The organism is Candidatus Afararchaeum irisae, assembly GCA_034190545.1.
Classification (GTDB): domain Archaea; phylum Halobacteriota; class Halobacteria; order Halobacteriales; family Afararchaeaceae; genus Afararchaeum; species Afararchaeum irisae.
The window spans coordinates 1-40,386 of sequence record JAXIOF010000023.1; the positions used below are offsets into that span (position 1 = coordinate 1).

General features: G+C 56.7%; 39 protein-coding genes and 1 pseudogene. 22 read left to right on the forward strand and 18 right to left on the reverse strand.

Annotation, left to right across the window (positions count from 1 at the left end; all coding sequences use genetic code 11):
- Together SV253_03015 and SV253_03020 are read right to left on the reverse strand one after the other, a co-directional pair.
- On the reverse strand, window positions 1-1,045 hold a 1,045-nt coding region (locus SV253_03015), incomplete at its 3' end, for a transposase (protein MDY6775037.1).
- Window positions 1,029-1,172, reverse strand: coding sequence for a hypothetical protein (locus SV253_03020; protein ID MDY6775038.1), 144 nt, complete (start codon window positions 1,170-1,172; stop codon window positions 1,029-1,031). The genes SV253_03015 and SV253_03020, both read right to left, overlap by 17 nt.
- 332 nt (window positions 1,173-1,504) lie before the next feature.
- Between SV253_03020 and SV253_03025 the strand changes: the two genes are divergently transcribed.
- Both SV253_03025 and SV253_03030 read left to right on the forward strand, forming a co-directional pair.
- Window positions 1,505-2,920 (forward strand): class II fumarate hydratase, encoded by a 1,416-nt coding sequence (locus SV253_03025; GenBank protein MDY6775039.1) that lies wholly within the window; start codon window positions 1,505-1,507, stop codon window positions 2,918-2,920.
- A 32-nt stretch (window positions 2,921-2,952) separates the two neighbouring features.
- Window positions 2,953-3,345 (forward strand): DUF5820 family protein, encoded by a 393-nt coding sequence (locus SV253_03030; protein ID MDY6775040.1) that lies wholly within the window; start codon window positions 2,953-2,955, stop codon window positions 3,343-3,345.
- Window positions 3,346-3,350: 5 nt separating this feature from the next.
- Here the strand turns inward: SV253_03030 and SV253_03035 are convergent, their stop codons facing one another.
- From SV253_03035 to SV253_03045, 3 genes are read right to left on the reverse strand one after another with little or no spacing between them, the layout of a single operon-like run.
- Window positions 3,351-4,169: a PspA/IM30 family protein gene (locus tag SV253_03035; GenBank protein ID MDY6775041.1), complete on the reverse strand. Its 819-nt coding sequence runs from the start codon at window positions 4,167-4,169 to the stop codon at window positions 3,351-3,353.
- A 50-nt stretch (window positions 4,170-4,219) separates the two neighbouring features.
- A complete protein-coding gene (locus SV253_03040) occupies window positions 4,220-5,242 on the reverse strand; it encodes an AAA family ATPase (protein MDY6775042.1) in 1,023 nt (340 codons plus the stop codon).
- A gap of 35 nt (window positions 5,243-5,277) precedes the next feature.
- The gene (locus tag SV253_03045) at window positions 5,278-5,958 is read right to left on the reverse strand and encodes a CDP-alcohol phosphatidyltransferase family protein (GenBank protein ID MDY6775043.1); all 681 of its coding nucleotides are present in this window, start codon (window positions 5,956-5,958) and stop codon (window positions 5,278-5,280) included.
- A 106-nt stretch (window positions 5,959-6,064) separates the two neighbouring features.
- Here SV253_03045 and SV253_03050 point away from each other — a divergent pair, with 106 nt between their 5' ends.
- The gene (locus SV253_03050) at window positions 6,065-6,193 is read left to right on the forward strand and encodes a hypothetical protein (GenBank protein MDY6775044.1); all 129 of its coding nucleotides are present in this window, start codon (window positions 6,065-6,067) and stop codon (window positions 6,191-6,193) included.
- Window positions 6,194-6,199: 6 nt separating this feature from the next.
- Entirely contained in the window at window positions 6,200-7,507 is a 1,308-nt protein-coding gene (hemA, locus tag SV253_03055) for a glutamyl-tRNA reductase (protein ID MDY6775045.1), read from the forward strand.
- Here the strand turns inward: hemA and SV253_03060 are convergent.
- On the reverse strand, window positions 7,480-8,613 hold the full coding sequence (locus tag SV253_03060; GenBank protein ID MDY6775046.1) for a rhodanese-like domain-containing protein: 1,134 nt from the start codon (window positions 8,611-8,613) through the stop codon (window positions 7,480-7,482). The genes hemA and SV253_03060 overlap by 28 nt on opposite strands.
- A gap of 182 nt (window positions 8,614-8,795) precedes the next feature.
- Here SV253_03060 and aglJ point away from each other — a divergent pair, with 182 nt between their 5' ends.
- Window positions 8,796-9,758 carry an S-layer glycoprotein N-glycosyltransferase AglJ gene (gene aglJ / locus SV253_03065; protein ID MDY6775047.1) on the forward strand — a complete coding sequence of 321 codons (963 nt, stop codon included), beginning with the start codon at window positions 8,796-8,798 and terminating at the stop codon, window positions 9,756-9,758.
- Between the two features lie 34 nt (window positions 9,759-9,792).
- Here aglJ and SV253_03070 read toward each other — a convergent pair whose 3' ends face one another.
- The 3 genes from SV253_03070 to SV253_03080 form a co-directional block, all read right to left on the reverse strand.
- Complete coding sequence (locus SV253_03070; GenBank protein ID MDY6775048.1) at window positions 9,793-10,362, reverse strand: 50S ribosomal protein L15e; 570 nt, start codon at window positions 10,360-10,362, stop codon at window positions 9,793-9,795.
- A 69-nt stretch (window positions 10,363-10,431) separates the two neighbouring features.
- On the reverse strand, window positions 10,432-10,890 hold the full coding sequence (locus SV253_03075; GenBank protein MDY6775049.1) for a histone: 459 nt from the start codon (window positions 10,888-10,890) through the stop codon (window positions 10,432-10,434).
- Window positions 10,887-11,306, reverse strand: coding sequence for a universal stress protein (locus tag SV253_03080; protein MDY6775050.1), 420 nt, complete (start codon window positions 11,304-11,306; stop codon window positions 10,887-10,889). Before SV253_03080 ends, SV253_03075 begins: the two co-directional genes overlap by 4 nt.
- 126 nt (window positions 11,307-11,432) lie before the next feature.
- Here SV253_03080 and SV253_03085 point away from each other — a divergent pair, with 126 nt between their 5' ends.
- Window positions 11,433-12,413: a transcription initiation factor IIB gene (locus SV253_03085; GenBank protein ID MDY6775051.1), complete on the forward strand. Its 981-nt coding sequence runs from the start codon at window positions 11,433-11,435 to the stop codon at window positions 12,411-12,413.
- 363 nt (window positions 12,414-12,776) lie between these two features.
- On the opposite strand, the gene SV253_03090 is transcribed toward SV253_03085, so the two are convergent.
- Genes SV253_03090 through SV253_03100 form a run of 3 tightly spaced genes read right to left on the reverse strand, consistent with a single transcriptional unit; the run spans window position 12,777 to window position 14,384 of the window.
- On the reverse strand, window positions 12,777-13,082 hold the full coding sequence (locus SV253_03090) for a hypothetical protein (protein MDY6775052.1): 306 nt from the start codon (window positions 13,080-13,082) through the stop codon (window positions 12,777-12,779).
- Entirely contained in the window at window positions 13,082-13,678 is a 597-nt protein-coding gene (locus tag SV253_03095) for a hypothetical protein (GenBank protein MDY6775053.1), read from the reverse strand. Before SV253_03095 ends, SV253_03090 begins: the two co-directional genes overlap by 1 nt.
- Before the next feature lie 58 nt (window positions 13,679-13,736).
- Window positions 13,737-14,384, reverse strand: coding sequence for an IS6 family transposase (locus tag SV253_03100; protein MDY6775054.1), 648 nt, complete (start codon window positions 14,382-14,384; stop codon window positions 13,737-13,739).
- A 182-nt stretch (window positions 14,385-14,566) separates the two neighbouring features.
- On the opposite strand from SV253_03100, the gene SV253_03105 reads away from it, so the two are divergent.
- The 13 genes and pseudogenes from SV253_03105 to SV253_03165 all read left to right on the forward strand — a co-directional run bounded on the left by SV253_03105 (window position 14,567) and on the right by SV253_03165 (window position 27,210).
- Window positions 14,567-15,745 (forward strand): OB-fold nucleic acid binding domain-containing protein, encoded by a 1,179-nt coding sequence (locus SV253_03105; protein MDY6775055.1) that lies wholly within the window; start codon window positions 14,567-14,569, stop codon window positions 15,743-15,745.
- Window positions 15,746-15,802: 57 nt separating this feature from the next.
- The gene (locus SV253_03110) at window positions 15,803-16,495 is read left to right on the forward strand and encodes an SCO family protein (GenBank protein ID MDY6775056.1); all 693 of its coding nucleotides are present in this window, start codon (window positions 15,803-15,805) and stop codon (window positions 16,493-16,495) included.
- A gap of 3 nt (window positions 16,496-16,498) precedes the next feature.
- Window positions 16,499-17,038 (forward strand): TlpA disulfide reductase family protein, encoded by a 540-nt coding sequence (locus tag SV253_03115; protein ID MDY6775057.1) that lies wholly within the window; start codon window positions 16,499-16,501, stop codon window positions 17,036-17,038.
- A gap of 13 nt (window positions 17,039-17,051) precedes the next feature.
- Window positions 17,052-17,555, forward strand: a pseudogene (locus SV253_03120) (winged helix-turn-helix transcriptional regulator).
- A 64-nt stretch (window positions 17,556-17,619) separates the two neighbouring features.
- Window positions 17,620-18,903, forward strand: a complete 1,284-nt coding sequence (locus SV253_03125) for a Tat pathway signal protein (GenBank protein ID MDY6775058.1) — start codon at window positions 17,620-17,622, stop codon at window positions 18,901-18,903.
- A gap of 61 nt (window positions 18,904-18,964) precedes the next feature.
- A complete protein-coding gene (locus SV253_03130) occupies window positions 18,965-20,140 on the forward strand; it encodes an iron transporter (GenBank protein MDY6775059.1) in 1,176 nt (391 codons plus the stop codon).
- 100 nt (window positions 20,141-20,240) lie between these two features.
- Complete coding sequence (locus SV253_03135; GenBank protein MDY6775060.1) at window positions 20,241-21,197, forward strand: MoxR family ATPase; 957 nt, start codon at window positions 20,241-20,243, stop codon at window positions 21,195-21,197.
- A gap of 2 nt (window positions 21,198-21,199) precedes the next feature.
- Complete coding sequence (locus tag SV253_03140) at window positions 21,200-22,315, forward strand: DUF58 domain-containing protein (GenBank protein ID MDY6775061.1); 1,116 nt, start codon at window positions 21,200-21,202, stop codon at window positions 22,313-22,315.
- A gap of 95 nt (window positions 22,316-22,410) precedes the next feature.
- A complete protein-coding gene (locus SV253_03145) occupies window positions 22,411-24,591 on the forward strand; it encodes a transglutaminase-like domain-containing protein (GenBank protein ID MDY6775062.1) in 2,181 nt (726 codons plus the stop codon).
- A 183-nt stretch (window positions 24,592-24,774) separates the two neighbouring features.
- Window positions 24,775-25,269 carry an NUDIX hydrolase gene (locus tag SV253_03150; GenBank protein ID MDY6775063.1) on the forward strand — a complete coding sequence of 165 codons (495 nt, stop codon included), beginning with the start codon at window positions 24,775-24,777 and terminating at the stop codon, window positions 25,267-25,269.
- A 21-nt stretch (window positions 25,270-25,290) separates the two neighbouring features.
- A complete protein-coding gene (icd, locus tag SV253_03155) occupies window positions 25,291-26,535 on the forward strand; it encodes an isocitrate dehydrogenase (NADP(+)) (protein MDY6775064.1) in 1,245 nt (414 codons plus the stop codon).
- A 26-nt stretch (window positions 26,536-26,561) separates the two neighbouring features.
- Window positions 26,562-26,792 (forward strand): flagella cluster protein, encoded by a 231-nt coding sequence (locus tag SV253_03160; protein MDY6775065.1) that lies wholly within the window; start codon window positions 26,562-26,564, stop codon window positions 26,790-26,792.
- Window position 26,793: 1 nt separating this feature from the next.
- Window positions 26,794-27,210, forward strand: coding sequence for a DUF309 domain-containing protein (locus SV253_03165; protein MDY6775066.1), 417 nt, complete (start codon window positions 26,794-26,796; stop codon window positions 27,208-27,210).
- On the opposite strand, the gene ppsA is transcribed toward SV253_03165, so the two are convergent.
- Together ppsA and SV253_03175 are read right to left on the reverse strand one after the other, a co-directional pair.
- Window positions 27,204-29,696, reverse strand: a complete 2,493-nt coding sequence (ppsA, locus tag SV253_03170; GenBank protein MDY6775067.1) for a phosphoenolpyruvate synthase — start codon at window positions 29,694-29,696, stop codon at window positions 27,204-27,206. The genes SV253_03165 and ppsA overlap by 7 nt on opposite strands.
- A 49-nt stretch (window positions 29,697-29,745) precedes the next feature.
- Window positions 29,746-31,323 carry an Hvo_1808 family surface protein gene (locus SV253_03175; GenBank protein ID MDY6775068.1) on the reverse strand — a complete coding sequence of 526 codons (1,578 nt, stop codon included), beginning with the start codon at window positions 31,321-31,323 and terminating at the stop codon, window positions 29,746-29,748.
- A 1,133-nt stretch (window positions 31,324-32,456) separates the two neighbouring features.
- On the opposite strand from SV253_03175, the gene gpmI reads away from it, so the two are divergent.
- Window positions 32,457-33,938: a 2,3-bisphosphoglycerate-independent phosphoglycerate mutase gene (gene gpmI, locus SV253_03180; protein MDY6775069.1), complete on the forward strand. Its 1,482-nt coding sequence runs from the start codon at window positions 32,457-32,459 to the stop codon at window positions 33,936-33,938.
- 64 nt (window positions 33,939-34,002) lie between these two features.
- Entirely contained in the window at window positions 34,003-34,665 is a 663-nt protein-coding gene (locus tag SV253_03185; protein ID MDY6775070.1) for an RNA ligase partner protein, read from the forward strand.
- A gap of 41 nt (window positions 34,666-34,706) precedes the next feature.
- Here the strand turns inward: SV253_03185 and SV253_03190 are convergent, their stop codons facing one another.
- The 4 genes from SV253_03190 to SV253_03205 form a co-directional block, all read right to left on the reverse strand.
- Complete coding sequence (locus SV253_03190; GenBank protein MDY6775071.1) at window positions 34,707-35,192, reverse strand: high-potential iron-sulfur protein; 486 nt, start codon at window positions 35,190-35,192, stop codon at window positions 34,707-34,709.
- A 68-nt stretch (window positions 35,193-35,260) separates the two neighbouring features.
- Window positions 35,261-35,926: a HEAT repeat domain-containing protein gene (locus tag SV253_03195; protein ID MDY6775072.1), complete on the reverse strand. Its 666-nt coding sequence runs from the start codon at window positions 35,924-35,926 to the stop codon at window positions 35,261-35,263.
- A 33-nt stretch (window positions 35,927-35,959) separates the two neighbouring features.
- Entirely contained in the window at window positions 35,960-37,321 is a 1,362-nt protein-coding gene (locus SV253_03200) for a methyltransferase domain-containing protein (GenBank protein MDY6775073.1), read from the reverse strand.
- Window positions 37,318-38,604 carry a prephenate dehydrogenase gene (locus SV253_03205; GenBank protein ID MDY6775074.1) on the reverse strand — a complete coding sequence of 429 codons (1,287 nt, stop codon included), beginning with the start codon at window positions 38,602-38,604 and terminating at the stop codon, window positions 37,318-37,320. Before SV253_03205 ends, SV253_03200 begins: the two co-directional genes overlap by 4 nt.
- Window positions 38,605-38,658: 54 nt before the next feature.
- Between SV253_03205 and thiD the strand changes: the two genes are divergently transcribed.
- Entirely contained in the window at window positions 38,659-40,011 is a 1,353-nt protein-coding gene (gene thiD / locus SV253_03210; protein ID MDY6775075.1) for a bifunctional hydroxymethylpyrimidine kinase/phosphomethylpyrimidine kinase, read from the forward strand.
- Window positions 40,012-40,386: the final 375 nt, after the last annotated feature.

Sequence of the window (40,386 nt, forward strand, 5' to 3'; positions counted from 1 at the left end):
GGCACTCGTCGTTGGTACACCGGAACGTGGCTTGTGCGGCTCTGTTTCCGATGTGACCGCACTCGTAGCACATCTGGCTGGTGTACTCCGGTCGGACGTACTCGACTGGAATACCGGCCTCTCGCGCTTTGTCCTCGACGCGGTTCTGTAACCGAGCGAACGCCCACGCATGGAGTCGTCGGTTCATATACGCGCCGTAGTCCAATTCTTCGCGGATATACGTCAGATTCTCCATCACCAGCACCGGCTTCTCGAATTGCCGGGCGTACTCGACGGCCTGCCGAGACGCCTTCTCGACAATATCGGTGAGCGCGTTCTGGTAGTGGTTGAATCGCTCGTTCATCCGCCACTCGGCGGCGTCACGCTCTTGAAGGCGCTTCAGGGTGGTGTGCATCTCTTTTCGGAGATGTTTGGCACGGCTCCCGTCACACACGAACGGGCCAGTTGGTGAACCGTCCTTGAGGGCACAGCCCGTTATCAGGGCAGTTTCACCAATGTCCAGACCGATGTGCGTCACGTCGTCGCCGTCTGTCGCGTAGTCGGGTTCTTCGAACGGAAACTCGACAGTGACGTGTAGCGTCCACGATGTACGATTCCGTTGCAGTCGGAGTTGGCCTGCCGACGCTTCACCGTCCACGAGGTCGTGCCACAGACCCTCCTGTTCGGGGTTGATGCGAAGAGGTATCCAGAAATTCGTTCCGCGACCGGGCTGGGGCACCCACCACGTAAACTCGTAGTCCCGTTCCGGTGAGTGGTCGAACTCGGCGGCTTGGTTGGTGAGTCGAACCGGGTGGTCGTCGTCCAACTCCTGTGCATCGTAGATTCCGTGCAGTTGCGGGACGTAGTTGCACAGAGCCGCTTTCGCCTGATACGGGAGGTCGTAAGGTGTCACCACGTCACTGGTTGCGCTCATCGTGTCACACCCGGCGTCGAATGCCTCGTGTAGACCCTCACGGTAGGTTTCGAGCAGGTCACACAGTTTCCGCTCCTTGTGTGCTGTCGGCGGCGCGAGGGTCGCTTCGAGCGTCTTAGTCGTCGTTTCCATCTGTCTCTAACCCTTGTTCAATTAGCTCGCGGTAGGCACGCGGATGGCGGATGCCATTCTCACGAGCGTACTCTTTGACTCGCTCGTGTAGGTCGCCACCGCGCTCCATATCTATCTCCGTTCGCACAAGAATTTGTACGTTTCTGCCCTACTAAATACTTACGTTGGGTATTCAGTCAGGCAACAGTCACGGAGATTGTGGCACGGAGCTTACGCGATTCACTCCCGTTCGCCAGACTGCGTCTGGCGGGCAACCAGAATCCTGTGGATTCTGGGTGACGTCCCCAGAACGCGAAGCGTTCTGGTGTGCGAACAAATCGCGCAGCGATTTGTCAACGCCCTGTTCGGTTCTCGGGTCTGACTAAGCGTCGGAACACTCGTCGTTCGCGGGAAGGGCGGGATTCTCTCGCTGTATCAAGATAGAGGCTTTTTTGTGGTCTCCGCTTTACTCTAAGCCTAATGTCCGATCCTGACCCCGAATCCGGCGACTACCGTATAGAGAGAGACTCGATGGGAGAGGTGGAGGTTCCCGAGGACGCCCTCTACGGCGCGCAGACACAGAGGGCGATAGACAACTTCCCCGTCTCCGATCTGCGTTTCGGGAGACGTTTCATACGCTCGATAGGTATCGTCAAGAAGTCGGCAGCCGAGACCAACGTCGAGCTAGGTCTTCTCGACGAAGACAAGGCAGAGGCGATACGTGAGGCGTGTGACGAGGTCATAGACGGCGAACACGACGACGAGTTCCCCGTCGACATATTCCAGACGGGAAGCGGAACCTCGACCAACATGAACGCCAACGAGGTCATAGCCAACCGTGCGATAGAGATACGTGGAGGCGACAAGGGTACCCGTTCGGTACATCCCAACGACGACGTAAACATGGGTCAGTCGAGCAACGACGTGATCCCGACGTCGATACATATAGCAGTCCTCACAGCGATAGAGGACGATCTCATACCCGCACTCGAAACTCTTGAGACTGCCTTCGATCAGAAGGCGGAAGAGTTCGACGACATCGTCAAGACGGGACGTACACATCTCCAGGACGCGACTCCCGTACGTCTCGGACAGGAGTTCTCGGGCTACGCGAGCCAGATAAGCCACAGCATCGAGAGGGTCAAGAAGACACGTGACTCGCTCTCAGAGCTCGCGATAGGCGGCACTGCCGTCGGCACGGGACTCAACACACATCCCGACTTCCCGACCCTGATGGCAGAAAAGATCTCGGAGAAGACCGGAGTCGAGTTCAGAGAGGCGGAGAACCATTTCGAGGCTCAGGCTAACAGGGACGCACTCGTCGAGACGAGCGGTGCTCTTAAGACAGTCGCGTCGTCGATGATGAAGATAGCCAACGACCTGAGATGGATGTCGAGCGGTCCACGTACGGGATTCGGCGAGATCGACCTGCCGACAGTACAGCCCGGATCGTCGATAATGCCCGGGAAGATCAACCCCGTCATACCCGAGTCTGTATGTCAGGTCGCCGCACAGGTCATAGGCAACGACGCCGCTGTCAACGTCGGAGGACAGGCGGGCAACTTCGAGCTAAACGTCATGAAGCCCGTGATGGCACACAACGTACTCGAATCAGCCGAGATACTCGCCAACGTCTCCGAGATACTCGCCGAGGACTGTGTCGAGGGAACCGAGGCGAACGAGGAGGTCTGTGAGACCTACGCAGAGGAGAGCCTCTCGATAGTCACCGCTCTCGCTCCCCATATAGGATACGACGACGCCGCGAAGATAGCCAAGAAGGCACTCGACGAGGGCAAGACGATAAAGGAGGTCGCCCTCGAAGAAGACGCTATGGACGAGGACGAGCTAGATGAGGTTCTCGACCCGATGGCGATGACCGAGCGCGGAATCCTATAAAGCCATTTCAACCTTCACGACTTATTTCTTTCATGGACAGGGATCTAGAGACGGAGTACGACGGACGCGACCTGCCCGAGGGCTGGGTCGTCTGGTCCGAGGACGAGGGCGTCGTGATCTGTTACCGACCCGACGTCTTCAACGCTGAGGACTACCCACGACGGTGCCTACCCCTCGTGACTGTCGTCGAGGCTGACACCGGGAGCATAGGCGGACGTACCGGCTGGAGGGTCAGCCTCTTCGTGGAGGTCGACGTCGAGGCACACACCGTGGGACGTGTTCTTCCCGACTACGACGCCGCAGTCGACTACATGGTCGAGGTAGCCGAGGAGTTCAACGCCGGCGACTTCGACCTCCGGGGCTTCTACGCTGAGGAGGACGTACGTGACGACTACATAGAACGGATAGAAGAAGAGATAGACTAACTAAACTATCCCTCGTTATCGTTATCTTTCTTTATCTCCTCAAGCTCCTTCTCGACCTCGTCGTCGGTCTCTGAGTCCCTGCTCTCACTCTCTCCCGAATCCTTCCCGTCGCCGTCCTTTTCCGTCTCCCCGCCCCCCTCTTTCTTGAGAGTCTCAAGCTCCTCCTCAACGGCGTTCTGAGACGAGATCTCTTCTAACTCGTCGTCTATCGAGTCGGAGTCCTCGAACGGCGACTCTAAGTCGCCTTCCTGATCCATCTCGTCTAGGGCTTCCGAACGCGCCTTCATCTCGTCGAGCTCTTCCTGTGCCCTCTCGACAGTCCTGTCGATGTTCTCCATCTCGTCGCCCGCGCCGCTCACAGCCTCATTGACCTTCACCGACGCCTCGGCGGCGGAGTACTCCGCTTTCATGCTATCCTTCTTCGTCTTGAAGTCCTCTATCTTCGTCCTGAGCCTCTCGCGTTTCTCCTTGAGATCTTTCTCCTGTGTCTCAAGACGCTGTATCTTCTCGTCAAGATCCTCTATCTGTGACACAGCAGACTGCTTCTTTTCGAGAGCCTTCCTCGCTAAGTCGTCCCTGTCCTGATCCACGGCTTCACGTGCCTGCTTATTGCGTTCGTCGACTTCTTCCTCTAACTTCCTCTTCCTCATCTCAAGACGTTTCTTAGACGTCTTGAGGTCTGTGAGTCCCTTGTTGACCTTCTGTTCCTCGTCCTTGAGATCCTCGTAAGCCTGGTCGAGTGTCTCGTACGGATCCTCGAAACGTCCTATAAGAGAGTTCAGCTTAGTACGTACGAGGTTGGTGAGACGCTGTATCACTCCCATAAAGGAATTTGGCGTCTTAAACAGATAAGTCTAAGGCAAGTCGTACGTCACTAAGCTATTGCCGAGACGAGACGTTCGAGATGTATCCTCTCGTTGTTGCCCCCTGCCTCCGACATCTCGTCCTCGACCTCTCCTATCAGACGTACTATCCTCGCTGCCTCAGTGTCGTCTATCTCAGACCTGCGTACTTCGTCTACGAGAGCTTCGAGTATCTCGACACCCGAGAAGCCCTCGTCTATCAGAAGGTCGTCGATAACATCTACTGCGTCTTCGAAGTTACCCTCGCGCGACAGACTCAGCACCTCGCCGATGTCTCCACCTGTGACCGAGTCTATGACGTCGTTCGCGTTCGACATCGTGATGACGTCTTTCTCCGAGGCGACCGTCTGTAGGGTCAGAACCGCCTCACGCAGGTTTCCGTCGGCTTCCTCGGCTATGAACTCCAGACCCATACCGTCGTACTCGATGTCTTCCTCGCGGGCTATCTGCCTGAGTCTGTCCCTCACGCGGTCTCTCGTCGGAGCACCCAGGGACACAGAGAAACACCTCGATCTTATCGGAGGTATCACGGCTGAAGACAACCGCGTCGTGAGTATGAACTGGCACGTCTCGGAGTGACGTTCCATCACCCTTCTGAGCGACTCCTGAAAGTCACGTCTCATGCTCTCGGCGTTGTCGATTACGAGGGTCTTGAATCCGGTTCCGACAGTCGTGTGTGAGGCGATCTCCTTGAGGACGTGGTTCATGAGGTCTGCCTTCGACGAGTTACGGCGTCTCTTCGAGGTTATGAAGCCCTCGAAACGCGGGTCATCGGCTATCTCCTTCTTAGTCATTCCGAAGAAGTCGGAGGCGTTGAGGACGAAGACCGAGTTCTCGTATGCGTCTCCGTGTTCCTCGCTCGCTATCGCTTTGGCTGCGGCGGTCTTTCCGACCCCCTCGGAGCCGTGTATCAGCGCGTTGAGGCGTCCCTCGGCTACGTTCCTCAGGAGACTCTCGGCGTCGGGATGTACGGACGAGACCTCGTCGATGCTTCGAGGTGAGTGCTTAGAAGTCCAGAGATCCGACTCGGTCATGGTATAGAAGAGATAAGTCTCCTCTCGGTATAAACTCAGTGACCTTCTTTCTCAGGGTTCGGGTATAGCGACGATCCTCCGACGACGAAGAGGACGAGGAAGACGAGAAGTAGACGCGGCAGAGCCGACCCCGCTACGTCGGGAAAGACACCCGAGGCTCCTATGAGTCCACCCATCAGTACTGCGTCTCTCTCTCTGAGGTCGGGGTACGACGTGTCGATCACCATGAGGTACGCGAGTACAGACGTGAGACCGACGAAGAAGACTGACGGAGTCCCGAGGTCGGAGAGGTAAGCCGACGCGACTGTGATACCCGAGAGTGTCGACGGTACTCCCGTGAACCCCGGTGAGTCGGAGTCCTTGACGTTGTAGACCGCAAGACGTACGACCGCCGAGAGGAGAAAGACGACGGGGAGAACCGAGATGTACGTGTACTCGCCTCTCGTGAGGACATAGACGAGCGAGGCGGGCACGAGACCGAACGAGACTGCGTCAGCGAGTGAGTCGAGTTCGACGCCTATCTGACTCGTTCCCGACTGACGCGCTAATATACCGTCGAGTCCGTCGGCGACCCCGGCTATCAGAACCAGGCGCGCCGCTGTATCTGTGTCACCTGAGAGGAGGAAGGTAACCGCGGCGAACCCCAGAGCCGTGTTAGTGAGAGAGACGACGTCAGGAGTCCGAAGCAGAGTCACGAGTCGGGGTCGTGGTGCCATCTGAAACAACGCGTGGTGTCCGTGAGCATAAAGGCTTCGTGTCTCGTACCGCGGCGTACTCGGGGACTCCGACAGATTTAACTTAAACTGTGGTATAGTATGACGTATGCAAGTGTTTGGGCTGGAACAAGGAAGCAGTACCTACTGGGCTTTGGTCACGGCTATAGGACTAGTCGTAGTCGGTGTTATAATACTCAACCAGATACTCAGCGGGACACTCGTACTCAAAGACTAGCCTGAGATGTCTGAGATCAGGAGCCTTCTTGTAACTCACAAGTGGGCGGAGGTCAACGAGCTAGAGGAGGTCTGTAAGCCCGACATAGACTACCTCCTAGAGAGTCTGGAGTCTAAGAAGGGGATTCGGGAGGCGTTCGTGCTCCAGACGTGTAACAGAGCCGAGTTCTACGTTACGGGTGACTCGCCGAGGGAGGCTCTCCAGGAGATCGCCGACGAGATAGAGATAGACCGCGAGCTCAGGAAGTATAAGGGACACACAGAGTCGGTACGTCATCTGATGCGTCTCGCGTGTGGTCTCGAAAGCATGGTTCTCGGCGAGGACGAGATACTCGGTCAGATAAGGGAGGCGTACCACGAGGCTTCCGAGAAGGGTCATCTTGACAGCACCCTCGACACAGCCATAATAAAGTCGATACATCTCGGCGAGAGGGCGCGTTCGGAGACACGTATAAACGAGGGCAATGCCTCGATGGGAAGTGCAGCCGTCGAGGTCGCGAAGGAACGTCTAGGCGACCTCTCGGGTATAACAGTTCTCGTGATAGGCGCGGGAGACATGGGCGAGCTAGTCTCGAAGGCTCTCGCTTCGAGGGACAAGGAGTACGACGACATACTCGTGGCTAACCGGACGTTCGAGACGGCTGCGAAGCTCGCAGACGACATAGGTGGCGAGCCCGTCAAGTTCGCCGAGCTATCGAGACATCTCCACGACGCCGACATAGTCGTGACAGCGACGGGTGCTCCCCATCCCATATTCGACAAGTCAGACCTTGATGGGCACGAACTCCTCGTAGTCGACCTCGCCAACCCGCGTGACGTCAACCAGAACGCCGACGAACTCGACGACGTAGATGTCGTAGACATAGACGATCTCTCACAGGTCAGCGACTCGTCTCTTCAGACACGCAGAGAGGCGGCAGAGAGGGTGGAGGAGATGATCTCGGACGAGATGGAGGTTCTCGAACGCAAGCTCAACGAGAAGGCGGCACAGGAGATGCTTTCGAGGATCTACAGCTACGCCGAGGGTCTGAGAGAGACAGAGACCCAGAGAGCCTTCGAGAGACTCGAGGAGAACGGAAGAGGACTCTCCGACGACGAGAAGGAGATAATAAACGACCTCACTCGGTCGCTCGTCTCACAGCTTCTCTCCGACCCCACGAAGTCGCTCAAGAAGGCGGCGGCGTCAGAGGACTACGAGACACTCCAGTCGGCGTCACGTATATTCCGCCTCAGCGACTCGGAGTCGTCAGAGCCCCCGGCTCCGACAGGGGCACGTGAGGAGGTCGGCTACGTACCGGGTTCGAGTGAGTCGTAGAGTATCTCAAGCAGTTCATCGGAGCCGTACGAACTTTGTTCTACGCCGTAGTCTTCTCCACCGGGGAAGCCTCCGTACTCCTCGGCTCTCTCGTATGCCCATCCACCACCGGGCGGCAGGTCTGTTATGGGTGTTATCTGGTTTCCTCCCCACTCCTCGTAGGCTCCCTCGTAGACACGGACGTTGTATCCCATGTCTGTCAGGAGAGGGAGCGGCAGAGCACCCCTAACGGCTGTCTGGCAGTACGAGATAACGGTCTGGTCGCGGCTTATACCTAACTCTCCGAGCTCCGACGATACCTCGTCGACAGGACGCAGATGTGCGGGGCTACGGATTATCTCGCTAGTTCCCACGGTCGTTAGCTCGTCGTTGTCGGGGTCTGTGAGGAGACGTCTCCACGGAAGAAGCTCCGCGCCGGGTATATGTCCCCCGCGGTGGTTCATCCCCTCGCGCGAGCCGCTGGGTCCTCCGTGGCGTCTCACCTCTGTCCCGGTGTACTCGACGAAGTCCCTGTTGTCTACGAAGACAGCCGAGTCGTCGTTGAGATGTCTCATAACGTCGACTCCGGTCACGATGAGATCCTCCGCGGGACCGTTGTGTGAGTAGTCGGCTTCTGATGGCTCGGCTAAGCTCTCTGAGGTCGCGCCTCCCTCCTCGACCCAGTAGGTTCGGTTGCCCTCGAAGAGCTTTACGTCTCCCTCGTGTCCCGCCCAGATGAAGCTCTTGACGACCGTAGCCGCCCAGAGACCTCCGAACTCGTCGTAGACCACGACGTCGTCTGTCTCCGAGATACCGTTCTGACCGAAGACTTCGGCGAGGTCGTCGGGTCTCTTCATGATGCCGTTGACCTCGAAATGGAGAGGCGTCGCCGGAGCCCCCCTCGTCTGACCCGCGTCGAGCCCGACAGCACCGTCTATGTACCCCGTACCGTCGACGGGACTAGCGTCTACCACGGTCACGTCGTCTATGTTGTCGGAGAGCCAAGAAGCAGTCGCGACGTGTTGAGCCTCTTCCCACGACTCTATGTCGGAGCCTCCACCTGAGTCCGATCCAGTCCCCCCACCACCATCCTGCCCCCCCGTCTGTTGCGTTTCTGTCTGCCCCATACACCCCGCTACTGACACTCCCCCCGTTACTACACCGACCTTCTTAAGGAAGTCACGTCTCGATTCTTTCATTTTGTTTCCCCCGATTGACCACCTACCAATCCGAGACTCATATATCTAGGGCTCGTCTCCGTGACAACGACAGCCTTTTAGAGCCAGTCACACATTCCTAACCCAACTACATGAAAGACCCCGAGAGCCTCGGCGACACGAAGGTGAGAGATGTCTCGAAGGACGAAGTCTGTGTTCTCATACCCACTCTCAACGAGGAGGGAGCCATAGGAGAGGTCATCGAGGGGTTCTCGGGATTAGGATTCGACAACATACTCGTTATCGACGGCGGGAGCGACGACACGACACGTGAGATAGCCCGCGAGAAGGGAGCACGTGTCGTAGTTCAGTCGGGGAAAGGAAAGGGACAGGCGGTACAGGAGGCGATAAACCTCATAGACGAGCCCTACGTCGTGATGGTAGACGGCGACGGAACCTACGACCCTGACGAGGTCGACAGACTACTCGAACCCCTCGAAAGGGGCTACGACCACGTACTCGGAAACCGCCTCTCAGACCCCGACGAGGGAGCCTTCACGCGTCTCAACTACGCCGGCAACAGGATCTTCAACTCCGTCTTCAGTCTCGCACACGGCAGAGACCTCAGCGACATACTCACCGGCTACCGTGCCTTCACGACACAGTCGGCTGAGGATCTCTACTTAGAGGAGAAAGGCTTCGGCATAGAGACCGAGATGACAGTCGAATCACTCAAACACGACCAAGACGTCGTGAGCGTTCCTATCTCTTACAGGTCACGTCCCGAGACCGCCGACACTAAGCTCCATCCAATCAAGGACGGCGCGAGGATAGCCTACACTATCTACCGTATGACCAAGACCAACAACCCACTCTTTTACTTCGGGAGCATAGGAGGACTCCTCTTCTTAATGGGATTTGTCTCGGGTCTCTACGTAGTCTACGACAGGTACGTCAACGGAATAAGCCGTAACCTCCTCGCTGTCCTCACCGCACTCCTCGTCCTCGCGGGGGTTCAGCTATTCATATTCGGCTCCCTGAGCGACATACTCGTCGACCTCCACAGGGAGGAGATGAGAGAGATAAGGAGTCTGAAAGAAGAAGACGACGAGTAAAGTAGACCGGAAACTATTCTTATCTTATCTTATCTTAGTTCCTGCTGGGTCGGAGCCTCTCAGCACCCTTTCCGCGTGTCTCGAGACCACGGTTCGACTGTCCCGCGCTCGTCTTTCCGCGGAAGACACGTCCCGTCTGGCTCTCGTCACATACCCAGTTGAGGTCGGGGTCGTTCTGTACCGCGGGATGGTCGGGGTCGTAGAGTATGACCTCGAACCACTCCTGGTCTCCGTCGTCGCCGACCCAGTACGAGTTGACTATCTCTAGGTTTGTGAACCTGCGCGCAGTTCTCTCCTCGGCTATCCTCTGTGTGTTCTTCGTCGGAGTGACCCTCGTTACACCCGTCCTCTTCGACCTTCTTCCTGCCTTGAAACGCTGCTTCCTAGCTGTTCCCTTACGGACTCTCGTACGTGCGACGACTACACCCTGCTTAGCCTTATAGCCGAGAGACCTCGCCCTGTCTATACGCGTTGGTCTCTCGATCCTCTCAACTGCGCCCTGCTTCCTCCATCTCTGCATACGACTCCACTGAAGCTCGGAGATGTCACCTTCGTCGGTGTTCTTCCAGGCTTCCTGAACGTGTGAGTAGAACGATTTTGCCATAGTATCACTTGAATTTGGTCTTACTTACTCCCTTTGTTTGTCGCATATTTAAAAGAGTTGTTTTCGGTCTCACGAGCACGAGCCGTCGCCACAGATTTCGAGATAGGCGTCTATGTCCTCCGACTGAACTGTTCTCCTCTCGGCGTGGCGTGCGAGATCCGCCGCCGACGCCGCTATATCCTTCGCCCAGTCCTCTAAGTAGTCGGCGAGTACGAGACGTGCCTCCTTGCTAATCCTGTAGTTCTGAATGTCGAGACGTGCTATCCTGTCGACCGGAGCTATCGGCAGTCCGACTTCGTCCTTAGAAACCTCGGCGGGGTGGGTCTCGAAGCCGAAGTCGTCCGCCATCACCGTCTTACGTCCGTCTTCTGTAGCTTTCTCGGCGGCTTCGGCTGCGACCTCCGCGCCCTTTCTCTGTATAACCTCGGCGAGTCTCTCCGAAGCTCCTGCGCTCACGCGTATATCGGGGTCGGCGTCACGTATCAGGCTGTCGACGGGAGCGAAAGGGAGTTCGACCGTACGTGTCATCTTACCACAGTCACGGGAATCGACGCCCTTCTCACGATCTCCTGTGCGACGCTTCCCATGAGATCCTCCTGTTTCTGTGACATTCCCCTGTGTCCGACGTAGATCGCGTCGAACTCCTCGTCCTCGGCGTATCTAACTATCTCGTCAGCGGGGTCTCCGTAGAGTAGCTCGGTGGCGACGTCTATCCCGGAGTTCTCGTTCTCGGCTTCTGCGCGTGCGTCCTCGAGAACCGTCTCTCCCCTCGTCTCAGCCTCTGACATGTCCTCTATGAGCATGTCTCCTCCTTCGGAGTATATCTCAGGAACTGAGGAGTGGAGGAGAGTCACCGAAGCACCCAGACATTCGGCTATGTTCATGGCGTAACTCACGGCGTTATCGCTCTGGTCTGATCCATCGACCGCGACTGCGAACTTCATACCTTCTATACTCGGAGAGAGCGACTTAATAGCTTTCCATGTCTCCGACTAGTACGTGTCTAGAAATCCTTACCTATATACTTCGGGGAAGTCTTTAAATGTTTGGGATACGTTATTATAAGTATAATGGTTAATCTCAGATCATCCGAATCCGTCAGGGAGTACCAGGGCTCCGAGTCAGAGAAAGAGGAGGAGACGGAAGAGGAGACGGTACATGAATGTCCCGAGTGTGGCTCCGATAACCTCGTGGAGGACTCCGAGAGGGGCGAGACTGTCTGTCAGGACTGTGGACTCGTCGTCGAGGACGAGCAGGTCGACAGGGGTCCCGAGTGGCGCGCATTCGACTCGAAGGAGCGTGACGAGAAGTCACGTGTCGGGGCTCCCATGACACAGAGGATGCACGACAAGGGACTCACGACCAACATCGACTGGAGGGACAAGGACGCCTTCGGCCAGTCGCTCTCCGCCGACAGGCGCGCCCAGATGAAGAGGCTCCGTAAGTGGCAGAACCGCATAAGGACGAGCGGCTCTAAGGAGCGTAACTTACAGTTCGCTCTCGGGGAGATAGACCGTATGTCGTCGTCGCTCAACATACCCGAGAGCACGCGTGAGGTCGCCTCAATGATATACAGACGCGCGCTTGACGAGAACTTGCTCCCGGGACGTTCGATAGAGGGCGTCGCGGCTTCAGTGCTTTACGCGGCGTGCAGACAGGAGAACATACCACGTTCGCTCGACGAGATCGCTGAGGTCTCACGTGTCGAGAAACAGGAGGTAGCGAGAACCTACAGGTACGTCGCACGTCAGCTTAACCTCGAAATAGGTCCGACTGACCCCGCCGAGTTCGTACCGAGGTTCGCTTCTGACCTCGATCTCAGCGAGGAGGTACAGCAGAAGGCGAGCGACATAATACACGACACAGCCGAACAGGGTCTCCTCAGCGGCAAGTCGCCGACGGGATACGCCGCCGCCGCGATATATCTCGCTTCTATTCTGTGCAACGAGAAGAGGACACAGAAGGAGGTCGCCGAGGCGGCGAGTGTGACAGAGGTCACTATACGTAACCGTTACCACGAACAGGCGGAGGCTATCGGCGCTGGTGTGTAACCCAACTCTGTAACTCGGTTTTTATCCCCTTCTCTCACTCCATATATATGACATGGAGAATACAAGTAGAAGAAAAGCTATCGGTTCTAGATATTGAGTTGGCGAAAAAGAATATTAATTAGGACTTCTAATTCGTTTCGCAGCAAGCCATAACAGGTCAACCGCCGAAAGGACAAGAAGACCGGCAATAACCAGTTTGAGGAATGGGTACTTCCCAAATATAGTGTCCCATACGCTTGTAGATTCAAGCAAGAACACTACGAATATGAACAAGGCTGCTACGAGGTCACGATAACTACCCATCATGAATATATTGTTTCTGTTTCCTAATTACCTTTCGGACGGAGGTCATTGTGAGAGGACTTAGCAGATTGGTAACGCTATAAGCCCCCAAGGTGCTGGATTCCACCATTCTTTTTGGTAGAGAGCCCACTCCCACTCTCCATCATTGCATGCGCCAGCCCAGTCAGCGATTCCGAGTTCGATCGCCTGTTCGAGAGCACATCCTGAGTCGGCCACGAGAGCGCCAGGAATGAGTACATCGTCGATAACCCCGATCCCGGTCGGATCATCGGCAAAGAGAAACACTGTTGCTCCTCCGAGGACGGTACATGCTTGGTCCGTCTCATATACTCCTATCAGGTCATAGCCTGGGAACGAAGGTGCCATTAGTCCTTACCTCCACTTACCTTCGCAAGACTATTCGCTTGGCGAGTTACATTCACACCGTTACCAACAGACTTCACTTGATCATCGGAATAGTAGACCTTCGTAGCAGCTCCATCGTTTTCCGGTCGATTTACGATTACAGACATCTTAATGTCGTCTCCAGTGGAAGGTGAAAATGCATATCCCTTTGCCTCGCCACTATTATTGGATTTAAATGGAATTTCCAATTGCTTTCCCTCCTCATTGGACGGTATGTGGTGAAGCTGTTCACCTCTCTCCTCGCCCATATGCGGAGTAAAACCCTCCTCTTTCAGCGCCTTCTTCACCGCCTTGAACTGCTCCGAACTTCTCACTTCGGCGACGAACTCACGCTCGTCGTCCTCGTCCATCTCGCGCTCCTCTATCTCGTCGTCTTCTCTCTCATGTTCGTCGTCGTGTTCATCGTCATCATGGTCTTTTTTGTCTTCCTCATACTCGTCCTCTTCCTCGTCGGCTGCAACTGTGGGAATTCCAAATGCACCTATACCTGTTGCTAATCCTGCTCTTTGCAATACTGTACGCCTATCAATCTCTAACTCATTTTCTTCGTCGGCCATTTTATCAGGGGCCTCTTAATTCCATATAACTAATGTTACTTTACATTAAGGGGCGCTGTTAAGTTAAGCAGTTATTCCAGAACCAAGCGAACTGACGCAACCAGTTCTGGGTAGGTTCTACGCTTTTTCCGGTGAAAGAAGCGTAGAACGCATTGATTCTACGCTTAAGCTCCTGAAACCACCGTTCGATACGGTTTCTTACTCCGGTATGGATCACATACTGTTGGATACTGAGCCGCTGAAAAGCGGCTCCGTATCCTACAGCATTATCTGTAACTACCGCTTCTGGCAGTTCGTCGTATATTTCTTCGATCTCTCGTAGGAACTTGGTTGTCGTGAGGTAATTACGTGTAGGATAGAGATTTAGATGGACTACTTCCCTTGTTTCGGGATGAAGAGCGGCGAAGAGTGTAAACTCTTCCCCGCTCTGGGTTATAGACGTTTCATCCATAAGGATCACATCAGGGAGATCGTTGACTGGCTGAGAGCCAGTCAACTTCTCTCCGAGCTTATTAACCCATTCCCATACTGCCACATGAGAAACATCTACTCCTAACCAATTGAGAACCTTCTCGGTCTTGCGAAGGCTTAGTCCTGCATCGTACAGGACTAAGCCAAGCTCTACGTACGACTCGTCGGTTCTTTCTCTCTCGAAAAAGTCTACTTCTTCTAATACTTTCGTTAATACGGGGAGTTTGAATTTCATCATCAATATCTCATACACTCCCCATCCTAATCCTTAACTTAACACTGCCCATTAAGGGTTCGTCAAATGACGAGATCTTCGTCAAATGTCAGGGGGGTCCGTAATAGTATAAAAAAATTGGTGGTAAACACATCAGTTTTGAAGGGTTAACTCTAAGGGACATCACTCCCTATAGTTGCGACATGGATTCGGGCTCCGGTGAAGGGGACAAAGCAGTGAGCGATGTCTACTCAAGACTCGACGCCGACGTTTCGAGGGAAGAGTTCGAGGGCTTCGTCGAGAAGAAGGTCGAACAGATGGGGGGACTCTGTGACGTTCCGACCGCGGCGAAGTTAGTCGCCCACGAGATGAACGGCAGCGTAACCGACTCGGTAGAGGACATAACCACAGAGATGAGCGAGGTCAAGTTCACCGCGAAGGTCGTCGACATAGGCGATGTACGTAGCTTCGAGAGGGACGACGGAGACGACGGAAAGGTAGCTAACATAGAGGTCGGAGACGAGACGGGACGTGTACGTGTTGCACTCTGGGACGAGTACGCCGACTCGATAGACGAGTTATCCGTCGGAGACGTACTCAAGATAGGCGGCTCGCCGAGGGAGGGATACCGAGGCGGTGTAGAGGTCAGCGCGACAGAGGTCGAACCCGACGACGAGACCGATGTCGACGTTATCGACACTGCGACGTCTGTCGGGGATCTGACTGAGGGGATGTCGGAGGTCGAGATAGTCGCCGAGGTGATAGAGACCTCCGGTGTCAGAACCTTCGACCGCGATGAGGGAGAAGAGGGACGTGTCTCGAACCTCGTCGTAGGAGACGACACCGACTGGATACGTCTCACTCTCTGGGACGGAAGAGCCGACGACGTCAAGCGGCTGACCGAGGGCGACGTCGTGAGGGTCAAGGGTGGCTATACGAGGGTCGATGACGGCGACCTTGAACTCCACGTCGGTGACAGGGGTACCGTCGAGAAGACAGACGACGACGTCGAGTTCGTCCCCGACTCGACACCCATAGAAGACGTCGAGATAGACGAGACCTACGACATAGACGGCGTCGTCACAGACGTTGAGGAGACGAGGACCTTCACGAGGGACGACGGCAGCGAGGGCAGTGTCAGAAACATACGTGTGAGCGACCCGTCTGGAGAGATGCGCATCGCTCTCTGGGGCGAAAAAGCCGACATCCAACTCCGACCGGGCGACGAGATAAGTCTCACGTCGGTCTATGTCAAGGAAGGATGGAACGACGGCGTCGAGGGAAGCGTCAACTGGAACAGCACCGTGACTGTCGACGGTAACGGGTCACCACGTGAGGAGAACGCCGAGACACATGAAGAGGGTCTCGACAGCTTCACTTAACCGGTTTCTAGTCACATACCAAACAAGTTATACTCGCCATTCCACTATCCCCCAGTAATGAAGAGGCGTAACCTTCTCAAGCTTCTCGGAACTACTGCGGTAGCCTCGACAGCGGGCTGTACTAGTGTGATGGGGGGATCGTCGGGCAGTCAGACGTATCTCGACAAGCGCGAGAGTCAGAGGGCGAAGAGCGAGGCTCTGTCGTATCCCGCATATGGGGAGAAGCTACCGAAGGCGACTCTTACCGACCCCATAACAGGCGACGAGTACACGACGACGAAGGTCAATAATAACATACTGATGACCTTCTTCTATTCTCACTGTAACACGATCTGTCCACGTCTCATATCGACACTCAGCAACGTACAGGCAGACTCGATCAAGAACGACTACACCGACGAAGTCGTCTTTCTCCCTATAACCTTCGATCCCAAACGTGACACAGCCGACAGGCTCATAGAGTACGCCGACCAGATGAACATAAACCTCGACGTCGGAAACTGGCACTTCCTCAGACCTAAGTCCGTGAAGAGAGCAAAGGAAGTGGTCGCTGAGAAGTACGGTGTCGGCTTCCAGAAGGAGTCGGATGTCGGAACCCAGTATATGTTCACCCATCTAGGACTCATAATACTCGCCAATCCCAAGGGCTACGTTGAGAGGGCATGGACTATGACGACGACCTCGGGACCGTCGTGGCAGGAGGTACGTGACGCTCTCAAGAAGATCCGTAAGGCTGAGTCACAGGGGTAACAGATGAACCTATCACGTCGAGAGATTATTGCGGCTCTGGGTGGAACGGGTCTCACCGCTTTCGGGGCGTGGGTGGGTCTGACACGTCCCTTCTCAGACGACGGCTTCGAACCCGTTAAGATAGATACACTCGAAGCAAGCGGGAGCCAGCCAGGGACTATGACCGTCCCCGTCGAGGGGGAGGTGACCGTAGTAGACATATTCTCTACGACGTGTGCGCCGTGTGTTGACCAGATGGACTCGCTCGGAGCCGTCGAGTCACGTCTCGGAGATGAAGCCGTCTTCGTCTCTGTCACAAATCAGCTAGTCGGAGAGGAACTCTCGGTCACGAGGGACGACATACGTGACTGGTGGAACCGGAACGGCGGAGACTGGACGGTCGGCTTCGACGACGACGGAAAGCTCACGAGAGCCGTGAGTGCGACGGGAATGCCGTATCTCGTTATAGTCGACACCGACGGCGAGGTTGCGTGGAGCCACGCCGGAGTCGTCGGCGAGGAGAAGCTCACACGCGAGATCCGTGACGTTTTAGATGGTGGGTGAGAAATATACAGCAATGAGCGAGACGCGTAGCACGATAGAGGACTACATAAGGAGCAACCCGGGAGTCTACTTCAACCAGATAGTCAGGTCTCTCGACCCCGCTCCGGGACAGGTTCAGTACCATCTCCGGCGTCTCGAAGAGGGTAAAGACATAGTCGAACAGAGTCTCTACGGACACACACATTACTAGCCCGAGACCTACGGCGACTGGGAGAGGAACGCGCTCGCTCTCTTCCGGCGTGAGACCTCGCGCGAGATACTCATCCATCTCATAGACGAGAACGGCGCGAAGCCGTCGGAGATGACCGACGATCTCGGCATACCGAGGAGCACGCTTGAGTGGCATCTCGACCATCTTATCGAACAGGAGATAGTCGAGAAGGAGCGTGACATGGGAGGAAGGGTCAACGTCGTCCTCACTAAGCCTGAGAGGACGCGTGACCTCCTCGAAATAGTCTCTCCGTCTCTCCCCGACAAGCTCATCGACCGTTTCATACGTCTCTTCGACCAGCTCTAGTTTTAGACGTACATACCAGAACGCAGTTTATTCTGAGAGGGTTACACAGAGTATAGAACAGAACATGGATCGGCGCGGTAGTCGTAGTCACAGTCGAGACAACGCGAGAGGCATAAGAAGACGTGAGTTCCTCAAGTCGGCAGTCGCGATAGGAGGAGCCTCGGCGCTCGCGGCGTGTATGGGACGTTCCGACGACAGTATACCACGCGGTGGGACGTCTAAGCTACCCGAGAGACAGCACGCGTGGAACGACTACCTCAGACACGACGACCACGGAAACCCACTGAACCCCCGCCACCACGTCCTCGTCTTCCTCGACTACTCCGGAGATGTCCCGTCAGAAGAAGACCGCGACTCGGTCGAAGAGTCCCTCAGCGACCTCGAAGAAGCCTTCGCGTGGGGAAGCGACGGTCTCCTCTTCACAGTCGGCTACTCGCCCTACTACTTCGAGAGGTTCGACGCCGATACACCGACATCGATAGAGCTTCCGAAGCCCGAGCCTCTCGCCGACTTCGAGAGTCCCGACCCCGACAAGTACGACGCCGTCTTACATCTCGCTAGCGACCACGCGACTGCGGTACTCTCCGCCGAGGAGGCACTCCTGGGCGAGGTCGACGAGGCGAACGGAGTTGAGGTCTCTCCGCTCGATGGTATCTTCGAGAGAAACGAGAGACGCACGGGCTTCGTGGGTGAGGGACTTCCCGCCCAGAACCAGGACGTCGACGGTATACCTGACTCGGAGCCAGTAGACGAAGACGCGCCTATGTACATGGGATTCAAGTCTGGCTTCTTGAAGAACCAGGCGACAGAGGACAGGGTCACAGTAGACGAAGGTGGGTTCGCGGGAGGTACGACACAGCACGTCTCACGTCTCAGACTTAGGCTCGAACAGTGGTACGAACAGGACAGCCGTTACCAGAGGGTCGGAAAGATGTTCTGTCCCGCACACGCTCAGGAAGGGAGGGTCGAGGGGACGGGCGAGAGCCTCGGTGACTCTAGCCGTATGGAGGACTGCGGTGACGCCGTCGAGTCGGCGAGACAGAACGGCATGGTAGGACACTCACAGAAGATGGTCTCCGCGAGACGTGACGGCTCTCCCGTTATGATAAGACGTGACTTCGACTCGACAGATGGCGGCGAGGCGGGACTACATTTCGTCGCCCTCCAGGAGAGCATCTCCGACTTCGTCTCGACACGGAAAGCTATGAACGGAACCCGCGTCTCACGTAGCTCTCCCGTCGGAACCAAGACCAACAACGGCATACTCCAGTATATATCGGTCGAGAGACGCGGAAACTACCTCGTGCCCCCGAGGAGTCTTAGGGCTCTTCCGACCCCGAATCCGTGAGATTTCGACAGCCGTACCAGAACCCGTATTTAAAGAAAGAACCAACCAAGACACAGAAATAATGCGACGCCGAGAGTTTCTCAGAGCCGCGGGTCTCACGGGACTCTCTGTATCTCTGTCTCTCCCGGGATGCATAGAGATACGTGGAAGTCCGAGGACACGCGCGGTTCTACCTCCCTTGGTCGACGACAGACCCGATGCTGTCTACTATCCTACTCACTCTGAGGGCATGGTCTTCCTCGGAACCGAGACTGTCGGAGACTACAAGCTGGGTCTGACCTACTCTTTCCCCGACAGGTTCTGGAACGTCACGGGTCAGAGGACGTCGAGGGTCGATCCCACTGTCGAGGACGACATACATCTCATGGCGACGGTCTGGGACTCCGAGACGGGGATCGTCCTTCCGGTCGCTTCGGGGGTCGACGTCGAGGTTCTGAGAGACGGTGAGACTGTCGAGGAGAGAACACTCTGGCCCATGCTTTCTCAGAATATGGGATTCCATTACGGCGACAACCTCAGTCTCGATGGAAACGGAAGGTACGTCGTTAGGGTCACAGTGCCGGGAATGGAGATAGAGAGGACTGGAGAATTCAATGGAAAGTTCGAAGACGGCGGCACAGTCGATTTCTCGTTCGGGTACACCAGATCGAGCATGACACAGATTCCGTACAAGAAGTACCCCGACAAGAAGGGTGAGCGCGACGCTATAGAACCGCGCGAGTTAGAGGTCGTTCCCCCCTTGTCGACACCTTCGACCTCAGTGAATGAGTCGAGGGAGAGGAGTAGAAACATGGTAAAGGAGTACGCCATACCTGTCTCAACGTCTCCTCGTGTCGAGGAACTCCCGGGTGATACACTTGGGACTCAGAGCCTCGGGGACATCATTCTGTGTCCGACTCTTCTCGGAGCCGAAACAGACTCAGACGAAGATGACACTGACATCCTGAGACATATCGCTGTCTCCCCCCGTACCGCCTACAACTCTTTCCCCCTCCCGATGGCTTCCCTCGCCGCGCGCCTCGTCGACTCCGGGGAGACAGTATTCGAGTCGTACCTCGAAGCATGTATAGACCCCGAGATAGGCTACCACTACATAACATCATCACCCGTCGATTCCGAGACAGTCGACTCCGCCGAGATCCTTACTGTGACAGTCGAGACACCCCCACAGGTCGCACGACACGAGGGGTACGAGACTGCTTTCATGAGAACCGGCGACGTGAGTTTCGAGATCTGACTGTGACAGTGGTTACTACCACCACCATGACCACGAACGACTCCGACTGTGACTCCGACCGCGACAAAGCCTATACAGTCCGAGGACAGATATACGACAGATGAGTCTAGACTCTTCGTCTTCCGACGACGAGGTCGACCTCGACCTCGAAGAGGCTTCGTCTCTGATCCACGGTGTTATCGAGAACCTCCACGAGGTGATCGTAGGACACGACGGCGCTGTCCGTCATCTCGTGACGGCTGTTCTCTCGGGTGGACATCTCCTGATAGAGGACGTCCCCGGGGTCGGAAAGACGGTTCTCGCACGTTCTTTCGCCGAGTCGTTCGACGTCTCCTTCGGTCGAGTCCAGTTCACCCCTGACATACGTCCGACCGACATCACGGGGGTCAACGTCTACAACCAGAAGACGAACGACTTCGAGTTCCGTCCGGGACCTGTCTTCGCCAACATACTCCTGGGCGACGAGATAAACCGCGCGCCACCCAGGTCACAAGCCGCGCTCCTTGAAGCGATGGAGGAAAAACAGGTAACTGTCGACGGTGAGACACGTTCGGTTCCGTCGCCTTTTACCGTGATAGCCACACAGAACTCGGTCGAGACCGACGACGTCTATGAGCTTCCTCTCGCCCAGATAGACCGTTTCACGAAGAAGATACATCTCGGCTATCCCGACCCCGATGAGGAGACTGAGCTTCTCCGGAGAACCACGGGAGACCATCCGTTAGACGACCTCGAAGCCGTCGCGACTCAAGAGGATCTCGTGAGTATGCGTGACTTCGTCTCCGAGGTCGAAGTCAGTGACTCAGTACGTGACTACATAACACGTCTGTCGGAGTACAGCCGCGAAGTCTCACGTATAGGCGCGAGCCCGCGGGCTTCTATCTCGCTCATGGAGTCGTCACAGGCACGTGCGGTTCTCAACCGCCGTGACTACGTCACGCCCAACGACGTCAAGGAAGAGGCACACGCCGTCTTGAGCCACAGAATCGTCGGCTCCGACTCCGATGGTGTGGTCTCAGACGCAGTCGAAGAGGTTTCGGTTCCGGTTACTGAGTAAGAATGCTCGGGGTTAGACTCACAAGACGCGGATGGGCAGCCCTCGGTGTCTTAGCCGTAGCTGAGGCGTCGGCTCTCGGATTCGGAGCGAGGTCACTCAACTACGTCGCCGCACCCCTCGGAGCCGTCTTTGTCGTGAGCGGTCTACGTGTGGCGAGGCTAAGCCGAAGCGACTTCGGAGTCTCAGTAGAGGCTCCCGAGACAGTCTTCGAGGACGACGAAGCCGAGATCACTGTCGTCGTCGAGTCGGAGACCGAGGCTAAAGCCAGACTAGACGTGGATCTTCAGACGGGCAGAGACAGCCGTGTCAGTCTGACCGACTCTGTCTTTCTGAGGGAGGGAACCCACGACTTCCGCCGACACGTGAGTCTTCCGAGGGGAGTCTACGGATCGGTCTCCGTGGGTCTGAGACTCACCGACTACTTCGGTCTGTTTTACCGTACCGAGAGCTTCGTTTCGCAGACCGAGTTAGCAGTCGTACCCCGACCCTACGTCCTGAGGTCTTCGGCGGTTTTCGTCTCAGAGGGCGACGGTCTCCCGAGGGAGACGTCTCCGGACAGAGGCAGTGACACAGTCAGAGCCTACGAGGTCGGAGACCCTCTCAAGGACGTCGACTGGAGACTGAGTGCTGGCTCCGTCGACGGTCTCCTCGTACGTGACTACGTCTCGGCGTCGGAGTCTGACTCAGAAGACACCGAAGCCGTGGTGTCTGTCTCAGTCCCTGAGACCACGAGACGTGAGACAGCCGACGAGGCTGCGAGAGCCGCCGCGAGCCTACTCCTTCTTCTGTCGAAGAGAGGCTATGAAGTCGGTCTGAGAACCTCGCGTAAGACTACCGAAGCCGGCGACGCGAGCTTCGACTCGTTTCTCCGACATCTCGCAGCCGTAGGACTCTCGTATGGTGACGACAGAACGAGTCCCGACACGTCTGAGACCGAGGTTGACGACGAACGAGCCTCCGATCCTACTCTAACCGTAACCGTCGAGGACGACGCCTCCGAAGAGGTGGCTGTCATACACACACCGAACCAGAGCCACGTCTTCTCTGAGATAGCCGAGACGAAGGCAGGTCTCGACTACTCGGTCGGTAACAAGTCTTCGAGAGGTGATTTAATCTGAAGACGCCCAAAGTCGGCATCCCTCGTCTTCTTGCGACAGCCGGGGCGGGTCTTTTAGTCTACTCCTTCTTCGAGACTCTGAGACGTATAGCTTCGGTGACGGGAACCTCGACAGTCTTCCTCGGCGTATCAGCCGCAGCCGTAGGACTCGGTGTCGGAGCCTCGTTCTCACGTCTGTCGGAGGTCGACACACGCCGACTCGGGGCTGTCGGAGTCGCCGTCTCGTCTGTCTCCGCCGCGGTCTATCTCACGACACTCCCTCCCGGTGTATTCAGTCTAAACCACTTAGTCTCCGACGCCGTCGGATTTGCGACGGGGAGTATGTCGGTTATGAGGATACTCAACGCCGGCGTCTGGTCGGTCTTCTTCGTCCCGATACCACTCTTCGTCTCAGTCTACCTCGTCCTCACGACGAGATACGTCGGAGCGACGGGAGTCGCGGGTGCCGTCCTTGGCTTCTTCGTCCTGACCGGAGACGCCGACTCGACTCTCGTACTCCTCGGAGTCGCGGGGGGTATAGCAGCCGTCGGATTCGGAGAGATCGACCGTCTAGCCGAGGATCAACGTCCTCCGAAGTCAGCGTATACGACTGTCCTCCTCACCCTATTAGTCGTCGCGGCGTCGCCTCTCGTAGTGACGGCTGTACCCGGCGACGAGACCGGAATACTCGGAGGAGATGGGGGAGGCGAAGGTGGTAGCGGCGGATCCGAGGTAAGCACGGGATTTGCGAAGGCGTCCGACACCTACGACATCTCCGAGGGGGTGGATCTCACGACACGTCGGATCTACACGGTCGAGTCGGAGAGAGTACCCGAGTACATGGTCGTCTCGGTCTACGACAGGTACTCGGGAGAGAGCTGGGTTAGGACACAGTCGGCTTCGGCATCGACTAGAGCACAGCCACCTCCCGAGGTAAGAGACTTTGTGACCCAGAGAGTAAACCTCAACTCGTCGGGTCTCGGGATACGACCCTCTGTCTACAAGCCCGTGGACGTTGAGGGCGGTCCTACTATCTCCCCCGACGGATACCTCGAAGCCTCCGAGACCCCCGAGACCTCCGAGACTGACACCGACACGTCTTACAGGGTCATAAGCGGCGTGGCTCCCGAAAACAGAAGGGTCGTAGAGGCACTGTCGTCCTCGTCCTCGTCCTCGTCCTCGGAGTATCCTCCCGAGATACGTGAGAGGTACCTCCAGACTCCCGAGACGGTACCCGAGAGACTCGTCGAGAAGACCTCCGAGATCACACGTGGCGACCCGACTGCGTACGCGAAGGCGGAGTCAGTTGAGGACTGGCTTGAGACCAACAAGGAGTACTCGTTACAGGTCGAGAGACCCAACTCGACACGCGGCGGAGTCGCTGACTCGTTTGTCTTCGGGATGGAGGAGGGATACTGTGTCTACTACGCGACTTCTATGACTGTCATGTTACGTACACAGGGGGTTCCCGCGAGATACGTCACGGGATACCTCCCGGGAGACTCGGTCGGCGAGAACACCTGGAGACAGAGAGGCGTCGACTCACACGCCTGGGTACAGGTCTACTTCCCCGACGTCGGCTGGGTCGACTTCGATCCCACTCCCTCGGCTCCGCGCGAGACACAAGAGGCTCTGATGGTTCCCGGGAGAACCCCTCCGCCGTCTACCGACATTCCGAGCCCAAACGGGACACAGACCGACAGTCGAACTCCGACAAACCAGACTAACACAACCGACTCCTCCGACCAGACGACTAACACGTCTACTTCTACTTCTTCCGAAAACACGACAGTCAGGGCGGGGTACAGTAACTCCGAATCCGACGCCTCTCTAGTCTCCGCCGTCTCTTCCACGATACCCGTCTCCTTATCCGAGGCTCTGTCTCTGGGAGTCTCTGCCGTCGTTCTCCATCTCACAGGTGTCTTCGGAGACGTAGCCAAGCGGCTCCGTCTGAGGCTTCAGATCACGTCGACACGGAGCCACGAAGCACGGTCGCGCACAGTCTCGACCGCAAGACGGCGTGCTGAGGCGGCTATCTCACGTAGACATGGTCGGAGACGGCGTGGCGAGACCTTCCGTGACTACGTCGAGAGGACTCTCGGGGAGGGCGAACTGTCCGGGCTTATAGAGGCACACGAGAGGTCAGCCTACTCCGACGGTGTCTCGGCTTCCGACGTTAAGGCGGCGGTAGACGACGCCGACTCTACAGTACGTCAGACTAAACGTCTCGGCTTCGCTGTCAGTCTCAGATCGCCTCTCGACTACATCCGGGACAAGTTACAAGTTAGTCAACTGTGATTCTCAGACGGGGTCTCTAAGACCCCAGGAAGGAGGGCACGTGGTGCCAATTCTTTGGCTCCACAACGACACAGACGCAGGGACTGAATAAATACTTTCTGTTAATTTTGACCTGAAAAAAGTAAGACGGACGTATGACAACTTAAACCTAAGCTTGATACTTCTGGGCATCGAATACGTGACATGGAACAGGAGACAGACGAGAGACGTCTGGATCTAATTGAGACTTCTACGACCGCCGACAGACCTCCGTCACACGACGCCTTCTCGCTCTCGGTCGCCTTCGACGACTCGGGTGACTTCGTTCTCGTCAGGAACTCTGACGACGACAGGGGATGGGAGATACCCGGCGGAAAGGTTGAGGACGGAGAGACCTACGCCGACGCGGCGGCGAGGGAGTTCGAGGAGGAGACGGGGCACGAACTCGTCGACCCCGATCCTTTCGCCGTCATAGAAGAGACCTACGACGTCGAGGGAGAAGACCACGTCGTCGAGGGAAGGGTCTTCGTCGGTGAGATGGGCGACGAGATGCGTGAGACCGACGACGAGGTCGACGCAGTCAAGCTTTTCGGCTCCCTACCCGACGACGACGATCTGACACATATTACCTTCACGTACTCGACCTTCGAGACCCTTGTCTCACTCGGACGCGAAGCCCGAGAGCGCAAGAACCATTAGACGCGCGACTCAGTCTGTAGTATGGCAGCCGATTTCGACAACGTAGAAGTACCAGAAGACGGAGAGGTCATACAGGTCGAGGACGAAGACCTCGTAGTCCCCGACAGTCCGATAGTTCCCTACATCACGGGAGACGGCATAGGACAGGACGTCTCGCCCGCTGCGAGGAAGGTTCTCGACGCCGCCGCCGAGGAGACGGGACGTGAGATACACTGGACCGAGATCTACGCCGGGGAGCGCGCCGAGGACGAGTATGGGGAGCTACTCCCCGACGAGACCTTCGATGCGATACGCCATTTCAAGGTCGCTCTCAAAGGACCCCTCACGACACCCGTCGGCGCGGGATTCCGCTCACTCAACGTCGCGATACGTAAGGGTCTCGACCTCTACGCCAACATACGTCCAGTCTACTACCTCGACGGAGTCCCCTCGCCCGTCAAGTCGCCCGAGGAGATGGACATGGTCGTCTTCAGGGAGGCTACCGAGGACGTCTACGCCGGAATCGAGTGGGAGGAGGGAACCGACGATGTCGACGACGTCAGGGAGTTCCTCAACGACGAGATGGACTGTGACATACCCGACGACGCCGGAATCGGTGTCAAGCCCATAAGCGAACACAAGACGAAGAGGCTCGTGAGGAAGTCGATAGAGTACGCGATAGACAGAGGCCGCGACTCGGTCACACTCGTCCACAAGGGCAACATAATGAAGTTCACCGAGGGTGCTTTCCGTGACTGGGGCTACGAACTCGCTGAGGACGAGTTCCCCGAGAAGGTCATCACAGAGGACGAGCTCTGGGACGAGTACGACGGCGAGAAGCCCGACGACAAGGTCGTCATAAAGGACAGGATAGCCGACAACATGCTCCAGCAGATTCTGACACGTACAGACGAGTACGACATACTCGCACTCCCCAACCTCAACGGCGACTACCTCTCGGACGCCGCCGCGGGACAGGTCGGAGGTCTCGGTGTCGCACCCGGTAGTAACATAGGCGACGTCTTAGGGGTCTTCGAGCCTGTCCACGGAAGCGCGCCGAAGTACGCCGGAGAGGACAAGGTCAACCCGACCGCGATGATACTCACGGGACGTATGATGCTCGAGGAGTTCGGCTGGGACGACGCCGCCGACCTCGTCAGGGACGCAGTCGAGGAGACGATACAGGACGGAACAGTTACCTACGACATCCACAGACAGATAGACGGCGGAGAGAAGGTCTCGACTAGTGAGTTCGCCGAACTCGTCGCCGAGAAGATAAGGTCTTAGCTCAGATTCGAGAGAGAGAGAGAAAGATGTGCTCGCCTATCGACCTCGACTCCGAGAGACGTAAGCTTAAGCTCGTGAAGGACGCCGGCACGAAGAGGTCTTTCAGGAACATGAAGGGACTCGACTGTCCGGCGTGTGGACGTGAGTTCGAGGTCGTGATGGAGTCGGAGGAGACGTGTAACTCGTTCAGCCCCGACAAGCCTTTCAGCTTCTGTGTCGTAAGAGGCGACGAGAGAATACAGCTTTACAGGCACTGATATGTCAGACGAATCCCGCGACCACGACCGTATTACCGACGACCTAGCCGAGGGCGTCCGTCTCTTCAACGAAGGCGAGTACTTCGAGGCTCACGAGGTCTGGGAGGACGAGTGGCACGGGGTCGTAGGTGACAACAAGAACTTCCTCCAGGGTCTGATACAGACCGCGGCGGTCTATGTCCATCTCACGAGAGGCAACCCCGAGGGGGTCAGGAGCCTCTCGACGAGTGCTCTGATATACCTCGAAGAGATACCGTCGACTTACAGAGGTATCGACGTCGACTACCTCCGGCGGATAAACCGCGAAGCTAAACGCAGAGCCCGTAGCTCCGAGAGAGACGGCACCGAGCTAATACTGAGGGAGCCCGAGCTGAGCCTTGACCTCGACACGGACAGGGACAGGGACAGGGATCAGTAGAGACACAGGCTGTATTCCCTCTCTCTGTGTCCTTTCTCGACTTCGACCCAGTTCTCGTTGAGGAGCCAGCCGAGAGCCTGAGAGACGTCCTCTGTATCCATACCCGTCTTCTGACTCAGCTCTTCTGACGTAGCCTTTTCGTCTCCGAGGGCTTCGATGACTTCCCTCACACAGCCGACCATATCTATATCTGACTCTACGGTTCCGTCCATCTCCCCCTCCGCCTCCGCGACACGTAGTATAGTTTCGAGGGCGACGTCCGACGAGACAGAGACCGAGTCTATACCCGTCTCGACGAGAAACTCAGCGTATCCTTCGTGGGTGCTCGGAGCGTCGCCACAGATTCCGGTGTGGAGACCCAGTATCTTCGCCTTCTCGACGAGCGACTTCACCGACCTCTTGACGGCGACGTCCCTCTCGTCGAAGAGCTCCGAGAGCCTGTCGCTGTTTCTGTCGACACCGAGTGTTAGCTGTGTCAGGTCGTTGGTTCCGACAGAGAAGCCGTCGAAGTTCTGCGCGAAGCCGTCGGCGGCGACGACGTTCGACGGAACCTCAGCCATGACGTAGATATCTATGTCGCCCTCGTCGAGACCGTACTCCCGCATCTTCTCACGTACCCTCTCGCCCTCCTCGACGGTTCGGCAGAAAGGAACCATCACCTTGAGGTTGTCGAGACCGAGGCTGTCTATCGCCCTCCTTATGGCTCTACATTCGAGTTCGAACGCCGCCGAGAACTCGTCGTCGTAGTAACGTGACGCCCCCCTGAATCCGAGCATCGGGTTCGACTCCTCGGTCTCGTACTCGTCTCCTCCTCTGAGCTCTGCGTACTCGTCCGACTTGAAGTCGCTGAGACGGAGTACGACGTTGTCGGGGTAGAACGCCGCTCCTATCTTCCCGACCCCCGACCTGAGAGACTCGACGTACTCGTCCTCTCTTCCCTCGTCCATCAGCTTGAGTGGATGTACGCCGACCTCCGACGAGATTATGAACTCCTCACGTGCGAGACCCACTCCGTCTACGGGAAGCTGTGCGACCTCGAACGCCTTAGACGGCACGCCTATGTTGACGAGAACCTCAGTATCTGTCTCCGGAATCTCGTCGAGTCTGTGTGTCTCGACCTCGAAGTCGAGAACCCCCGACCAGACCTTTCCCTCCGACTCCGAGGCGTCGACTGTGACCTCGTCGCCCGTCTCTATCACAGACGTACCGTCGTCGGTCCCTATCACAGCCGGAATACCGAGTTCGCGCGAGACTATCGCGGCGTGGGACGTCCTTCCACCCTTGTCTGTGACTATCGCCGCGGCTTTCTTCATTATGGGCTCCCAGTCGGGGTCTGTCCTCGAAGTAACCAGAACCTCGTCTTCACCGAACTCGTCGATCTCGTCCGGCGACTCTAAGACGCGTGCGACTCCCGCACCTATCCTCGACCCTACCGCGCTGCCTCTCGACAGGACCTCCGACTCGTCGCTGAGACGGTACTTCTCTACTACGTTCGGGTCACGCTCCGACTCGACAGTCTCGGGTCTCGCCTGTATCACGAAAACTTCGTCGGTGTCTCCGTCGAGTATCCATTCGACGTCCATGGGTCTGCCGTAATGCTCCTCGACACGCATTCCGTACTCTGCTACCTCTCTGACCCGTTCGTCGGAGACACAGAAAGACTCCGAGTCTTCGTCTGGCACTTCGACTCTGACGTTTTCTCCCCCGCGTCTCACGAGCTTCTCCTGCTTGTCGCCGAGCCTTCTCTCTATAATACCGAGGTTCTGCTTGAAGACTGTGAACTCGTCGGGGTTTATCTCCCCCTGTACGACGAGGTCACCGAAGCCGTAGCTCGCGTTTATGACGAGGGCGTTCTCGAAACCCGTGTCGGGGTCTATCGTGAAGGTCACTCCCGAGACCCCCTCACCTGCGTTCCCCATCTTCTGGACAGCGGCTGAGAGCTTGACTTCGAGATGGTCGAACCCCTTGTCCTCCCTGTACGAGATAGCCCTGTCAGTGAAGAGGGAGGCGTAACATCCCTTGACGCTCCCGACTACTTCTTCCGTCCCCGAGACGTTGAGAAAGGTCTCCTGCTGTCCCGCGAAAGAAGCCCCGGGGAGATCCTCCGCGGTCGCAGATGAACGCACGGCTACGCCGGGATTCTCGACTTCGACCCCGAGACGGTCACTGAGCTCGGAGTAAGACTCGGCTATCTCGTCGCGGAGGTCGTCCGGAATCTCGCCACCGAGTATGAGTGAACGTATCTTACTGCCACGTCTCCGGAGGTCGGCTGTGTCGTGGGTGTCGATTCCCGAGAGAGTCTCACGTATCTCGTCGTCTAGGTCGTTGTGTCTTATGTAGTCGTCGTAGGCTTCGGCGGTCGTCGCAAAACCCGGGAGAACGGGGACGTCGACCTCGTTTGCAAGGACTCCTAAGTTAGCACTTTTCCCTCCGACTGACGCCGTGTCACCCGACCCTATCTCGTCGAACCAGAGGACTCTGGACATGCGACTTACTCCCAGACGAAAGTATTTGAATCTGGCGTGCGAGTCAACTCTAACGTCTAAGAGCCGTAAGAGAAGCCACGGCTATGAAGGCGACAAAGACGACCAGAGACACGGTTAATGCGGTTGTGTCGCTCGGAAACACCCCGGAGATCGGATTCGTAACTGTCTCCGAAACATCTGAACCTGAGCCTGAACCTGAATCAGGGTCTGAACCGACTGACACCGACTCTGACTCTGAATCGGATGTCCCTGTGGTTATGGTCGCGTCGATCTGACTCAGACTCTCGACGTCGGGCGCGTTGACGATCTTTACTGTCTTTCCATCCTTCGTGACATGGAAAGCGTCGGCGAACTCGCCGTCGGGTATCACCCACGCCTCTCCGTGTCTCTCGGCTCCGTGTCCTTCGAGAACCTCTGTGTAGGCGTCGTAGAACTCGTCGGCGTCGCTCTCGGAGTCCCAGACAGTCTTCCAGACGTAACCGTTCCCGCCGCCGTCTGTCTTGTAGGGATAGACTCTGTCGTTGCCCCATCCCGCCGAGGCTCGGCTGACGTATCTGTAGATACCGTACTTGCGTGAGGGCTGTCTGAAGTCCGATGTGTTGGTGGCTTCGACTCCGTACTTGTAGCTCTGGTACCAGAACATATTGTGGATCGACGCCTCGCCGACTGTGTCGTAGCCGTGTTCGTAGAGACTCCAGTTACGTGACGACGTGTCGTTGAACTCGATCTCGGGGACGTCGTCTGAGCCACCGAGATGGAGATGTATGACCTCCTCAGTCGTCTCGGGTGGGTCGTCGTACCTTTCTTCGAGACGGCTCCATCTGTATCCATTCCTATCTCGGTCTTCGACGAGCGAGGCTACGTAGCCGGGATCGTCTGAGTAGGGCTCGTACATAGTCATCAGTACACCGAGGTTGACGTCTGACCCCGACCCCGACGTCGACGACGATCCGCCTTCGAGGCAGTTCCATCCGTCGCCGCATCTCTCCTCGTACCTGTACATGATGTAGTTCGCCTCGCCCTCTATGACAGCGTCCGACGCGAGCTGCTGATCCTGTGTGAGACGTGACGTGTTCCTGAACTCCTCAAGCTTGCCTCTCTGATCCTGGAGTGCGTGTACGAGTTCGTGTACGAGTGTCGACCCGTCTATCTTCGAGGCACCGCTCACGAGGAAGACGGTGTCGTTCTCGGGCGAGTAGTAGCCTATGACGTTCGAGTTGATGACGTCGTGTATCTCGTCGGTGACGTCGTCGTTCTCTCCGACTATGAAGAGGGCTTCCCAGACCTGGTTGTTCCAGTCGGAGAGAGTACTGTTTCTGTTACTATTACTGTTAGACCCTTTCTCCCTCTCCGACATCCTGTCGCGGTACTCCGACCGTGATATACTCCTCACGGGAATCTCCGAGTTAAACTCGACCCCGCGTATGTACTCGACACGTGCCATGCTACGTGAGACGAGAGCCTCCGCCTCGTCGTCGGAGAGTCCGTCTGAGGTGTTTATGTCGAGTCTGTCGTCATGGGAGTAGCCGTCTACTTCGCCTATCTCAGCGGATGCGGTCGGAACGAGACATAGGGACAGTACAACGACGAGAGAGACGAGGACGACGGAACGGTTGAGATGTGTCAAGATACCACCTGCCGAGTATACGTCCCGATGCCTCAAAACAGTACAGTACAGATACTTGTACCGGAAGGTAGTCACCATGGGAGTTCTACTTAACGTGTACACGTACTTAGATAGATTAGATGGCGCCGAAAATGCTTTAAAACTATTCCGAATACTAGAATTGATGTATCGAAACAGAGCTTTGATGCTCATAGCCACCAGAGGTGGTCATGATGACCTTGAACCGGCGTGAGTTCCTTGACCTCTCTCTATCTGTAGCCGGCACCACAGCCATTGCAGGCTGTACCTCTAAACTTCCCGCTGGCGACACTCACACTGGCTCTAACTCTATCGCCACTGTCACGGTTGACGGGACTCAACCCATACCTAACTCAGTCCCGGTTTCTTTTGAGGTTAGCGTTCCCCGTGCCACTGTCACCAAAGACGATACCGCACTCGTCCGCATCACAGTGACAAACACAGGCTCCGAAAAACAAAGCATTACAACAGGTGGATTTCCTTTTTTTAGTCTCCCAAATCGGATAAGTAAGGAGACCGATCCCGGACTCATATTAACCAGTTCTTACGAGAAATCCGTGCTCACCAAAAGATCCTCGGAAGCCATCCCTGAGGATACTCCTCGAAAGAACGGGAGGCCGTGCTGGAAGCTGAACGGAGTACCTGGAAATCCTTTCTTACTAAAGAAGTCAGTCGAGTTAGATCCAGGCAGTAGTCGACATATCGATCTTCAAGTTTGGGGTCATCCTCAAAACTCGGACTGCCTCCATACAGGAAATTATCATTTTCAAGAGTCATATAGCCTGTATATGTATGGTTCCGAGGAGGAGTTCAGTTCCTTTTCCTGGGGGTTCACCCTCAGACTGACAAAGAGCTAGTTGAACCAGAGACCTAGAGTATCGAGGATATGTCCAATTGCATTACCGCCAGTCCCGTCGTAGTCATCATCATGTAGTCTACGGCTCAAACCAAGGGGTAGTCCGGACTGCAGATCCAACAGATATGTGGTGGGGAAGGCAGGTCTTCGACTACTACCGTCAGTCGAGTTTGAGTTAGGTATGCTCGATCCTTGAAAGGTTATTCTCCAGACCGATGAACTTACAGTTACCACGCCTCGATAGATAACCAGACAAGAAATGACTCACGCCGCGCTCATAATACTCGACGGCTGGGGAATACGTGACGAGACTCAGGGGAACGCGGTCGCAAACGCCGAGACACCCAACTTCGACAGATGGAGACGCGAGGGAAGGTTCGGTCTTCTCACGACACACGGACCCTCTGTCGGTCTCACCGAGGGTCAGATGGGGAACTCCGAGGTCGGACATCTCAACATAGGCGCGGGTAGGATAGTCAGACAGCCCATAAAACGGATAGACGAGTCTATAGACGACGGCTCTTTCTTCGAGAACGAAGCTCTCGTCGATGCGGTCGAGTCGGGAGACCGTCTCCATCTCATGGGACTCGTGAGCGACGGCGGTGTACATTCGGCACAGAGACATCTCCACACCCTCTTAGAGATGGCACAGGATCACCGACGCGAGGCAGTCGTACACGCCTTCCTCGACGGACGTGACACTCCTCCGAAGAGTGCTCTCGGTTATATCGAGGAGTTAGAGGAGAAGGCGGACGAGACAGATGCGACGGTTGCGACGGTCTCGGGACGTTACTACGCGATGGACAGGGACGAGAGATGGGAACGCACGGGCATGGCTTACGACGCGATAGTCAGCCGCGAGGGAAGAGACGCCGAGACAGCCAGCGAGGCGGTCGAGGAAGCCTACGACAGGGGAGAGACAGACGAGTTCGTCGAGCCGACTGTCGTCGACGGTGCCCCCGCTCTCGAAGACGGTGACTCAGTTGTCTTCTTCAACTTCCGTGCCGACAGGGCGCGCCAGCTTACGCGTATGCTGAACGGCATAGACTCCGACGCTTGGGACACCCGGGAGTATCCATCTCTCGACCTCGACTTTACTACGATGACCGAGTACGACTCCGAGTACGGCTTAGACGTGGCTTTCGACCCCGTCGAGCCCGAGAACGTCTTAGGCGAAGTAGTCTCGGACGAGGGAATGACACAGATGCGGATAGCTGAGACCGAGAAGTACGCCCACGTGACCTACTTCCTCAACGGAGGCAGAGAGGAGACCTTCGACGGAGAGGAGCGCGTCATAGTTCCGAGCCCTGACGTCGAGACCTACGACGAGACACCCCGTATGAGTGCGCGTGAGGTCACCGACAAGGCACTCGAAGCCGTCGGAGAGTACGATCTCCTCATACTCAACTACGCCAACCCCGACATGGTGGGACACACGGGAGACTACGAAGCCGCAGTCGAGGCGTGTGAGTTCGTCGACATGTGCGCGGGAGAGCTCGTCGACGCTCTCGTAGAGGACGGAGCCGAGGTTATCGTGACAGCCGACCACGGAAACGCCGACGAGATGGGGACTCCCGACGACCCACATACCGCACATACCTTCAACCCCGCTCCCTTCATACAGATAGACGGAGACGGCGAGGTGGAGCGACGTGGGGAGCTTCGTGACATCGCTCCGAGCCTCCTCAAGCTACTCGGGACTGAGGCTCCTGATGAGATGACGGGCGACCCTCTCGTCTGAGTCTCAGCCGCCGAAACGCCGACAGTAAGCTTGATCTGTCTCTCGTAACGTCTATTCATTCGGTATGTCGAGACCCGAACATCCTCTCAAACAGAGGTTCGTCGTCGATACGTCGGCTTTCATGACCGACGAGATACGCAGGGAGGGGGAGAGCTTAGAGGACGCACTCACGCGTCTACTCGATCTCATAGCCGACGCCAAGCTCAAGCTCAACATTTCGTGTTACTTCCCGCCCTCGATCTACGACGAACTCGACGGCATGTTACGTGACAGGGATATCTCAGACGAGACCTACTCACGTCTCAACACGTGGGTCATAAAGAAGAACCCCGCGAGGTTCGAGGTCATGATTCCCGCCGAGATAGTCTATGGCTTCATAGACGAGATGAGCGACCGCGTCAACCGTGGTCTCCGTGTCTCGGAGGAGGCAGTGAGACGAGCCGAGAAGTCGAAGCCCGAGACTGTCGACGAACACGACTACATGACCGAGGTCGACAAGGTCGTCTCCGATCTCCGCGACAAGTACCGCGACACGCTCCGTCAGGGAGTCCTCGACTCGCGCGAGGACTTCGACCTCCTCATACTTGCGCGTGAACTCGACGCCGGAGTCGTGACAGAGGACGAGGGTATAATAAGATGGGCGAGTGACTTCGGTCTGCGTTACATGAGAGGACGTGAGTTTCCCGGACTCCTAGAGGAGTACCTCAAGGAGACACAGAACAGATAGTTAGTTGATCGAAAGTTTCTGTACTGTACTACTTTACTCTTCTAACCCTGGTAAGCGGCGTAGAGCGAGCAGTAACCTGTGGGGTTTATGTAGCCCTGGACGAGGGCACACGCGCCGTAGCCGTCGCCGTTCTTGTCGGGTATGTACTGGACACAGCCGTTACACTGCTGTCCAGAGCTTGGATGCGACTGGTAGCCCACAGCACTCTTTGCCTGGAGGACTTTGGGGTTTCTCTTGGTTCCACCCTGTGAGGTTGCAGTTCTCTCGGACTTTGGGACGGGACCAGTGTCGAACTGTTTCTGGGAGACGCCTTCGGGGAGTCCCGAGGTTCCGCCGCCGCTACTTCCGCCGGAGCTTCCTCCGGATTCGTTACCTCCTGTGCTTCCACTAGAGCCTCCACTGCTTCCGCCTCCGCCGTTTCCGCCTGTGTCTCCACCAGAGCCGCCGCCTCCACCGCCGCCTGTACAGCCGGCGAGTCCAGCTATCGATGTCGCTCCCGCAGCCTTCAGGAAGTCTCTTCTGTCCATGATCTACTAGGTCTGTACCACTAAATAGAAATATATCTTTCCCTTTCGGTCTGAATTTGTATATGTACTTAGGACGCTGCCTGAGCTACTAGCTCGTTCGTGTCGTCGGAGTAGCCGTCTAGTACCTGTCTGGCTCGGTCGTTTCCTATCTCTGAGAGCGACTTCGCCGCACTCACCCGAACCGACTCGTGTGTCTCTTCTTCTAAGAGGCGTTCGAGACCCTCGACTGCGTCCTCGTCGCCTATCTTTCCTAAGGCGTCTGAGGCTGCCTCTCTTAGGCGTACGGATTCGAGTTCGAGACTCTCGACGAGTGTCTCTGTGGCTCCCTCGTCACCGATCTCTCCGAGGGCGTCCGCCGCCTTCGCACGTACGTTGTCGGGGACATTGGCTTCAGGATCGAGGAGTTCCTGTAGCTTCTCGGACGCCTTCGGAGATCCTATACGAGCGAGTGCTTCTATCGCGTCGAGACGCATGTCGGCGTCGTCGACCTCATCGAGGAGACGGTCGACGGCGTCCGGGTCTCCTATCCTTCCGAGAGCCTCTATGACCTCTTCCCTCAGGAAGTTGGCTTCGAAGACGTCGAGCGACTCGACTAAGGGCTCTGTCTTCCCCTCGACCTTGAACCTCTTTATCCCGCTGAGCTCGGGAGGGAACTCGGTGAACTCGTTGTCGTAGAACCCGAGGTCGTCGAGTTCGTCGCGCGTCGACGGCGAGTCATTGTCACTGTCTGACATTGTCGGGTATACACGGTTACGTATCAAATATCTTTACTCTTGTCTTGCCACCACGGAGTCACTGTCGACGACGAGGTGGTAAGACTCGGGAACGTCCTCCGACTCGTTGGGATTGTAATGTACTAAGACGTCTTCGAGACGGAGTATCTCGCCGTAGTCGGCGTCTCGGAGGTAGGTGTTGAACTCCGTCTCCTGTCTGAGGACGGCATAATGCTCCGACTTCGCCGAGCCGTCACAGATCTTGTAGATCTCGGTTCCGTCGTTTTTGTCGCTGAGGTCGCCGCTCATCTTCTCCGCCGTGACACGTATCCGTCTTCCGACGTGTCCCGACATTTCGTCCATCATAGCCTCATCCGACCGTCGGGCGTCGTACGAACGCCGTGTTCTACCGTCCTTCCTCAGTATGAAGTGGGAGTACTTGACCTCGCTGCGGACGTAGGCGTCCCTGTCTCCGACATACGAACGCGCGAAGTCGGGGGGCTCGAAACCGACCGAGTCGAAGCTCCAGCATCTGCCTCCGCATTTCTCGTCCCAGAGATACGTACACGGACCGTAAACAGTGTACTCGTCGTGGAACTCGCGCTGTATCTCACGCAGCGGAACCGAGGTCTCTAGGTCGGCGGGATCGACTACGACGAGGCTCCCGTCTTCGGAGAGGTAATCGGTGTACTCCTCGAGGACACCGACAGGATCGTTTAGCTCGTTCACGACGTTGAAGAAGAGTATGAGGTCGTATCTCTCATCGGCTTCGGGAGAGAAAGACGAGGCTGTCCCCCTCTCGACACGTGTCCCGAAAGTAGTACGTGTTCCCGAGAGGAGACGTTCGAGGTACTCGGAGGCTCCCGAAGGTTCGACTCCTGTGTACTCGACCGCTGTTCGTGACGGAAGTAGGTCGTGGAGTCCGAGGGCGTTCGCGCCGACACCCGCGCCTACATCGAGGACGCGCATCCTGTCACTGAGAGGCAGGTCTGAGAGAACGTGTTTTGCCTCGACGTAGTAGGCGGGGAAGTGGTACGTGAGGTAAGCCAGACAGTCCTCTGCGGTGTACTCGACTCCTGAGCCGGGATAGCTTCCCCTGAGTGAGTCTATGTACCTCAGAAGCTGTCTCTCTGACCCCGACTCTGTCTCCTCTTCTAGTATCTCGACGACGCTCGACTCGACCCAGTCTGTCATCCCGGAGTCGAAACCCGCCTGTATTCCGTCGCCCTCGACCCTCGTGAAGACACCCTCGTCTGTCTCACCCACTGAGACGTCGTAGACGTTGTCGGATATTACCTCCCTAACCTCGTCGGGGTCGGCATCGAAGGAGAGGTAGTTGTCTATCTCCTCAGTCGTGAAGTCGTGTGCTTTCGCGGTGTAACACACCGTGTCGAGTATCTCGTCGCGCTCAGTCACGTCCTGATCTCGCCTCCGAGTCCTTCGACTGTCTCGACTACCGATCCGACGACCTCGTCGGGGTCGGCGTCGCCTATGATCTCGAGCCGCACCGTGTAGCTCACGGTTCCGTCGGGAACTCCTTCGCCGTCGTATACGTCGATTACCTCCGAGCCGACGACTTCGGCGTGGGAAGACTCCAGTACGTCTTCGAGAACATCAGGGTCGAGACGGCGTCCGAAGACGGTGCTGACGTCTCTCTCGTGTCTTTCGAGGCTTTCGAGCTTCCATCTCCTGAGCTCTTCGTCGGAGAGTAACTCGACGTTTCCGGTGTTTAGCTCGACCCTGCCGTCGTCCCCTTCGCCCTCGTCGAGATAGACCGTCTGTCCATCGATCTCCTCGACCACACCGACGTGAACCGTGTCGGAGTAGATATGCCGTAGACCCCTTTCGTCGCCCACGCTCTCGTGGAGCTCCTCGTACTCCCTGACCTTCGCGTCTATGAGCTTGTCGGAACGCCGGAGAGCACTCTTGGTGTCTCCGTAATGGCGCGCCGACTCGTGCATCAGGTCGACGAAGCCGTCGTGGTCGTCTTCCTCGACCAGACTCCTGAGTTCGCGCGCCGTCTCGACGAAGGCGTCGTGTACCTCGCCGACGGGCTGGTTCTGCTGTATGTCGGCGTAGAGATGGGGGTTCTGGTTGAGAATACGTCCTACGAAGTCGAGTGTTATCTCGTAGACTGGGGACATGAACCGTCTCGACTCGTCGACGTCGAACCTCAGACGTTCGAGGGTTCTTCCGACTGTGATGTAAGAGAAATGGGTCAGACCCTGGACTATGCTCATCATCCTGTCGTGTTCCTCAGCCGAGACGCGCTGTATGTTAGCCCCCGCGTCGTCGAAGAGCGAGATGACCTCCTTGGCTCTTTCCCCCGTACGTACCTCGACGAGTATGACTGTCTGTCCTCTCATCGAACGTACGCTCGGACCGTACATCGGATGTGTGCCGAGAACCTCGACGTCCTCCGACGTACTTTCACGCATAGCCTCGACGGGTTTCTTCTTGACGCTCGTGATGTCCATCAGGAGACCGTCCGACATACGCGGGGCGACCTCCTCGACGACGTCGACAGTCGACTCTATGGGTACTGAGACTACTACTAAGTCGAAGTCGTCGGCGCGTTCGAGACTCACGGAGTCCTCGGCGTCGGGGTCACTCACCGAGACGTCGTAGCCGCGTTCCTCGAAGAACTCCACGAACCACCTCCCCATCGCGCCCGCGCCGCCGACCACGAGAGTCTTCATGTATTAGAAGACGACAGAGACAGATAAAAGTCGAACGGTCTTGATACGTCTCACATGGAAGTAGCTCTGACAGTTGCGGGATCCGACTCGGGAGGCGGAGCCGGGATACAGGCAGACCTCAAGACGTTCGAGGCGAGAGGCGTCTTCGGAACTTCGGCTGTGACCAACCTCACAGCACAGAACACGGTTGGGGTCGACTCTGTCTATCCCGTGCCACCCGACGAAGTCGTCGCACAGATAGACTCAGTCGTCTCTGACTTCGACGTCGGAGCCGTGAAGACGGGTATGCTCGGGAGCCCCGAGATAATAGAGGCGGTCGCCGATAAGCTGAGACAGAACGACTTACCTCTCGTGGTCGATCCCGTGATGGTCGCACAGAGCGGTGACAGACTCTTAGACGAAGACGCCGAGGAGGTACTCAGACGTGAACTCGTCCCCGAGGCGAGCCTCGTCACACCCAACATACCCGAGGCTGAGGTACTCGCCGACGTCGAGGTTCACGACGAGAAGTCAATGGAGAGGGCGGCAAAGATAATCACCGAAAGCCTAGGAGCCGACGCGGCTCTCGTAAAGGGAGGACACTCCGAAACCGAGGCTGACGACAGGGAGATAGTCGACGTTCTGCGTCTCTCGAACTCACGTAAGTTCTACAAGGAGAGGCTCGAAACCGAGAAGACACACGGAACGGGCTGCGCGCTATCGTCGGCTGTGACCGCCGAACTCGCTAAAGGAGAGGATCTCCAGACTGCTGTTGCGAGGGGAGAGGAGTTCATCCACAGAGCGATAAGATACGGTCTAGAACTCGGTGAGGGAAACGGTCCCGTCCACCATATGTCGGGGTTACGCAACCGGGCGTCGGAGTTAGAGACCGTGGCGAAGGTCAGGGACGCCGTCGAGACATTCGAGTCAGAGGACATCTCTCGTGTCGTCCCTGAGGTGGGTACCAACTTCGCTGTCACGACTCCGTATGCCGTCTCGGTCGACGAGGTCGCAGCAGTAGAGGGACGTATCTCGCGGCTCTCTGACGGCGTCAAGGCGACGTCGGGAGCCTGGCTAGGAGCGTCAAGCCACGTCGCGCGTTTCCTCTTGGGAGTACGTGACTACGACGAGTCGGTCAACGCTGCCGCGAACCTGCGTCTCGACGACAGGATAGAGAAAGCCGTAGACAGTCTCAACTGGGACGTCGTCGAGTTCGACAGGTCGGAGGAGCCTGAAAGAATAAAGTCGACTGAGGGAAGTACGATGAGCTGGAGCGCGAAGGTCGTGATGGAGGGGCGCGGTGAGGCTCCCGACGCGGTTCTCGACAGGGGGGACGTCGGAAAGGAGAGTATGGTCAGACTCTTAGCTGACTCAGCCGACGAAGCCGTCGAGAGGGTACTCGAACTCGATGACGAGGCTGGGGTCTGACCGTCCACCTGATTCAGCGAGGGAGTCCCGCTGTTCACGGCGTTCACAAGACCTTCGGTCTTGTGGGCTCGGAAATCGAAGATTTCCGAACGTATGCAAATCAAAGATTTGCTTGCACGCTAATCAGAGATTAGCGAACGTTGACGAGAGCGAAGCTCTCGTCCGCACATCAGAATCGCTCTGCGATTCTGAGGACGTTGACGAGACGCCGTGCGTCTCGTTCGGCACACCAGAACGCTTCGCGTTCTGGGGACGTCACCCAGAATCCACAGGATTCTGGTTGCCCGCCAGACGCAGTCTGGCGAACGGGCGGGAATCGAGTAAGCTCTGAGGGGCAAACAACGTTCAACGATCCGACCTACTCCCCAAGTTTTT

Bases quoted from the DNA above. Each gene is read 5' to 3' on its own strand.
- SV253_03050 (MDY6775044.1), top strand. From the start codon at position 6,065: ATGCAAGTGTTTGGGCTGGAACAAGGAAGCAGTACCTACTGGGCTTTG.
- SV253_03105 (MDY6775055.1), top strand. From the start codon at position 14,567: ATGGATTCGGGCTCCGGTGAAGGGGACAAAGCAGTGAGCGATGTCTAC.
- SV253_03160 (MDY6775065.1), top strand. From the start codon at position 26,562: ATGTGCTCGCCTATCGACCTCGACTCCGAGAGACGTAAGCTTAAGCTC.
- SV253_03130 (MDY6775059.1), top strand. From the start codon at position 18,965: ATGCGACGCCGAGAGTTTCTCAGAGCCGCGGGTCTCACGGGACTCTCT.
- SV253_03125 (MDY6775058.1), top strand. From the start codon at position 17,620: ATGGATCGGCGCGGTAGTCGTAGTCACAGTCGAGACAACGCGAGAGGC.
- SV253_03190 (MDY6775071.1), bottom strand. From the start codon at position 35,192: ATGGACAGAAGAGACTTCCTGAAGGCTGCGGGAGCGACATCGATAGCT.
- thiD (MDY6775075.1), top strand. From the start codon at position 38,659: ATGGAAGTAGCTCTGACAGTTGCGGGATCCGACTCGGGAGGCGGAGCC.
- SV253_03115 (MDY6775057.1), top strand. From the start codon at position 16,499: ATGAACCTATCACGTCGAGAGATTATTGCGGCTCTGGGTGGAACGGGT.
- icd (MDY6775064.1), top strand. From the start codon at position 25,291: ATGGCAGCCGATTTCGACAACGTAGAAGTACCAGAAGACGGAGAGGTC.
- SV253_03090 (MDY6775052.1), bottom strand. From the start codon at position 13,082: ATGGCACCTTCGTTCCCAGGCTATGACCTGATAGGAGTATATGAGACG.
- hemA (MDY6775045.1), top strand. From the start codon at position 6,200: ATGTCTGAGATCAGGAGCCTTCTTGTAACTCACAAGTGGGCGGAGGTC.
- SV253_03195 (MDY6775072.1), bottom strand. From the start codon at position 35,926: ATGTCAGACAGTGACAATGACTCGCCGTCGACGCGCGACGAACTCGAC.
- SV253_03080 (MDY6775050.1), bottom strand. From the start codon at position 11,306: ATGAAGTTCGCAGTCGCGGTCGATGGATCAGACCAGAGCGATAACGCC.
- SV253_03070 (MDY6775048.1), bottom strand. From the start codon at position 10,362: ATGGCAAAATCGTTCTACTCACACGTTCAGGAAGCCTGGAAGAACACC.
- ppsA (MDY6775067.1), bottom strand. From the start codon at position 29,696: ATGTCCAGAGTCCTCTGGTTCGACGAGATAGGGTCGGGTGACACGGCG.
- SV253_03035 (MDY6775041.1), bottom strand. From the start codon at position 4,169: ATGGGAGTGATACAGCGTCTCACCAACCTCGTACGTACTAAGCTGAAC.
- SV253_03135 (MDY6775060.1), top strand. From the start codon at position 20,241: ATGAGTCTAGACTCTTCGTCTTCCGACGACGAGGTCGACCTCGACCTC.
- SV253_03165 (MDY6775066.1), top strand. From the start codon at position 26,794: ATGTCAGACGAATCCCGCGACCACGACCGTATTACCGACGACCTAGCC.
- aglJ (MDY6775047.1), top strand. From the start codon at position 8,796: ATGAAAGACCCCGAGAGCCTCGGCGACACGAAGGTGAGAGATGTCTCG.
- SV253_03060 (MDY6775046.1), bottom strand. From the start codon at position 8,613: ATGGGGCAGACAGAAACGCAACAGACGGGGGGGCAGGATGGTGGTGGG.
- SV253_03095 (MDY6775053.1), bottom strand. From the start codon at position 13,678: ATGGCCGACGAAGAAAATGAGTTAGAGATTGATAGGCGTACAGTATTG.
- SV253_03040 (MDY6775042.1), bottom strand. From the start codon at position 5,242: ATGACCGAGTCGGATCTCTGGACTTCTAAGCACTCACCTCGAAGCATC.
- SV253_03045 (MDY6775043.1), bottom strand. From the start codon at position 5,958: ATGGCACCACGACCCCGACTCGTGACTCTGCTTCGGACTCCTGACGTC.
- SV253_03030 (MDY6775040.1), top strand. From the start codon at position 2,953: ATGGACAGGGATCTAGAGACGGAGTACGACGGACGCGACCTGCCCGAG.
- gpmI (MDY6775069.1), top strand. From the start codon at position 32,457: ATGACTCACGCCGCGCTCATAATACTCGACGGCTGGGGAATACGTGAC.
- SV253_03025 (MDY6775039.1), top strand. From the start codon at position 1,505: ATGTCCGATCCTGACCCCGAATCCGGCGACTACCGTATAGAGAGAGAC.
- SV253_03075 (MDY6775049.1), bottom strand. From the start codon at position 10,890: ATGACACGTACGGTCGAACTCCCTTTCGCTCCCGTCGACAGCCTGATA.
- SV253_03110 (MDY6775056.1), top strand. From the start codon at position 15,803: ATGAAGAGGCGTAACCTTCTCAAGCTTCTCGGAACTACTGCGGTAGCC.
- SV253_03085 (MDY6775051.1), top strand. From the start codon at position 11,433: ATGGTTAATCTCAGATCATCCGAATCCGTCAGGGAGTACCAGGGCTCC.
- SV253_03205 (MDY6775074.1), bottom strand. From the start codon at position 38,604: ATGAAGACTCTCGTGGTCGGCGGCGCGGGCGCGATGGGGAGGTGGTTC.
- SV253_03100 (MDY6775054.1), bottom strand. From the start codon at position 14,384: ATGAAATTCAAACTCCCCGTATTAACGAAAGTATTAGAAGAAGTAGAC.
- SV253_03150 (MDY6775063.1), top strand. From the start codon at position 24,775: ATGGAACAGGAGACAGACGAGAGACGTCTGGATCTAATTGAGACTTCT.
- SV253_03185 (MDY6775070.1), top strand. From the start codon at position 34,003: ATGTCGAGACCCGAACATCCTCTCAAACAGAGGTTCGTCGTCGATACG.
- SV253_03140 (MDY6775061.1), top strand. From the start codon at position 21,200: ATGCTCGGGGTTAGACTCACAAGACGCGGATGGGCAGCCCTCGGTGTC.